Source organism: Sagittula sp. NFXS13 (assembly GCF_040148795.1).
Lineage (GTDB): Bacteria > Pseudomonadota > Alphaproteobacteria > Rhodobacterales > Rhodobacteraceae > Sagittula > Sagittula marina.
The window spans coordinates 1-57,671 of sequence record NZ_JAGEMH010000014.1 but is presented as its reverse complement, the minus strand read 5'-3'; the positions used below and the strand labels follow the sequence as shown (position 1 = coordinate 57,671).

At 59.4% G+C, this 57,671-nt stretch carries 33 protein-coding genes and 4 pseudogenes (1 of these 37 running past the window's edge); 8 read left to right on the top strand and 29 right to left on the bottom strand.

Going from position 1 to position 57,671, the window contains the following annotated elements; genetic code table 11:
- The 3 genes in view from J4E08_RS19710 to J4E08_RS19700 are tightly spaced (each overlapping or abutting the next) and all read left to right on the top strand, a layout consistent with a single transcriptional unit that may run on beyond the window.
- Positions 1 to 1,485, top strand: the 3' portion of a protein-coding gene (locus tag J4E08_RS19710; protein WP_349539936.1) for a DEAD/DEAH box helicase. 168 nt of this gene lie to the left of the window's left edge; the window shows 1,485 of its 1,653 coding nt (coding positions 169-1,653); its start codon lies beyond the left edge, outside the window; its stop codon occupies positions 1,483 to 1,485.
- Positions 1,469 to 3,301, top strand: coding sequence for an ATP-binding protein (locus tag J4E08_RS19705; protein WP_099912472.1), 1,833 nt, complete (start codon positions 1,469 to 1,471; stop codon positions 3,299 to 3,301). Before J4E08_RS19710 ends, J4E08_RS19705 begins: the two co-directional genes overlap by 17 nt.
- Positions 3,301 to 4,242 (top strand): phospholipase D family protein, encoded by a 942-nt coding sequence (locus J4E08_RS19700; RefSeq protein ID WP_349539935.1) that lies wholly within the window; start codon positions 3,301 to 3,303, stop codon positions 4,240 to 4,242. Before J4E08_RS19705 ends, J4E08_RS19700 begins: the two co-directional genes overlap by 1 nt.
- A 17-nt stretch (positions 4,243 to 4,259) precedes the next feature.
- Here J4E08_RS19700 and J4E08_RS19695 read toward each other — a convergent pair whose 3' ends face one another.
- The 11 genes from J4E08_RS19695 to J4E08_RS19645 form a co-directional block, all read right to left on the bottom strand.
- On the bottom strand, positions 4,260 to 6,152 hold the full coding sequence (locus J4E08_RS19695) for a hypothetical protein (protein WP_349539934.1): 1,893 nt from the start codon (positions 6,150 to 6,152) through the stop codon (positions 4,260 to 4,262).
- The gene (locus J4E08_RS19690; protein ID WP_349539933.1) at positions 6,152 to 8,473 is read right to left on the bottom strand and encodes a sensor histidine kinase; all 2,322 of its coding nucleotides are present in this window, start codon (positions 8,471 to 8,473) and stop codon (positions 6,152 to 6,154) included. The genes J4E08_RS19695 and J4E08_RS19690 overlap by 1 nt, the downstream gene beginning before the upstream one ends.
- A 93-nt stretch (positions 8,474 to 8,566) precedes the next feature.
- A complete protein-coding gene (locus tag J4E08_RS19685) occupies positions 8,567 to 9,403 on the bottom strand; it encodes a phosphoadenosine phosphosulfate reductase family protein (protein ID WP_349539932.1) in 837 nt (278 codons plus the stop codon).
- Positions 9,400 to 12,633, bottom strand: a complete 3,234-nt coding sequence (locus tag J4E08_RS19680; RefSeq protein ID WP_349539931.1) for a hypothetical protein — start codon at positions 12,631 to 12,633, stop codon at positions 9,400 to 9,402. The genes J4E08_RS19685 and J4E08_RS19680 overlap by 4 nt, the downstream gene beginning before the upstream one ends.
- A gap of 70 nt (positions 12,634 to 12,703) precedes the next feature.
- Positions 12,704 to 13,630, bottom strand: coding sequence for a DUF4007 family protein (locus tag J4E08_RS19675; protein ID WP_349539930.1), 927 nt, complete (start codon positions 13,628 to 13,630; stop codon positions 12,704 to 12,706).
- 9 nt (positions 13,631 to 13,639) lie between these two features.
- Positions 13,640 to 14,797 (bottom strand): cysteine desulfurase family protein, encoded by a 1,158-nt coding sequence (locus J4E08_RS19670; protein ID WP_349539929.1) that lies wholly within the window; start codon positions 14,795 to 14,797, stop codon positions 13,640 to 13,642.
- A gap of 197 nt (positions 14,798 to 14,994) precedes the next feature.
- On the bottom strand, positions 14,995 to 16,962 hold the full coding sequence (locus J4E08_RS19665) for a type IV secretory system conjugative DNA transfer family protein (protein ID WP_349539928.1): 1,968 nt from the start codon (positions 16,960 to 16,962) through the stop codon (positions 14,995 to 14,997).
- 8 nt (positions 16,963 to 16,970) lie between these two features.
- A complete protein-coding gene (locus J4E08_RS19660; RefSeq protein ID WP_349539927.1) occupies positions 16,971 to 19,304 on the bottom strand; it encodes a relaxase/mobilization nuclease domain-containing protein in 2,334 nt (777 codons plus the stop codon).
- Positions 19,291 to 19,872, bottom strand: a complete 582-nt coding sequence (locus tag J4E08_RS19655) for a helix-turn-helix domain-containing protein (RefSeq protein WP_349539926.1) — start codon at positions 19,870 to 19,872, stop codon at positions 19,291 to 19,293. Before J4E08_RS19655 ends, J4E08_RS19660 begins: the two co-directional genes overlap by 14 nt.
- Positions 19,873 to 20,434: 562 nt before the next feature.
- Entirely contained in the window at positions 20,435 to 20,641 is a 207-nt protein-coding gene (locus J4E08_RS19650; RefSeq protein ID WP_007120662.1) for a hypothetical protein, read from the bottom strand.
- 538 nt (positions 20,642 to 21,179) lie between these two features.
- Positions 21,180 to 22,109 (bottom strand): DUF2493 domain-containing protein, encoded by a 930-nt coding sequence (locus tag J4E08_RS19645; RefSeq protein WP_349539925.1) that lies wholly within the window; start codon positions 22,107 to 22,109, stop codon positions 21,180 to 21,182.
- A gap of 824 nt (positions 22,110 to 22,933) precedes the next feature.
- On the opposite strand from J4E08_RS19645, the gene J4E08_RS19640 reads away from it, so the two are divergent.
- A complete protein-coding gene (locus J4E08_RS19640) occupies positions 22,934 to 24,883 on the top strand; it encodes a TIR domain-containing protein (protein WP_349539924.1) in 1,950 nt (649 codons plus the stop codon).
- Positions 24,880 to 26,436 carry an argonaute/piwi family protein gene (locus tag J4E08_RS19635; RefSeq protein WP_349539923.1) on the top strand — a complete coding sequence of 519 codons (1,557 nt, stop codon included), beginning with the start codon at positions 24,880 to 24,882 and terminating at the stop codon, positions 26,434 to 26,436. The genes J4E08_RS19640 and J4E08_RS19635 overlap by 4 nt, the downstream gene beginning before the upstream one ends.
- 205 nt (positions 26,437 to 26,641) lie before the next feature.
- On the opposite strand, the gene J4E08_RS19630 is transcribed toward J4E08_RS19635, so the two are convergent.
- The 13 genes and pseudogenes from J4E08_RS19630 to J4E08_RS19570 all read right to left on the bottom strand — a co-directional run bounded on the left by J4E08_RS19630 (position 26,642) and on the right by J4E08_RS19570 (position 39,119).
- A complete protein-coding gene (locus J4E08_RS19630; RefSeq protein ID WP_349539922.1) occupies positions 26,642 to 27,370 on the bottom strand; it encodes a DUF736 family protein in 729 nt (242 codons plus the stop codon).
- Positions 27,371 to 27,496: 126 nt separating this feature from the next.
- Positions 27,497 to 27,798: pseudogene (locus tag J4E08_RS19625) on the bottom strand (hypothetical protein).
- An 18-nt stretch (positions 27,799 to 27,816) separates the two neighbouring features.
- On the bottom strand, positions 27,817 to 32,079 hold the full coding sequence (locus tag J4E08_RS19620; protein ID WP_349539921.1) for a strawberry notch-like NTP hydrolase domain-containing protein: 4,263 nt from the start codon (positions 32,077 to 32,079) through the stop codon (positions 27,817 to 27,819).
- A gap of 102 nt (positions 32,080 to 32,181) precedes the next feature.
- The gene (locus J4E08_RS19615) at positions 32,182 to 32,334 is read right to left on the bottom strand and encodes an antitoxin PaaA2 family protein (RefSeq protein ID WP_009820264.1); all 153 of its coding nucleotides are present in this window, start codon (positions 32,332 to 32,334) and stop codon (positions 32,182 to 32,184) included.
- A gap of 248 nt (positions 32,335 to 32,582) precedes the next feature.
- Positions 32,583 to 33,101, bottom strand: coding sequence for a type II toxin-antitoxin system YhaV family toxin (locus J4E08_RS19610; protein ID WP_349539920.1), 519 nt, complete (start codon positions 33,099 to 33,101; stop codon positions 32,583 to 32,585).
- The gene (locus J4E08_RS19605) at positions 33,098 to 33,424 is read right to left on the bottom strand and encodes a type II toxin-antitoxin system PrlF family antitoxin (protein ID WP_349539919.1); all 327 of its coding nucleotides are present in this window, start codon (positions 33,422 to 33,424) and stop codon (positions 33,098 to 33,100) included. Before J4E08_RS19605 ends, J4E08_RS19610 begins: the two co-directional genes overlap by 4 nt.
- Positions 33,425 to 33,550: 126 nt before the next feature.
- Positions 33,551 to 34,204, bottom strand: coding sequence for a DUF6927 domain-containing protein (locus J4E08_RS19600; RefSeq protein ID WP_349539918.1), 654 nt, complete (start codon positions 34,202 to 34,204; stop codon positions 33,551 to 33,553).
- Positions 34,204 to 34,797, bottom strand: a complete 594-nt coding sequence (locus tag J4E08_RS19595; protein WP_349539917.1) for a regulator — start codon at positions 34,795 to 34,797, stop codon at positions 34,204 to 34,206. Before J4E08_RS19595 ends, J4E08_RS19600 begins: the two co-directional genes overlap by 1 nt.
- Before the next feature lie 72 nt (positions 34,798 to 34,869).
- Positions 34,870 to 36,852, bottom strand: coding sequence for a ParB/RepB/Spo0J family partition protein (locus J4E08_RS19590; protein ID WP_349539915.1), 1,983 nt, complete (start codon positions 36,850 to 36,852; stop codon positions 34,870 to 34,872).
- 154 nt (positions 36,853 to 37,006) lie between these two features.
- Positions 37,007 to 37,396 (bottom strand): DUF3768 domain-containing protein, encoded by a 390-nt coding sequence (locus tag J4E08_RS19585; protein WP_349539914.1) that lies wholly within the window; start codon positions 37,394 to 37,396, stop codon positions 37,007 to 37,009.
- A gap of 69 nt (positions 37,397 to 37,465) precedes the next feature.
- Positions 37,466 to 38,404, bottom strand: a complete 939-nt coding sequence (locus tag J4E08_RS19580) for an ArdC family protein (protein ID WP_349539913.1) — start codon at positions 38,402 to 38,404, stop codon at positions 37,466 to 37,468.
- Between the two features lie 41 nt (positions 38,405 to 38,445).
- On the bottom strand, positions 38,446 to 38,916 hold the full coding sequence (locus J4E08_RS19575) for a hypothetical protein (protein WP_349539912.1): 471 nt from the start codon (positions 38,914 to 38,916) through the stop codon (positions 38,446 to 38,448).
- Between the two features lie 77 nt (positions 38,917 to 38,993).
- Positions 38,994 to 39,119 carry a hypothetical protein gene (locus tag J4E08_RS19570; protein ID WP_268793849.1) on the bottom strand — a complete coding sequence of 42 codons (126 nt, stop codon included), beginning with the start codon at positions 39,117 to 39,119 and terminating at the stop codon, positions 38,994 to 38,996.
- Between the two features lie 90 nt (positions 39,120 to 39,209).
- Between J4E08_RS19570 and J4E08_RS19565 the strand changes: the two genes are divergently transcribed.
- Positions 39,210 to 40,412 (top strand): Fic family protein, encoded by a 1,203-nt coding sequence (locus J4E08_RS19565; protein WP_349539982.1) that lies wholly within the window; start codon positions 39,210 to 39,212, stop codon positions 40,410 to 40,412.
- A gap of 212 nt (positions 40,413 to 40,624) precedes the next feature.
- On the opposite strand, the gene repC is transcribed toward J4E08_RS19565, so the two are convergent.
- The 5 genes and pseudogenes from repC to J4E08_RS19540 all read right to left on the bottom strand — a co-directional run bounded on the left by repC (position 40,625) and on the right by J4E08_RS19540 (position 46,460).
- Entirely contained in the window at positions 40,625 to 41,680 is a 1,056-nt protein-coding gene (gene repC / locus J4E08_RS19560) for a plasmid replication protein RepC (protein WP_349539911.1), read from the bottom strand.
- Between the two features lie 238 nt (positions 41,681 to 41,918).
- A complete protein-coding gene (gene repB, locus J4E08_RS19555; protein WP_349539910.1) occupies positions 41,919 to 42,887 on the bottom strand; it encodes a plasmid partitioning protein RepB in 969 nt (322 codons plus the stop codon).
- Positions 42,887 to 44,086, bottom strand: a complete 1,200-nt coding sequence (gene repA, locus J4E08_RS19550; protein ID WP_009807965.1) for a plasmid partitioning protein RepA — start codon at positions 44,084 to 44,086, stop codon at positions 42,887 to 42,889. Before repA ends, repB begins: the two co-directional genes overlap by 1 nt.
- 341 nt (positions 44,087 to 44,427) lie before the next feature.
- Positions 44,428 to 45,336, bottom strand: coding sequence for a recombinase family protein (locus tag J4E08_RS19545; protein WP_349539909.1), 909 nt, complete (start codon positions 45,334 to 45,336; stop codon positions 44,428 to 44,430).
- Positions 45,337 to 45,394: 58 nt separating this feature from the next.
- Positions 45,395 to 46,460 (bottom strand): annotated as a pseudogene (locus J4E08_RS19540) (tyrosine-type recombinase/integrase).
- Positions 46,461 to 46,490: 30 nt separating this feature from the next.
- On the opposite strand from J4E08_RS19540, the pseudogene J4E08_RS19535 reads away from it, so the two are divergent.
- Together J4E08_RS19535 and J4E08_RS19530 are read left to right on the top strand one after the other, a co-directional pair.
- Positions 46,491 to 47,422 (top strand): annotated as a pseudogene (locus J4E08_RS19535) (IS5 family transposase).
- A 436-nt stretch (positions 47,423 to 47,858) separates the two neighbouring features.
- A pseudogene (locus J4E08_RS19530) lies at positions 47,859 to 57,671 on the top strand (hypothetical protein); the annotation flags it as partial.

Here is a 57,671-nt window from a genome sequence, read left to right as displayed (position 1 = left end):
GCAGTGAACATGTTGGATCCTACCGAGACGCTGCAGAACGATACGTTGCGGGACTCCGTGATTTCTCTGATGCCGCTGAAGAAGGCGCGCGAGCTTTGCACAAAACTCGGGACACCAGCCGGGCGAAACCCTTTCGATGATGCACTGAAGCTCGCGTCGGACGAAGAGAACTTCCCAGCATTGCTTTCCTTTTTTGGGGTCATCGATGACCCGACTGCCCCAGGGGCGCAGCTACCAGGAAATGATCGCGCGCCCGTCGGCTATGGGCTCTTTGAGCATCAGCGAGTGGCGGCAAGGCGCACTGAACGGATGCTCTTCGAGGGCCCCCACCGTGGTGTCCTGCACATGCCAACAGGCGCAGGAAAAACACGTACCGCAATGCACCTTGTCGCATCCCACCTGAGCGCCAGTGAGCCGACACTGGTCGTATGGCTCGCCCAGAACATAGAGCTTCTCGATCAAGCCGCAGATGAGTTTCAGAAGTCGTGGCGCTTCCTTGGCAACAGGGATGTCGGGCTTTGGCGGCTTTGGGGAAACAAGCGTGTCGATCTTGCCAACGCCAAGGACGGGCTAGTTGTCGCTGGCTTAGGTAAAATGTCAGCATTGGAAAAGAACTCGGTGAATGAATTGCTCACTTTGGCTGACCGAGTATCTTTGGTCATCATCGACGAGGCACACCAAGCGATCGCTCCAACATATCGCTCTGTACTTGACGCCCTAACAACAAAACGGGCGACGACGCGTCTCCTTGGCCTTACGGCCACTCCCGGACGAACCTGGGATGATTTGAGCAAAGACGAAGAGCTCTCCGAATTCTTCGGTCGTGAAAAGGTAATGTTGGAAATCGAAGGCCACCCCGACCCGGTCACATATCTGATGGAAGAAGGCTATCTTGCCCGTCCGCACTTCCGGACTCTGAATGTGCAGGCCGGACTCGACTTGTCACAAGAGGACATGAAGGGCCTGTCACAGGCGATTGATGTGCCGGGGGACGTTCTGGAGCGACTAGGTCAAAGCACACAAAGAAACCTCAGGATAATTTCAGAGTGCGAGCATCTCGTGTCATCCCATCGCCGCGTCATTGTCTTTGCCCCATCGGTTGCCAACGCTAGGATGCTGGCGGCCATCATGGTCGCACGCGGCACCGAAGCACTTGTCGTCACCGGAGAATCCGCTCCGGCGGCTCGCGAACGGGCAATTCGACGCTTCAAGAGCCAGGCGCCAGAACCTATTGTGATGTTCAACTATGGCGTTCTGACAACTGGATTCGATGCACCGCAAACGAGCGCGGCCATCATTGCCCGCCCGACCAAATCCTTGGTTCTCTATAGCCAAATGGTGGGCCGGGCTACGCGAGGTGTAAGAGCTGGGGGAAATGAAACCTCAGAGATTGTCACGGTGACGGATACTGAAATGCACGGCTTCGGAGATGTAGCTGACGCTTTCTGCAATTGGGAAGATGTTTGGAATGAACGAAATTGTTAGCGACGGGACCACTGAATCCGGGTTCATTATTCCACCGGAACTCGCCGTAAAAGCGATGCGCGATAGTGGGTATCGAAATACCGCATACGCTCTCGCAGAGCTGATCGACAACTCAATTCAGGCTGACGCCAGTGAAGTTGAGCTCATCTGTGTCGAGAAGTACGAACAGGTAAATTCTCAGCAGCGCCTTCGCCTGCAGGAAATCGGCACGATCGACAACGGCAAGGGCATGTCCGCACGAACATTGGCCATCGCACTGCAGTTTGGAAACGGCACTCACCTGGATGATCGAGCTGGCATTGGACGGTTCGGCATGGGACTTCCAAACTCGTCAATTTCGCAATGTCGCCGTTTGGATGTCTGGACTTGGACGAACGGGCCGGACAATGCCATTCATTCCTATCTGGATGTCGCTGACATTCAAAGCGGTGTGAAAGATCGGGTGCCGCCGCCAACTCCTTCAGCCCTTCCCAGCAAATGGCGCGAACGGTCCGAAATCTTGGGGACCTCCGGTACACTCGTGGTCTGGTCGCGATTTGAAGAGTATCGACTTACATGGCGAGGCGCTGAGGCGACCCTGCGAAACACCGAGGCGATCATCGGCCGGATGTATCGCAAGTTCATTAACGATGGCCGTGTCGCCATTCATCTCGTACGGGTGGAAGAGGGTGGGAACACCGGCCGCCGGTTGGCGGTTGTCAATGATCCCCTCTACCTTATGCCGAACTCCTCCACTCCCGAACCTTTTGACAAGGTTGCAATGTTTCAACGTTGGGGCGAGAACGACGAAGAGTTCACAATCGATCTTGGAGGCAAGCAGCATAAAGTTTTTGTCAGATTCAGTTGGGCCAAGCCGGAAACCGTGCCTGATGACGGGCTGAATCGCGGCGCAAAGCCGTATGGCAAACATGCCATGAAGAACCTCGGCCTTTCGATCGTTCGAGAAGGTCGTGAACTCGATTTGGATACATCTTGGACCAACAGCTATGATCCCACCGAACGATGGTGGGGAGCTGAGGTCGAATTCCCTGCCACGCTCGACGAAATCTTCGGCGTAACGAACAACAAGCAAAGTGCGACGATCTTTTCGCAACTGGCCCAATATGATTGGAAGGCCGACGCGGAAGAAAATGAAAGCCGCTCCTCTTTCATTGAACGAGCGAGCAGCGAAGGTGACCCGCGGGCGCTCCTAATCCCTATCGTCGAGCACATCCGGGAACAGATCACCCAACTGAGGAAAAGAACAGAACAGCAGACGAAAGGCACAAGAAGCACGGGCGGTCGCAAACGTCACGAAGAACCAGGCGTAGAAGACACAGTCACCTCGAAATTCCGTCAGCGTGCGGACGAGGGACATGAGACGCCAGGAGACACGGAGGATTTTGGAGCCGATGACCGGGATGCCTATGAAGACGACTTGAAGGACGACAAGCACTATCCCGACGACGTCGCCAAAGCCATTGCTGACGCCATCCTTACGAGAAAGCGCAAGGTTGCTTTCCTCGAAAAAGCCATGGAAGGCTATGCGTTCTTCAACGTGGAGAGCGTCCAAGGCGGTGTCACCAACGTTATCTTCAATTCCAACCATCCGTTCTACGAAAACCTGGTGAGAGCGCTGAACCCGGACACAGAAGAAGATACCGAAAAGGAACTGCTCGACCGCGTACACATGGCTTCTGACACACTGCGCATCGTGTTTTCGGCTTGGGCTCGCTACGAAATGGAAGAAGTCAGGCACAAGCAACGCCTATCGGACATGCGTCAAGAGTGGGGCAAGATGACCCGGTTCTTCCTCGACGATGGCGAGGATGATTAATGCCGGGTGAGATGCTTGGCGACCAGCTGCTGGAACTAGTGTCATCGGCAAAAGAGCGAGTCGTCCTCGTTGCGCCCTTCATTAAGGTCGATGCACTACAGCGGGTATTGGACGCCATCCCGATTTCGGCAGGGCCGCATATAGACTGCGTAACGCGGTGGCGGCCCGAAGATATCGTGGACGGCGTCTGTGACTTGGAGATCTTCGACGTCATCGCCGATCGCGCGAAAGCGCAGCTTTGGAGACAGTCAAACCTGCACGCTAAGTTCTTCCGGTCCGACCAGTCTTGTCTCATTGGGTCCGCAAATCTGACCGGGCGAGCACTTGGTTGGCGTCTCCCGACCAATCTCGAACTACTTGTTGAGCTAGATATGAGCCAACATGAGCTCCAGGCATGGGAAGCATCGCTAATGAGCCGCTGCGTTCCGGTGACGGCCGAACTGCGTGATCAGATCGCGCACCAGGCCGCAGAGTTGGCGGCTCAGCGTCCGAAGATAACTTCGATCGATGTTGAGCACGACGATGATCCGAGTTTTCGATGGATACCCCTCTGCCCATCGCCACAACGTCTATTCAAGGTATATACCGGCGAGCTTGACGAGGCAAAAATGGTCCGGTCAGCCTACGAATTCGCGCAGCGCGATTTGAGAACATTAGGCCCGCCCAAAGGCTACTCGGAGGAACAGTTCCTAGAGTACGTTGCAGATCGACTCCAGCAGCTGGAAGTCGTCCAGAAAGTGGTCTCTGCCAGCAGTTCAGGGGTTTCTGATACTCAGGCGGCGGAGCTGATCGCAGAGTATATCGATGAGTCATCAATGATTGGTCCGACTGACGCCTGGAGAATTCTCAAACAATGGATGATGCACTTCTTTCCGGAGCAGTATCGAATAGAGGTAAGCCAAGAAGTCTTGGTCAAGGGCCGAACCATTTCTTCCGGGTAGCGTTGCCATCCATTGAACTAGACATTCGCTGGTCCTTCACTCAGTTCGAAGATCAAACCGGCTCCCTGATGTTGGTTGACATCCTGAAAGGCGTCTTGAGCAGATTCGTTGATGATGATCTTGCCAATTTCGACGCTCGCACCATCACCCGGTACTTTGCAGGGCTTCGGCTTGGCATCTGACTTGTATTCAACACCCGTTGTGAACAGAGCGTCCAACGCGCTTGGAGCCAAGGTCGATTGGAGTTTCGCCCTGCTAGTTTCGTAGACCTCTGCGATTGCCGCCCGGACCTCTTTCATAAAGCCAAACCTGTGCGCAGCGTCGAACGCGAGCCTATTAGAGCTCTCACCTACCAGAATTCCATCGAGGTTCGTTGCCAATGGCACAAGTTCGCGGTGGCTGTTCGTGAAATACACCACACACCGAATCGGGAACATCGATGGCATGGTTTTCAGTTCTCCAACCCGACCCAAGTCACTGAGTAACTTTTGCTGCAGCGCAATTGCCGTATGCTCCTTCAACCTCGCAGGGACAAAACACGAGCCGTGCGGCGGCAGAAGATTGGTGAGCGCGTCGCTCCCAATCGTCTCGATATGCTTCAAGTCCCATTTAACGATACCGCGCAGTTCCTCATTCAGATCCAAGACAGGGGTATGGACTCCATTGGCTACAGCTTTGAAGCTGAGCGCCCCGTGATCGTGAAAGGTGCCTGCGAGCAATAGGACACGCTTGGCCTTCGGTGGATCCCGCACAAGGTCGCACAAAGGCGTCAGTACGAGGAAGACGCGTCGCTCTTCGCCCTCGAAAATTGTGCCGTTCCGAACATCGGGCCCGTCAGCGTCTGGTGAAATCGCAAGGATGTCGCCCAAGGAAACTGGAAAGCCGCCACTCGGATCAAGTTGCCTTCTTTTTTTATTTACAAACAGTGTCTTACGAACAACCTCAAGCGTGTTCTTGTTTCCCGTGATTGAATTCGGGGGAAAGGACGTCGCTTCTAGCGAGTTGAGCGCGATCGCCGCGTCGATAACGCCTTGTTCCGCCTCCAGTTCATGTGCCAGCACTGCATCCATAATATCGACCATGTAGCCACCCAACGGCACTCCTTCTGACGATAGCATCTGTTTCACGTGAGAAAGATCTTCGAGATCGAGCTTCCGAACTTCACTTTGCGCTCGTTGCAGCGCTTGTGAGATGCCGGTCTCCCAGGATTTCAGGAACGCCCACAGCTTCAGCGCATCTCCTCGATGCTCGGACAATTCGAAGACAAGCTGCTCAAGGAGCCCGTCCTCTTCGATTTCCGACTTTTTGATGGTCCTGAAGCCGGACGCCAGTAGCCCCGTCTTGTCGCGAAACTCATGGCGAAGGTCATGGAGGCTGTTGTGTGCAGAGGTCAATATCACCATAGGCGGGTTGCCGGCCCGATCCTTCAAGATCTCTTTCAAGCCGCTGATGGATCGCTCCTTATCACCCTCCGCTTGCTCAGACCCAAGAAACAGATCGACAATAATAAGATCGGCCTCTTTTGCAGCGGTAACGAAATCCCTACCGACTTCGCTTACTTTCAAGCCGATGCCATCAAGCTTCGCGGCCGCAGCGTCGATGAATTTCCGGACTTGCTGTTGATTTCCGAGGAATGCCTCAAACACGTTGCCGAGAGCGTTACCAGAAAATTCCTCCCGTCGTTCAAACGCTAGCGTGACGAAGGTCTGGTCTTTGATCAGCGCTTCCGCATCGAGATCCTTGTGCTCGGGGTAGATCTCATCGAGCAACGCTTTGTCCTCGGCTGTCAAATCAGCCCAGAAAACCGACCATTCATCATCCACATTTCCAAGGTCGGACACTAGGGGTGACGGATCTACACCGTCATCGACAATTATTGCTGTAGCAACGCCGTTATGTTGGATATCCATTAGGTTTGTTCCGAAATACAATACTCAAATGTATTCAGGCGCCCGAAATCATTTACCGGCTCCTCTTGTAGCTCGAGTGATCCACCTGCTGCGACGGCGTTGGCCTTGGCGATGTAAAGACCTAAGCCGCGCCGTTTCTTGCTCTCTTTTAAGGAGAAGAACATATCAAAGATGCGATCTTTATGTTCAGGGTCGATCCCCGGGCCATTGTCAGAAAATATGATTCTGGTCGGAGAGCCGACAATGCTGACACTGATCTGAGGTTCGAACAGAGGCGACTTCTCTTTTTCTAGGCTCAACCAGTAGACGGAATTCGCAAGTAGGTTCTCGAATATCTGCACAACATAGCCTTTGACCGTCTTGGTCATGAAGCGGTCTTTTGGCGGTTCATACTTGAGATGAATTTCGTGCCTACTAAACTGAGTCTGATGATCCTCAAGGGTCTCGCTGATGAGCTGGGTAAGCGAAAAAGTCTCGGGTGCTTGTCGCCCGCTTACACTCAATGGGTCCAGAATGCGCAGTCTCTTGTGAATGCTCTTCATCGAAGCCGCCAACCCATCCAAGCCTGTTACGACTTCGTCCGACGTTGCCGTGCTTCGAATTTCCCGAATGCGCTCCAAAGCATGCTCTGAGGTGCGTGCGAGTTCGTGAGCGACGATTTCGACCAGTAGTCCAATGCCGGCCATGTCTTGCATTAGCTTCGCATCGCCCTCGACCTCGGCGTTACGTTCTCTCAAGATCTTTGCGAGCTCCGTCAGCTCGAGCAATGTTTGTTGTAGTTCTTCTATCGTTTCGCGTTCTTGGTTGGTCGTTACTGAACGCAAATTGCTGATTGCCTTCTGCGCTCTCGTCTCGAGCCTTGCGATCTCTGTCTTTGCTTCCACTGGTTTTGCACGCTTGGTCTTGTATTTGGTCTCCGCACGCCTCATCGCGTTGCGCAATTGGTCTTGAATAGAGAACTGAACAATCCTCAGCATCGCTTGCTGTTCGTGGGTCTCTCTCAGGCCCTCCCGATTGGTTTGATCTACGAGACCGGGATTCGCGCTTCGACTGACGTCGACTTGACCGACAAGCTGAATCTTGTTGAGGAGGTATCCTCTGGCCATAAGAGCTTCACGATCAAGTCCGAGCCAGTCATCCTTTTCTTGCCCATACGGATAGACCCGAAAGTCATCGCGATACATTCTGATCCCGGTCCATTGACGGTGTAGCTTCAGGATCTGCTCGCGATCCATCCCACCCTCCGCCTTAACACGGCGCCTGTTGTACCAATGCGCCTCGAAGGTGAATGGACCCAAGTCAGTCAACGCATCCTCTGGAATCGCCTCGTCCCGGCCGCGTATCATTGCAAACAGGTCCTTCTCCCCGAACCTTAGCTCCTCTTCGACAACTGGGTGCTCAAAACCTAACTCTCTGAGTTTCAAGTTCAGGGTAAGCTGGGGTCCGCTTTCTCCTAACGTGTATGCCCCCCAAATGCTGGCGTGGGCGAGCTTGAGAAAGCTCTTTCCAAGCATAGGAACTGGGATGCGCTCACCATTCCATACCAATGCAATTCGTGGTCGATTTCTGCTATCTGCAAGGGGATTGGTCAGAAAAGCAAAATCTTCAGCGGCCAACTGTTTGATCCGGCCTTCGTTCCAATCGGATGTTAGCTCTGAGATAGTAAGAACAGTTCCGGAGTAGTTTGGCGATGGCTTTGCGCCAGACGTACTTGCCTTGATATCTATGTCTTCGATCATCTTATTGACGTCTTCAAACGCCCGCCAATCGATCGATAGGTGATTGAGTTTCGTGTCTTTCTTTCGCGCGGTTTCGATAGAGAGCGTTCCACCCAATCGCATTGCTGACAACCGACCCAAGCCTTTCTCGCCGAGAAAATCAGGCTTTTTCTGCCCTTCGGCAACGGACTTCTCTACGGCGATCTTTCGTGAGGGTGTACCAATGACCAGAAATTTGTCTTCCAGATCCGTCGCCGACATCCCAGTGCCAGTATCAATGACGCGGATCGTGTTAAGCGAATAGACCTCGTTCAACGCTTTAGAAAGTTGATCATAAGAGTCTGCGGCAGCAATCAACTTTTGCGCTTTGTCATAGATCGTTGTGGCAGCTGAGTTCAGCTCGGACAGGCAACGCTCCTTGAGATTTTGCAGCGGGACTTCTTGCTCTTTCGAGCGATTGCGAAGCGAGCTGAAGCTTCGCAGACCAAGCACAACATCAAAGCGCACCTCAACGCCGTTCTCGGTTCGCGCGTCAAACCCGTTCTTGATAAGTTCATAAAACGCGATCACGTCCGAACTGATAAGCTCGGAGCCGAGTTCCAAAACTGTTCTTGCCGTTACTTTAAACAAATACTGCCTTTCTCGCCCCTTGTCGAAGCACCGTGCCGCGAATCTATATGCTAATGGGCCTGGAGACTATTTGTGACAAACAACACATGAATTTCCCTCAAAGACACCAAAAATCTCGTCGATCGACGGCTCGGAGCGCGCTGACAGTGGGTTGGGCCGCACGGCGCGCATGGCGCGGGCCCGGCGCTTTTCGTAGTCCGCCTTGATCGCCTCAACACGTTCAGGTTTGGCGAGGTCGTCTAAGCTTTCACCATCGCTCCAGGTGAACGGGGATCCATGTTCCTCAGCCGTCTTTTCATATGCACGTGCTTCTTCGAACGCTTTGGGGTGCTCTTCCATCAGGCGCACCCATTCTATCTTCTGCTGGAAGAAGCAGAAGGTGCATCCGGACCTGGACCGCCAGCGATAGTATTCTGGCTCGCCGATGTCAGTGTCTTTCAGCAAATCGACGACACCGGCCTTGTCGATGCCGGCGTCCCGAAGAGGAAAGCGCACCAACATGTTTGGATGCTGTGACTTGTAGCCAGTCCGATTTGGTTCATCGGCCCGGATAGCAACGTAGGAGTGGACGACTACGCCCTTTTCCAGGTCGTCACGCAGCCACAGGTTCAACGGTCTCAGCTTTAGTTGCCGTGTGCACCAACGGGTCTTGGCCGACGGCAAGAAATGCCCATACTCCGCCAGCCAGAAATCGAAATCCCGATCTGGGTTCAGCCGATTGATCCGCTTGCCAAGGAACCCCTCGAGCCTGTTCAGAAAGTCATAGACCTCTGGCAGTTCCTTCCCTGTGTCGGTGAAGAAGTACTCCATGTCGATGTCTGGGTGGTTCTGTCGCATATAGACGGCCAAGGCCGCACTATCGCGGCCGCCCGATATCCCGAGAATGTGTCGTTCGTTGGTCATGTTTCAATCTTGTCCATATTATCGGTGAGCGCCGCAACAGCCCGAGCGAGAGCGGCCAACGCGAGTTCATGCCCATGTTCACTTTGGCCAAGATTCCGAATGATCTGGTCCGCAAGCTTGCTTGCAGTTTCTTTTTCGTTTTCGCTGAGTTCGAAACTCTGAAGGATTGGCGGCTGCTTCGGATCCACGCCTACAATGAGAGCGATCGCTTCCGTGTTTGATTTTCGGTCGCGCATCAACGCCACGGCTTCGGCCTGCCTGAAGCGGCGCCCAAGCCTTGCTACCTCAGACAAAGCCCCTTCGCGGTTGCGGTCGGACCAGTCGCGCATGGGCTTCGGCTGCAGAGTTCCGGCCACTGCCTCTAGGCTGCCGGTCCCGGCTTCAATCTCCCCAACACGCGCCGCAAAAGCCTCGAACTTCAGGTCTGAGCTCAATCCCTTGATGGACTCTGCGCGTTCAAGGCTTCCGGCAAAGGTGTCACTCGGAACTCCGATGGAATGCGCCAACGCTTGCCGCAGATCTTTAGCGAGGCCATCATAGGCCGCCTCACACTCTTCAATCGCAGCGACAGTCTTTTCAACTAGATCACCTTTGATATTCAGGCCGGGAAGCGTTTCGAAGAGCAGTGTTTCGGGATCGTCTGCGTGCCGGATTGCATCGCGTATCTTTCGCGTGTCGGCAGAGACGAGATTGGTGCGCTTGGCAAAGTCGCTCAGAGCCTCGATCCGCTGGAAGGCCGCGCTTGCAACCGTAAGTGCAGATGCATCAGACAGGCCCAGCCCTTCCGCAAGCCGGGATAAGAACGCCAGATGGTGCTCAGAACGTCCAGCGGGCCGCAGCACAATGGCCGAAGGATCCTGAAGCATCCTGTCGACAAAGATGTCATCGAGATCCGCCACAAAGCGACCGTCTTGGTAGACAGCATAGGTCTGCCGATTTGCGAGCATGAATGCGAGCGCTAGAACCGGCATCACGCCGATCTTCATGCCAAAGGGCACGCCCCGCCAGACCTCATAGACTTCCGCCAGCGACTGCTCCTTTTTCGAGTGCAAAACCTTCCAGGCTGGCTTCAGGGAAGCACCGGTCATGGTCCTATCTGGATCAGCAAAACCGTAGCCCGACTTGGATTTTCGGTGCAGACCATTCGGGGTCAGGGTTGTGAGGTAGAGACCGAATGCAGCGGGAAACCCTTCGAAGCCAAGGTTTTTCTGATCCGGGTTTTTCACCATGGCATGGCTAAGGGCTCGAAGAGCGGCCGCAGCGCTCGAGGAAGGTCTGTCCTTTTGCAGCAGTTCGCTGTGAATGATTGGTGTCGAGTGATAGGCAGTGTCAGCCAAGCGCGATGCCGCAGCGGACAAAGAGAGCACTACATCGGAGTCGTTTGTCCCCAGGATTTGCCATTGGCTCGACAGCATAAGGCGCTGGAGTTCGACGTTCGAGCGATTGCGCAGCAATGCCTCACGCGCACGGATTCCCCGTCGCGCGATCCTATCTCCGGCTATCTGCGGTACTTGCTTTTGAACTTGAGCCAACGCCGCCAGGTCGCCTGCATCTTCGATCAAGCGCTTCCCATCTCCGACCAAAGAGACTGCGCTTACGACGCCCGTACGCCTTAGAATCCGAACAATCTCATCCATCATCGCTTCGATGTCTGGCGAGCGCGCGTCTTGGGGCGCGATGGCCATCACCATGACACCACTAACTGCCGACGCCTTGCGACCTACGGTACGCTTGAACTCATTTGGATCGAAGTGCTCACCCAGGCACTCTACGTGCAACGCAAAGGTTCGCAGTACGCCGCAATCGAAGTAATGTCGTTTAGCGACAATGTGGTCGAAGCCGGCTTTTGCGGCGACTTGGGAAAGATCTGAGGAGGTGGTCCGACCGCCAAATCTCTCAAGAGCCGCATCGAGGTCAAAATCGCTGCCGGAGAATAACGCATACCCACCCACGCGCTTCTGGCGAAGCAAAACTCCCCAGTCACATAGCTCATCGAGTGCACCCGTGATATCAGGGACGCTGCTCCCCGGAACTGCGATCAAAAGGGCAGCCTGGTCGACGGCCAACCCAGTCCCGTTCTTGAAGATCTCAATGAGCGCGGCTGACTTCGCCAGCCTCACGTGCAGGTCGGTTCCGAGCACGTTCGCTTTCTCGATTGCCTCCGCCGCGAGCGTCATCTGCGGCCCCAACGGACCAGCCGCAAGAGCAAGACCAAAGTTCGACTGAAGATAGTCCCAGAGACGATCGGGGTCGAAGGTTTCCCCTGAGGTTGCCGGTGTCGACTTAAGGAATTCGCGAAACCCCCCGGGTTCTTCGGACGCCAGGAATCCGAAGATGCTGCGCTCGTTCTGACCAAAGCTTCGGCGTGTGATCCCGCCAAGCAACAAGGCGCAAATCGGGTTCAAAGGCCAGGTCTGCGCAAGCGCCTCGGTCAGCTCCGCTTCGTCCGTCGGTCGATTTGAGGCGACGAATGTTGCCAAACTTCTTGCCTGCGCTTCCGCTGTGCCAGGGTTCTCATCCGTATCGATTGCCCGCCCGAGCAACCTGACCGTCTCATCACTTGCAGAAAGGAAGGACAGATCCTGGAACCGCCCCTGGATCTTGGCCCATTCGAGACGGGCGCTCGAAGCGAGCTTGTCCGCATATGCCTCAAATGCCTGATGCAAGATTCCGATCACAACGAAACGACCGTCGCTTCTGGCACTTACCTCAGCCAGATCCTGTAGGAGGTGCGCATCGTGGTCTTTATCGGCCGCGGCTTCGAGGAACTTTCCCAATTCATCCAGAACCAGAACAATTGGTCCCTGACTGGCGTGCTCAGATATGTCTTGGATGAGTTGGCCGTCGCTCTTGGTCGCGCGTTCCTTTTGTGCGCGGGTCCACCTGTATCGCTCTGCGATTTTCTCGGCGACCGCCTGTCTGAGGCTAACACGGCTTCCGGTAACCGGAATAACAGCCCAATTGCCCAAGCGGGGATCGAAGGCTTTCTCAATTGCCTTTGACAGTTTCGGCCCGGCGATCTTCCGAGCGAGAGACTTTCCTTCCTTGGAACCGGCAACAAGGTTACCCAAAAGCAATGCTGTACTCGACTTGCCGCCGCCGTAGGGTCCGGTCCAGGTAAAAGCGCTTTGTGCTCCCTCCGATAGCGATGCGGCCATCGCGAGGAGCGATTTTTCGGTACTGGCCTGGAGAACATAGCCTTGAAGGGGCGGCGTCCCGGTCAGGTCCATGTCGATCCGTGCACTTCGCACGAACCGGCCGTTTAGTCTGACTTTGTCTGAGAGCGTATCAGGCACCATATCATGCAACCTTTCCGCGGCGCGCGATCTCGCCAAATGCGCGATGCAGCAGAGCATCCGTGTGAGGACGCCGATTGCGTTGGACCTGTCGCAGGCCAGCCGTATCCGTCCAGACGAAGGCACCACCAGTGCTTTCGTCGATCCGCATCAGCCGCTCGATGACGCTGTCTTCGTCCATCTTGAACACCCGTCCGGGACTGCCGGCGTCGTGGCAGATCAATTCCGCAGCGAGCGTCGCGCGGTTGTCGTGCGCCCGAGTCCAGTAGGCGTCCAAGGCGTAGGCGAAGAGGGCGTCGTGAAGGTTCGGCTTTGGGCCAACCGAGAATTCGTACCATCCGCTCGAGCCAGTTTCCTGGATCAACGCTAGTTCAGCCAGCAAGGGTTCCGCAGCGTCATCCATCGCCCCGCTCGGTCGGCTGCAGTAGCTCCGCAGAAAGACCGTGACGTCGTTCTGGATGGTCTTGTGAGCACCACGCCATCCCTTTTGCTCGATCAACTTCTCGATGGCATCCACCAAATCCGTCGATCGAAACTCATGACCAAATAACCCGTTGAAACAATAGTAGAAAGTTGTGGTGTGCTCCGGTACCGATGCAAGCTTCCAATGGATGAGCCACAGTGAGGTTGGATGCTCCAGAAAAGGGTCAAATCCGTTCTCGCCGAAGAGCAGGTCACCCAAATCATCGGGCTTTAGCTCCTTGCCGTCGAGTTGGATTACTTCCGCGGCTTGCGCCCAAAATCGCATCGAAACAGCCATGTTTCGGCCAACGCCGAACCGGGAGATGGCTTCGTCGTCCTTGAACACGGTCAGCGGGGCGCCGCCCCGAACCGCGTCATATGCTTTGCGCAACCAAAGGATGCGCAGCGGGAATGTTTCGTGCCCGGCGAATTGCGGTTTGCCGGACCAATTGTCAAATACATCGGCCATAAGCCTATGCTACTGGTGAAGCTCACCAGTAGCAAGGAGGACTTTCTCCACTGCGCCGGCCATGATCGCCGTCGCCGAGCCAATATCGTCTTCAGAAAGCCACCACCCGACACCTATGCGCAGGAAGCGTTTCTGCTCGTCATGAGTGAGATGCAGCGCGGAAAGAACCGGTGAAGGCTGCAAAGAACCGGAATGGCAGGCAGACGCATTCGAAAGACATACTTTGGTGTTCAGACTGTCGATCAGATCTGAGCTCGCCGGCGTGTTGATAATGAATGCGGCGGCCCCGGGAACCGCCGGACTTGATGGGAAAAGCCGCTCCACTCGCAATCCGTTGCCAGAGAGTTGCTCTTCGAACATGGTTATCAGACCCCTGCTGTGGACGGACTCTCGCGCCATGTTCTGAGCCGATATCTCAGCTGCACGGCCCATCGACGCGACCATCGCGGCAGGTTGCGTTCCGCTCAGGTACTCTTCCAACGGTCTTGCGGATGTCAGCTCGGATGGCTTTGGGGCGTTGGCGGCAACGAACAGTGCACCGACACCCTGTGGTCCCCCAAATTTGTGAGCCGACAAGCTGAGGTAGTCGGCGCCGAGATCGAATACGTCGATCGGATGCTTGCCCGCTGCCTGTGCAGCATCGACATGCATGAGCGCACCGACTGCATGCGCCATTTCACTTATCTTTTCAATTGGTTGGATCACACCTGTCAAGTTACTTGCAAGCATCGTGCTGACGAGCAGTGTGGTCTCGCCTAAAAGAGCTTCCAAACTTTCCAGGCAAATCGAACCACTTGCTCCGACAGGACACACCGGAACCTCGAAGCCCAGCTCGCGCAGCGCTTCTGCAGGACGTCGAACCGCGTCGTGTTCCAGCGCGGACAGAATGATTTTGTTTCTACTTGGAACCTGACCCGCAAGGGTGCGCGCAGCCCCTATGATCGCGAGCGCATTTGCCTCCGTAGCGCCGGAGGTTATGAATATCTCGTTCGGCGCAGCGCCGATGAGATCAGCGACTGCCCTTCTTCCTTTTTCGTAGAGACTGCTGGCCTGCCAGCCGGCAACGTGATTGGAGTTCGCATTTCCGGGTTGGGCCAGTGCTTCTATGAGTGCGTCTTTGGCTTCCGGACGCATTGGCCAGCTCGCCAGGCCATCAAGGTAATACATGCTGTCTGCTTCACTCCCAAAAACCGCCGGATATCCTCAATACAGAAAGCACAGTGAGCCACATTCAGCCAATTCGGTGCAGTTATATTTTTGCACCATGATACTGGTATCTGAAAGTGTTGCCATACAGTTCTTGTTGCGTCTTTTCTACCTTCGTATTTTCAAGATATCATTCCCCCAAAGACACACCAACCGCCTCAAAGACATTCTCTCATATTCGACTCCAGCTCGCCCAACCGATCCACGGCGGTCCTTAGCTGATCGTCTCCCTCCTCCCTTATAGGATCATCAGAACGCACCTGCGCCGCAAAATCCATCTCCATCTGTCGTTGTTCCTCTGCGATCACAGCTTGAACGACAGGCGCTGTCTTCTTTGGGGCGACATCGGTTTGCCCTGACCACTGGCCGTCAGCAGCCTCGCGGGCGGCCTCGGATCCGCCTGACCCGTCTGGCGGCTGTGTCATCGGCATGGCGCGCATACTCAGCGGCAGCGTGCCTTGCGCCCCCCCTCCCCCCGGTTCGGGAAACGGCAACTCCCCCGACTGCGCATCATGGATCGCCTTGAACAGCCGGTCGTCAAAATACCGGATCCGCTTCGCACGGACGGGCATCTGCGCATCGATCACCATGACGATTTCATCGAGCGGCAAGCGGCGCGCCTCATCTTCGGGGAGCAGTGAACTTTCTTCGGTCCGGGTGGATTGGCTGCGGCCCTCGAAGGGGTTCTTGCCGATGGATTGGGAGCGCGTGACGACGGTTTTCGTGGTCTTGCCGACCGCCTTGCTCAATTCCTCGACTGTCTTCTCATCCGAGGGCGTGAGGTAGAGCTTCACGCCCGCGTTGCCCTGCAGCGCACGGCGGGTGTTTTCGCCATAGATTTCATCGAGGGCGGGGATGGTTTGTGTCACGACGGCCAGGTGGCCGCGATAGGTCCGCAGGGTCTCGATGCTCTCGACCACGATGGGCATCTTGCCGAGACGGTTGAACTCGTCGAGCATGATCATCACTGGCCACGGCTCGTCTGGCCCGGGATCCTTTTCCTGCATGGCCGAGAGCAGGTCGGAGAAAAACAGCCGGATCAGCGGCGCGAGCGGCTTCACCATCAGCGGCTGGACCACGAGATAGACCGAAAAGGGCTTCTTGCGGATCGTTCGGAAGTCAAAGTCCGACACCGCCGTCGCCTCATCGATGGCAGGGTTTTGCCATTGGTCGAGCCCCGAGGTCATCAGGAGCGAGACATAGGAGGTCAGCGTGTCGTTATTGGTCGAAGCGAGCCGCGTGAAGATCAGTTTGGCGGCCCTGTTGTCGACCTCGTGCCCCCGCGCGAAGTATTCCTTCTGCTTGTTCCCACCCGAGGCCGCGATGCGGTAGATCTCGCCCAAGGTGGGGCGCTTGCGCTGGAAGGCCAACAAGCCTGCCGCCACGAAGAGATCGATCCCGCCCTTGAGGAGGCCCTGCACCCGGTCATTGTCGCTCTGCAGGAACAGCGTCGCCAGGAGCTGCAGTTCCATCTGCTGGCGCGCGGGATCTTTCAGCTCGAAGATGCGCAGGAGCGGGTTGTAACGATGCGTGCGCTTGCCCTCCCAATCGGTGGGGGCAAAGCGATAGACCTTGTCGCCTTGGGCGGCGCGGTGCCGGGCCGTGGCCTCGAAACACTCGCCCTTCACATCGAGCGTCACGGCGGAGCCTTGCCAGGTCAACAGGTTCGGAATGACGAAGCCCGTGGTCTTGCCGCGGCCCGTGGGCGCCACGATCAGCGCATGCGGAAAAACCTTCGAGCATATGTAATTGGCGCGGGAGCCCGGCGGTCCCAGCTTGCCGAGGATGAACCCGGTCCCGGGCGCCCCGAAGAACCCATTGGCCTTCATCTCGCGCGCACTCTGCCAATGGGTCTGGCCAAAGCGTGTCAGGGCGGAGCCCGAGAGGGCGAGGCTCAGCATCAGGCCGGCGGCGGCGAAGCTGCCGATGATCAGGTGAATAAGTTGGGCGTCCTCGGGGCGGCGATCGAGGATCGCCAGATAGTTCTGCGCGATATAGGCAAAGTCGATCTCTGCCCCGAAGCCGAGATCCTGATAGGTCAGCACCGCCGAGGCGATGGTATAGCCCATGGCCCCGGTCACCAGCGTCACCAGAAAGACCCCTGTGGCGATCCGCGCTTTTCCCATGGAGGCGCTCAATGGACCTGACCCCGCACGGTCTCGCCATCCACGTCTGTCGCGCGGTGTTTTTCGTATTCGGTGTCGGCAAGATCATCGACCACCTGGCGCAAGGCCTCCGTGTTGGCCGTCGCGGCATCGGATTGCAGATAGACCTTGGCGACATAGAGCCGGTCGAGGCGGTCCTCGAGAACCTTTTCCAGCGCATCGGCATCACCGGATGTGAGCCGCTCAAGTTGACGGTCATCCAGCACCCGCGCGATCTCGGTTCGGAAAGCGTCCCGCTCCGCCTCGGTCTCGAAAGGCGCGGACAACTCCCCCGCCCGCTCATGGTCCAGGACACGCGCAAACTCGTCTGCGAGGCGGTCGGTACGGCCAGACTGCGAAGCAGTTTCACCGCGGGCTGCGAGGAGTGCGTCGCGCGTGCCAGACCCGAGCCCGTCGCGCATCTCGGTTTCGCGGCGGACCTGATTGATGACCTCCGTGTCGCGTATCCGGGCGACGGCCGCGTAGGTCGCGCCAAGCCCGCGGGCGAGGTGGGACGGCATGTCCGGATAGCGCTCCCTGAATTCATCCGTGACAGCATCTGCAACGGGCGTGCGGACGTCGCGTCCCTCCATGATGCGGTCGACCTCGCGGGTGATCTCGCTGGCGCGGGCCGCATCGGTGATGGTCTCCCTGTAGGGCTCAGACCGGTCGATCACATCGCCGGGACGTGCGAGCAAGTCCGGGTGTGCCTCGAGATACGCGCGCTGCTCCGTCTCGATCCGACGCTCCGCCCGCGAGACCACCTCCCAGTCCCGGTCCTCGATCTGCTGCGCGGTCAGACCCTCCGCGCGCATTTCCTGACGGATTGTCCCTTCCATCGCCCGGACCGCGTCCCGGTGATAATGGAACCGCTCACTGACCGTTTCCGCTTCCACGACACCGTCCCGGCGCAGCACGTTCTCCCGTTCCAAGAGCGTGCCGAGCGCAACATGCACATCATTGAGAATGTCGCGCGCCTGTTCCAGATCAGCGCGGCGTTCGAGGTTAAGATCGCGCGCCTCAGCTACTTTGGCGAGATCATTGGCGATCCATTGATGCTCGAGCGCTGCATTTGAGGCGCCCGTCTCGATCCGGGCCACCACCTCCGATGTGCTGATCCCCGTGCCGCGCAGGGCCGCGTCGATCCGTGAGCGCAGGCCTGGCTCGGCAAGACGTTCTAGCTGGTTGGTGTCGATATTCGCCTCTGAGTAGACCCCGCCCTCCGACGGCACCTCAGACAGCGTGCTCGAACGCAATCCGAGCGGCTGCATGTGTTGGACCTGCGTCTGGATCTCGATAAGACGTTTTTCCAGCACGGGACGTTCCGAGTCAGACTTCTCGGCGATCATGCCCTGCACCCGCGCGAGCTTCTCGGCATAGAGGCTTCTCAGGTCCTCGAAGCTTTGATCTTCGGCCATATACACATCTCCTGTTCGGTCCACCTGCCCGCCATGCGCAAGCACCTCGCCCGCGCGGAAGAGTGCCGCGGCGATGTCTTCCCGGGCCTCCCGGGAGGCCTCTGCGGCAAGCGAATGGTAGACGGTTCTGGTGTTGGCGATCTCTGCCAGCGTCCGGGTCAAGTCGGCCCCTACACGTTCCCGCTCGCGGGGCGCGCGACCCTCTTCTTTCGCCGCATAAACCTCGCTGGTGCGGGCTGGGTAATGTACCACGCCGCGATCCACCCGGCGCGTGGCCTCCAGTCGCACGCCGTATTTCTCGGCCTCCTCGACCATGGCGAGGCGGAAGTCGTCATAGTTGAAGCGGTGGTTGCGCCCCAGAAAGAAGAACTCGCCTTCCTGCGAGCGGCGGTTCAGCACCAGATGCGCATGGGGGTGATCGCGGTCTTCATGCACCGCGATGATGTAATCGAAATGCCCCGCGTCGGTCTGGAAGAACCGCTCGGCCACGTCCGTCGCGATGTCGCGCACATCCTCCCCGCGCGTGCCGATGGGGAAGGACATGAGCATGTGGGTGGTCTGGCCCAGCTTGGGCTTGAAGCCCGCATCCCACCGCTTGGCAAAGCGCTCGGTCAGATCCTTGATGTCACCCGCCTCGAGCTTCGCCTTGCCATCCAGGAACCCGCTACTGTCCACGATATGGGTGGACTTGGTGGTGAGGTAATCGAGCTGGTTTACGAGCTGCGATTTGGTATGCGTGCCCCCGCCCCGGATCGCCTTGAAGACCGCTGGCCGATGCCCTGCTGCCGCACGCGCAAGCTGGGTCTGCTTGGCGACATGCAGACCTTGCATCGAGCCCCGAACGCGGCTCCAGCCATCCCGGAAGACCTCGCCCGTGACGGCATGGACGGCATCATTCAGCCGCATGGGCAAACTCCCTCAGCGCGGTCGTGGCCTGCAGCCGCATGGCGTCACGACGGCGGCGTAGAAGCAGGTCGATCTCGTCGGCAGAATCCAGGATGAACCGCGCCAGCCCGCGCATCTGCGCGAGGCGCAATTCGGTGAACTCCGGGCCAGCCCCCTGCCCCTGCCGGTTGGCCCGCGTCATCTGCTTGGCGATCTGCGCGACTCCATTGCCGACTTCGTGCAGAGACGCCCTGTAGCGCACCATCTCAGCCGCCACCTGCGCGTCCGGAACGAACACGCCACCCGCCGCCTGGATGAGCCGCCGCAGCCCCTCGGCACGGCTCTCGATCCCGGCGGCGGCCAGCACTTCATCAAGCGCCGCCAGCTCCGCAGCCGTGACCTTCACACTGACTGCTGAGACCGGAATAGCGGTATCGGTCTGGCGCTCGGCATCAGCTTTCAGGACGTAGCGCACGGCGCGCGATGTAACCCCGAACCTCGCAGCCAGCTCGGACGTCGACACACCCTCCGCGGCCTCGCGGACGATCTGCATCTTCTCGATCTCTGTCAGGCGTTTTGTTCGGGACATGCGGAAGAAAGACCCCCTATTTCCTGCCACCTTCCACCAAGGCTGCCCCCACCTTACGATAATATACCGATATGTCAATTATATACTTACGTCGCATTCAGTCTCAGGCAGCCTTGGTGTCCGCTTCCCCCGCGGCCCGCAGGGACGCGGCTCTGCCGCCCTCACCACCGGGTGCACCACCTGTCCTAGGGGTCCCGTCCACCAGCCCCGCCCGAGGGTCTGGCCGAACGCGCATGTGTTCGGACGGAACCGCGGGCGGGCGCAAACCCCACCGACAGGGCGGACAGGCAGGGTCAAGGAGGGCCAGATTTGGCTTGCCAAATCTCTGCCGCAAAAACCGGGAGGCCCTGGCCGATAGGTTTTTGTGGATGGCCCCCTTGAGGCTGACTGGCCGGTCTGTCGCGGCCTGATCATTTCGGGAGGAGTGCGTCTGTTGAACGCGCAGCGGCCGACGGCTTCGTGAAGTCGCCTCGGGCGATCTGACCGCCGGACGCGGCATCCCTGGAACAGGGATCGGGCCGCCCCAAGATCGTGCTGGGGCGGCCCATCCTCGTCAGAGGATTTAGTCCTGGGGATCTTTCGCGCTCGGTGGGAACATCACCAGCTCCGAGACCGCGACCGGGAAGTCGAGCTTGAGGCTGAAGAACTCCGAGCCGTCCCCGTTGCGGGTGTTGCGGAACATCGCACCCACGCGCTGAAAACGGGTGCGCTCCTGGCCATCGGTGTCGGTGAACTTGACGGGGACGGTGGCGACGTAGTGGTTGGTCATTTGGGTTACTCCTTGTTGCGATGGGGATCATCCAGCACGGGGGCAAGAGGCCCGGTCGCAAGCGCAAATGCGGAGGGTCCGCGGCCAGCCGTGGAAGCCGTATTTGTGCTTGCCGAAGCGGGAGCGGAGGGCACGGACGGGCCGACCCCGTGCGATCCACATCTATGAGCAAAAAGGAGTGATCCGGATGACCCTTGCCATCACGCAGCCGCCACCATCCGCGTCCGCGTCCCGCCGAGCCTGGCCGGGGTGCCGACGGAGCCCGCCCGCGTGGATGCGATGTTCCGAAACACGCCCCGAGGGACGTGCAGGTCTTCAGCCTCATGTGCGACGTCTCGACCCCTCGCGTCTTGCGCTGCTGACGATGTGCGTGAGGTGCGCACCATCCCCATCCCGTACCGATGCGGATGGGCCGCACTCTGACGGACTGGGTAGAGGGATGGCAGTGCCGGCCGCTGCAGACTGCCGATCACGCATGACCGATCGCACGCGCCATGAGACATGACGAAAGGGCCGCGCCAAGCGCGGCCCCCTCTCTTCAATCCTGCGACGCCTTCTTCGCCGGGTCCGCAACCCGCATGACCGTCAGGCCTTTCGCTTCCGCCTTCTGCCCGAGGTTCAGTGCGACCCCGTTGCCGCCGAAGAGTACAACCCCCGTCGCCGCGAACTTGTCGTCCAGCATCTCATCGTTGCACTTGAACGGTGCCGCCCGCCCGTGCGCGGACCAGCGCGGATCGAAGCGCGCCTGCGCGACCCCGCGTGCCCGGGCCCACCGAGCCGCAATCATCTCCGCCCCGTGCTTGCCACCCTTGTGGCAGAGGAAGATCTCCTGGTTGCGGTTCTGCTTGATGCGTTCGCGAACCTTGTCGAGCGTGTTGAAGATCACATCGACATCGGTCCAGTCGGTGGCGCCTGAGACGATCAGGGGAACCCCCTCGACTTTCGATTTCTCGGCAGTCTCGCGGTCGTGCTGCTCCAGGAGCTGCCGTGCCTCGAACACTGCCCCGGTCTCTTTCGCCCGGACGCTTGCGCGGGAGCCTGCCGCCGGGATGAAGGCGTGGCCCGTTTCAATCTCGTAGCATTCCGCCGCCGCCTCGCTCATCACCTCAATGGCGCTGACGATCTCGCGCAGCTGCACGAAGCGGGCCTGCGCCTCTTCGAGCGCGGTCTCGGCGATCTCCGATCCGTCGTGGGATTTTGCCAGCGCGCCGATCTTGTCGGCGGTGCGGTCGACCTCCTTGCCGAGCGCCACCTTGCGGCGCTGCAGGATCGTCGCGAGCCCATGGGCCAGCGGTTCGATTTCGGCTTCAAGCCCGGTCCCGCGCAGCTGCCCGAGCAATGACTCGAAGCTTTCGCGGATGATGTGGTCGCTCAGGACGTGATCTTCCGGGATCGGCAGCTGCGCGTCCTTCTCGGTCAGTCCGAAAAGCTCGATGGTCTCGTAGGTGTTTGCGGTGTCGTAAGCCATGTCTGGTCTCCAGTGTTCGGTTGCAAGGCCACCACGTGAGTGTGGGGGCATGGCCGAATGCCTGGTTTCCGAATCTGCCCGGGTCAGGGACGGCGCAGCCGCCGGCTTGCCGGGCGCAAAAGTTTTCCGTGCGCAGCACCCGACAGATGCGCGGTCTCACGCACAGGACCGCCCCCCTCCACAGGCCCCGCCCTCGCCGAAAAGTTTTGCGATCCTTGACGCGGGCTGATTTGGGGGCCATCCGGAGGATATGCTTCCGCACTCATGTGTGTGTGTTTTGACGGTAGGTTTGGCCGACCCGAGCAGGCAAACGGACCGAACGGACGCGGAAGACGGATGGAGCGGCGGGATCGTTTTGGCCTCGGGCCAAAACAGACCAGAGCGCAATCCGGCGGAGCGGCCGGGGAGGGACGTGCTCGCGAGGCGGGCAAACCGGGGGCCTGGGTGCAACGCCGCGGTGAGGCCGCATGGCCGAATGCGCGACGGACCGAAGGGCCGTTCTCCCCTGCGACACGCGAAGCCGAGCTGGGGAGGCCGCAAGGCCTAAACAAGCTCGACCTGTAGGCGACTCCGCTGCGAGCTATACGAAATCCTATCACAGCATGCGACGCGGGCGGAAAGCCGACTTTCGAGGCGACACATTAGTTGTCGCTTCAACGACGTGATTGCGACAGCCCGTTCCGGAAATGACGTCTGCAGGTCTTTAGAAACAAACACAGCCAATTTGTACCTGTGCTCTAAATTTTATGTTGAGATATTAAATCGGCATGTTGGTGAGGTAAATCTTGGGTGTAAGCCGGAGTGAATGGCGATATATAGACGTTATGCTTATCGACTTCTCTGCCTTATCGCCCTCTGAGTTCGAGGCGCTTTCAGCCGACCTTATCGGTCGTGCTCTTGGCATCCGCTTCGAGCAATTCGGCGAAGGAGCCGATGGTGGAATAGATGGACGCCACGCGCCGGAGGCGGAAAGCCTGACGATTCTGCAAGCCAAGAGATACGAGAGATCTGCCATCACAGCTTTGAAGCGTGAGATGAAGAAGGAGCGAGCGAAGATAGATCAGTTGGCGCCGGATCGCTACATACTGTCGACGTCCGTAGCGATGACCCCACAACGGAAGCAGGACCTCGCGGAGATTTGCGGCCCCGCCATTCGATCTCCAGGAAACATCTTCGGGCGCGAGGATCTTGAGGCGCTGCTGCGCGCTCATCCTGACATCGAAGAGGCTCATCCCAAGCTATGGACCCCCGCAAGCGGGCGTACGCTGAAGCGAATGCTAAATGAGACGCTGGATGAGCGCGACGACCGCTTGAAGCCTCCTTCGGTACTTCAAGCGCTGCTTCCAAAGCCAGGGATCGGCACTAATGTGGAGGCGGAGGCGGAAGCGCAACGGGATACTTTGTTCCTGGTCGGAGCACGCCCCGACCACGATCAGTTCATTCTATGGCTCGGTCCAAAGCTCGAAGCGCACGGGTATCGCGTTTTTTCCGAGATCCTGACACTCGAGCCTGGAGACAGATGGCACAAGGAGATTGGAGTGGCACTGGAGCGCCGCGCTGCGAAGGTGCTAGCGGTGGCGGGCGCTGCCACTCGCGCCAACGAAGACGCTATGGATCTAATCGACAGGGCGAAAACGCTTGCGGCAAGTCTCGGCGACGCTCGCTTGATAATCCCGCTGCGGATCGGGGAGGGGGCCAAGATTGATGGACTCCGTGATGCGACGCCTGCCGATTTCTCGCGCGGTTGGGCAGAAGGACTTTCGAAGCTTCTCGAGACGCTGCGCCGCCAAGGTGTGACGTGCCGACGTGAGAACATCGCGGTCGCAGCTCAATGGGACAGCTTCCGAAAGCGTGGTGCTGTTCCGCTGGTGCGCGAGCCAGAGTCCTTGGTCTCGAATTGGATCCAGATCTTGGAAATGCCCAATGAACTCCACTTCTACGAGGCGACAGGAGCGGTTCAAAGCGACGTCCTCAAAAGGCGGGTGCGAGGGCTGTCGTTTCCCGCCGTCGCACATGAGCGAGGGGTGATCACTTTTGCAGCGCCGCCTGATGTTGAGGAAAGCCTCGGAGGTGTGGCGAAGTTGCGCCTGCGGACATCTGTGCCGGTTGAGGATGCGGTGGATAAGGGTATGCCCGAGATCGGTGTCGCGGGGCGCGATCTCTCGAACATGCTCACGGGCCTGCTGCGCGATGCCTGGGAACGGCACTGCAGGAAGATTGGCATGGTCGACTATGCTTATTCAAACGGCGATGGTTTCCATGTTGCCCCTACCCAGGTCAAGATCGGTGAACAGGTATCTTGGGGCAGGCAGGGCAAGCCGCGGCGGTCAATGCTGCGCAACATCGCCCGAAAGCATATCTGGTCCTATGGTGTGACGGCGACCCCTCGGAACTGGCCGTTCTGGCACTTCCGCCTTAAGGCGCGTGTTCTGTTCGCAAAAGACAACGGTACGGAAGAGGGCGAACGCATAGATGACCCGAAGAAGATGCATCGTCTCCGCAGATCGGGCTGCAAGGGTTGGCGCAACAAGCAATGGCATGGACGCCTTCTGGCATTCCTTCAGCTCATGTCCGGCGAGTCGGCCTATATTCGGGTTTCGCTGGCTCCGGGCCAGGACATGCTTCTTTCATCTGAGCCCATTCTGTTCACGTCACCGGTCAGCACTGCTCTTCCTGACGTGGGCGACCCTGATGCCGAAGAGCAGGACGAAAGCACGCTCGGGCGGCCCGTAGCTGATGATGAAGATGCGGAAACCGAAGGAGACGGTACATGAGGTTTCCCGAGGCAAATTTGATCGTGGATCATTTTGATGAGCCAGAACTCGACTTTTGCCATGACCAAAGAAGCCACCACCCAAAGGATGGCCTTTTTCTATACGGACCTCATGACGGGCCAAAGAAGCTTCGAGAGGTTCGGATTGGGGTTGTCGGAACGTCGGACGGGATCGGCCACTTCCGCTCGTGGAGTCGACGACTACTTTCAGGGATACCAGTGCCGCCTCCGGGGCCAACGGAGAAGAAGGACCGTCTTCATCTCGCGGATTTCGCCGGGCTCGAAGAGACATTCGGCGTTACGTTCGATCCAAATCGGCTCAGGGGCCTGACGGTCGATTTCGACGCCATCGAACGCGCAACTAGGGTGCAGAACATACACGAAGCCGTCGATGCAGTTGCTCGTATCTACACTGAGCGCGTCAACAAGTTCAGGCGCAACGAGGAGGGATCGATCGACGTTTGGATATTCGTCGTGCCCGAGATAGTCTACGAACGCTGCCGTCCGGAATCGAGGCGGACCGGTCTAACCCTGGTCGCTGGACAAACGCCCAAGAAACAACGTGCTAGGTCACCCCAATCGTTCCTTTTCATGGACGAACGGTTCGATCCGCGTATTGAGAATGTATTTGACGATATTCCAGATTTCCGTAGGCACATTAAAGCGACCTTGCTCTCGATTGCACCCTCTCAGATCCTGCGCGAGTCGACCCTCGAGCCAACGGCGTTCCTAAACAGTGCTGGCTATCCAAAGCGAGGCACCCAAGACGCTGCGACAGTGGCGTGGAACATCGCGACCGGGCTTTACTACAAGACCCAAGATCGCCCGCCCTGGCGGCTTTCAAACGTGCGCGAAGGGGTGTGCTACATCGGGATGGTCTACAAGAACCTTCCGAACAACCGCGACAATCACGTTTGTTGCGCGGCGCAGATGTTTTTGAGTGAAGGCGATGGCGTGGTGTTTAGAGGCGCAAATGGCCCTTGGAAGACTGGCAAGTACGAGTACCATCTCAATGCCAGTGCTGCGGAAGAACTTCTAGGAACTGTGATCGAAGCGTATCGGGACCTTCACTCCGAACCGCCTAAGGAGCTCTTTATCCATGGGCAGGCATCATTCAACGACGAGGAATGGCATGCCTTCTGTCGCGCGGCACCTAAGGAAACAAATGTCATTGGCGTACGGATCAGGCCAACGGGTGGAGATGCGAAGCTCTTCCGTGAAGGCGACTACCCGGTGATCAGGGGAACGGCTCTGAATTTAGACGAGAAGAACGCCTACCTTTGGACGAGCGGTTACGTACCGCAGCTGGATACGTATATCGGGCCTGAAACACCCAACCCGCTTATGGTGACGATCTTGCGCTCAAAGCATCGTCAGCCAGAGATGCGGACGGTTCTTTCTGACATCATGGGACTGACAAAGATCAACTACAACTCGTGCAACTTCAACGACGGGCTCCCAGTAACGGTGCGATTCGCGAAGATGGTCGGCGACATCCTTGTGATGGGTTCCGCGCGGGAGGGCGGACCACAGCCATTCAAATACTACATTTAGTGGGGCTGTTTTCGGGTGTGTGTTCGGGCGAGGTGCAGTCTGTTCTAAGGGCTGCCGCCATCTTATGTTTTCGGGCCGTTCGCAACCTGGCCGCGGCAGGCAAATCACTAACGGATCTTACTTTCATGCAAACGGACATTGAAAAAGGGGAACCGTGATCCCACGGCTCCCCTTTCGGTTCAGATCGTCTCACCTCGCGCGCTGATCAGGCAACCAGCGACAGCCCCGTGCCTGCATCCTGCGGCTGCTCACCGCTGTCGATGAACGGGATGATCGAGAAGGTCTGCCCGCCGCGCTGCTCTTCGTTCTGCACGGCGTTGACGCGCAGGTCGCCATCGGGCGTGTTGATCAGCAGCGACAGGTAGTCATTGCCCGTGCGGCTGCTTTTCGCCATCCAGGCCGAGCCGATGCGGATCGGTGTGCCCCGGGGCGAGCTGACCTCGATCCGGTAATCGGGGTGGGTCTCCTCGGTCTTGTAGCTGTTCTCGATCAGCATGAATTCCAGATCGAACATCATGTTGGCGATATAACCGGTGAAGGCATTGTCGGCATCCATGACGGTGAGCTCGCCCGAGATCGAGCCGGATTTCATCAGGCCGTTGGACACCAGCGGGATGATTTCGAAGTCGCCGCTTTGGGCCGCGCGCGCTTCTTTCGTTTGCACTGCGTTGACCCGGAATGGGCCCAAGCCGACATCGATCTGCATCGAGATGTAGGGGTTGCCGCTGGTATTGCCGGTTTCGTTCCAAGCCGTGCCGATGCGCACCTTGCGGCCTGATTTGTTGACTGCCGTCACGTCAAAATCCGGGCTGCGTTCAGACATCTTGGCCCGCGCCTCCAACTGGATGGCGATGTCAAAGCGCGTCGAGTGGATCATGCCGGTGTACTGAGCGGCTGCCGTCTCGACATTGCGGGTGAGGGTTCCTGCGAACATGGGATGGTTCCTTTTTTGGATTGGCCGGTGCCTGACGTTCTTGCCAACGCATCCGGGATTGCTTTCTCGACCCCTTGAGGGATCACAAATCAGAAAGCCTGCTTTCCTTTCAGCCCCGCCCACGGGTCAAAGCTGCCGTCCGAGTGGGAATGCCCCCGCGCCTCCGGGTGCAACGCCCCGCCCTGCCCGTCTGGTCTTGATTGGCTGCCCGGATTTTCCGCGCCGTCCTCCGATCGCGCGATGAAGAACTCCGCGGCTTTTCCGTTCAACCCGTGCCCGCCCCGGTCGGTCAGACCGATGCAGCTACCATTCGGCAAATAGGTGATGAGGTACTGACCAAGCCGATCTTTGTGCACAACGTAGCCGGTATTGGCCCAGTGAACGGTCTGGCCGGCATCGACGGCGGCCTTGATGTCTTCGAGTGTCATGATCTTTCCCCCCCTTGCCTATTCTGCTGCTAATGAAGCGGCATCTGGTGCCTGCCTCACGATCCGGGCCAGAATGGTTCCCGTGTCGATCCCGTCCCCATGCGGCAGGAACACCCGCAGCTGGAAGGCAATGATCTCGGTGAAACACCCCATGGCCTTGAGGCCGTCGATCATGCCCCGATCCGCACCGCCCAACTCAAGGCGCATCTCGCCTGCGACGCGGCGACGGGTCAGGGTCAGACCCCGGCCCAGATCGACAGGCGCGGTGGTGCCGAGGGCGGCGGTCAGCATCTCCCGCGGTGTTTGCGGATTGGAGACGAGGAAGCGTGCGCGTAACGCTGCCGCCCCTTCCTCGCTCAGCGTCCGCCCGATCATCGGCGTCGCCCCGTCGGGCGTGACCCGGTAGATGCGCTCATTCGTGGTCGGAATATCCTTCCAGATCGGCAGCAGCAGCCCGGTCAGCAGGTAGAGCTTGGTCGTGGTGGTTTTTGGCAGGGATGCAGCCTCGGCATCCCAAAGTCCTGCAAACTCGGGCCTGCTGATCTCTTCCCAGGCCGAGGACTCGAACCGCGCCTCCTCCAGATAGCTCGACCCGTTTGGCCGCACCACCTTGCGCATCAGCGTGACGATGTCCTCGTCATACATCTGCATGGGCCGCGCCGAGATCAGCGCCGCGCGGCCGGAAGCGCGGTTGACCATGGGCAGCTTGTCGGGATTGCGCGACAGCGCGTCATCCGCCGACAGCACGTGCACCGGGTCCGTCACCTCAAGTCCGATGATCCGCGTGACCGCACCGGATTTCGGGCAGGTCCAGAGATCCTCGGTGGAGACCTGTTCGATCTTTTCGCCACGCAGGGTCTCCACGCCGAGATCGAGCGTGCCGGCCGCGCGCGCCCGTTCGGTCTGATCAGCGATCCGGCGCATGAACTCGGCAAAGAGCGCGTTCTGCATGTGGATGGGAAGGGCCAGAACCCGGTTCAGAAACCGCTGGATCGGGGGAAGCTCCTCGAGAAGCACACCGTCCTTGTCGATCAGCCGCAGGGCCGTCCAGTCGGTGAAGCTCTCGTAGCTCATCGCCTCAGCGCGCCCGGCGGCAAGATCGGCGAAATACCCACGCAGCGCGGCCCGTGCGATCGGGCTTTCGAGATTGTCCTCCTCGCGGAACATGCCCTGCGAGCCGGTCTCGCGCTGACCCTTGGTCAAGGCCCCCAGCTGGTCGAGGCGCTTGGCTATCGTCGAGGTGAAACGCTTTTCGCCATGCACATCCGAGGTGCAGACCCGGAAGAAGGGCGCGCTGACCTGAGCCGAGCGATGCGTGCGCCCGAGCCCCTGGATGGCCGCATCCGCGCGCCAGCCGGGCTCCAGAAGATAGTGCCGCCGCCGTTTCTGGTTCTTCGCCGTTTGCGCCGCGTGATAGGACCGGCCCGTACCGCCTGCATCGGAGAAGATAAGGATATCCTTCTCGCCGTCCATGAAGGCTTGGGTTTCGGATGAATTGCTGCTGGCGGCGCGCTTTTCGATGAAGAGATGACCATCCTCGGCCTTGAGGGGCCGGATGGACCGCCCCGTGACTTCTGCGACGGCCTCGTCGCCAAAAGCCCAGAGGATCTGATCGAGCGCCGAGGGGATCGGAGCCAGCGTCATCAACTCCATCATGGCCGCGTCACGCAGAGCGAGCGCCTCGCGCGAGACAACCAGCGCGCCAGTTTCATCGCGGAGCGGCTCGGCCACCATATTTCCATCGATCTCCACGAGCTTTTGAGCATGGATTGGGAAGGCCTGTTCGAGGTAGCCGAGAACATAGTCGCGCGGCGTCAAGGCACCCTCGACGAGTTCATCCTCGGAATCCATCGTCTCAAGCCGGCGTTTCAGCAGACTCTCGCCCGTCGAGACCACCTGGATGACGCAAGCCTTGCCCGCCGCCAGATCGTCGTCGATGGCGCGGATAATGCTTGGAGCCTTCATGCCCATCAGGAGATGGTTGAAGAAGCGCTGTTTCGTGCTCTCGAAGCGGGACTTGGCCGAGGCGCGTGCGGCCGACGCATTGGTCTCGCCCGAGGCGTCGTTGACGCCGGTCGCCGTCAGCGCGGCTTCGAGATTGTGGTGGATGGTGCGAAACGCACCCGCATAGGCGTCGTAGATCTCGATCTGGGCCGGGGTGAGCGCGTGTTCGAGCACGTCATACTCCACGCCGTCGAAGCTGAGGGCGCGGGCCGTGTAGAGCCCGAGCGTCTTGAGATCGCGCGCGACCACCTCCATGGCAGCGACACCGCCGGCTTCCATCGCAGAAACGAAGCTCTCGCGGCTTGGGAAGGGGTATTCGGGGCCCTGCCCCCAGAGCCCCAGCCGCGCGGCATAGGCCAGGTTGTGGACGCTCGTGGCACCCGTGGCCGAGATGTAGAAGACGCGAGCGCAGGGTGCTGCCAGTTGCAGCCGCAGGCCAGCAAGGCCCTGCTGGGAGGGTTTGACCCCCCTGCCCTGCTCGGACCCGGCCGCGTTCTGCATGGCATGGGCCTCATCAAAGGCCAGTACGCCTTCAAAGTCTTCGCCCATCCAGTCGAAGATCTGGGTGAGCCGTGTGGTGCCGCATTTGCCCGCGGACCGCAGCGTGGCGTAGGTGACGAAGAGGATACCGTCGCCCATCGGGATGGGCTGGTCCGGTTTCCACTTGGAGAGCGGCTGGATGTCGGCTGGCGAGCCGCCGAGATCGGTCCAGTCGCGGATGGCGTCCTCGATGAGCGTGGCGGATTTGGAGACCCAGATCGCCTTTCTGCGACCGGCCAGCCAGTTCACGAGAATGAGCCCCGCGCATTCGCGCCCCTTGCCGCAACCGGTGCCGTCGCCGAGGAAATAGCCAAGGCGATAGGCACGTGCATCCGGGTCATCATCGGCGCGCGTCAGCTTGGTCTGGTCGTCATCGATCGCGAACCGACCCGGCAGGTCGCGCACATGGGCGTCATGCGCCATGATGATGGTTTCCAGCTGCGCCTCGGAGAGATGTCCCTCCTCGATCAACCGTGCGGGCAGGCGCAAGTCATCACGGCCCGTATTTGAGGGCATGGGCGGGGCAACCGAGGCCATGGCGATGCTTTCAACGAGCGGCGTGGGATGTTCCTGCGCATCCGCAATCTCGATCCGTTGCGGACGGTAGCGCGCATAGATGTCCGAGATGGGCATGTTGTTGCGCGGGGTCTGAAGGCTCGTGAAGCTGAGCGGACGGACGGCATTGGCCCTGGCTGTGGGGGCGGTGATAACACCGGCAGCGGTCTTGCGCGGGACAGATGATCGAACGGTCGGCCGAGCATGAGGGATCGCTTCAACCCGTTGGGCCGGGCTCATCTCGGTCCGTGTTGCGGCCACGGCATCGACAAATGGAAGGGCTTCATCCAGATCGCACAAAGTGGCGCGGATTATCTCGCCGCCCTCCTGCACCTTGTCGAAGACCATGAGCTGGGTTCCGACAGAGGTGCCGAGCTTGCGGTAGACCTGCCCCGGCATCGTCAGCGCCAATCGTGGCGTCAGGAGACCGCAGGCGCGGGACCAATGCGCGGCATCGCGTTCGGGCGTGAACCCCGGCGGCATGATCGCCACCAGGCGCCCACCTGGTGCCAGGCGCTTTGCAGCCGCAATGAGATGTTTGGCAGCGATGTGCTTGTCGCGGGATCGGTCGACCGAGGAGGCGAAGGGCGGATTCATCACCACGACGTCGGGTAGAACCGGCGTCTGCAGCAGATCGTCGATATGCTCGCCGTCATGGCCCGTCACCTCGCCGCCGAAAACCGCGCGCAGGAGGCGCTGGCGAAAAGGGTCGATCTCGTTGAGCAAAAGCGTGGCACCGGCCCGGGCGGCGAAAGTAGCCAGGGCACCGGTGCCAGCCGAGGGCTCCAGCAAAGTCTCGCCCTTGCGAACGGCTGCCGCCCGCACGACCATTGCCGCGAAAGGCAACGGCGTGGAAAACTGCTGCAGCCGGATCTGCTGCTCTGACCGGCGGGTTTCCGTCAGCAGCCGCGAGGCAAGCAGCTTTGCAGCGGCGATGTCATCTGCCACGCCGTTCCCACGCAGCAGCACTTGGACAGCCGCGGCCTGCATCAGGTCATAGGCTATGCGCCAGTCCCAGGCGCCCCCGGCATCGCTGCCATGAAACGTCTCGCGCATGATGCGCGCCAGCGCTGAACTGCGCAGGGGTTGGTGGTCGACCTCCGCACCGATCTGCACGAGGGCAGAGGCGAGGTCAGTGTCGGAGATTGAGAGAGCCGGATTTGCCGGTTTGGGCTTGGACATGGGGGTTTCCTTTGGATCAGGGTCTGAGTTCCAAAGGACAAAAAGCCCGCTTTCGCTTTTCAGGGTGACGGGGGTCAGACCGCGCTGACCTCCAAGGCTTGGTCAGGACTTGGGTTCGACCTCCCGTTTCGCATCAATCAATGCCTGTGCGGCCTGCATCACCTGAACTTGAGATGTTCCCGTGCATTCCTCCTCCAGCGCGGCCTGCACCTTCGCGCGAAACCACGCGTCATAAGAATTGACATCAGCCGCCACGGAAATGCTCCTCGAGCCCGATATCCAGCAGCTTGCCGAGGTCATCGGGCATGTCTGCAACGTGCACAGCAATTGGGAAACGGTGCCCCGTCAGGTCAGGCGCGCATTGCTAATCTAACCCGAGGTGCTGCCTATCCTTTTCCGTTTCGTCCATTGTGCTTTCTCCGACCGTATTATCAGCCGATGCTACATCTTCCAGCGGGGCGTCGTAAACGATAATGCCAAAGGGTCACAGCAAGCTGGCCCACTTACCGATCGGGCACCGCTTCAAGGGAAGTTTCGAACCTCTTGCCCGCCGCTGCAGCTTCTTTCAAGAGCGCGTCGAAATTGTCAGGTGGGTTGCCATCTTCCAACATCCCTTTGAACGTCGCATAGGCATCCGTCTTGCTGCCATAGGCGCGCAGGGTATTGTCGTCGTTCACCCAGGCCACCACGATGACCTTCGCATCGCTGTTGAACCGATAGAACAGCCGATACTGCTGGAAGAATTTCGCCCGGAACCAGTGCTTGCGGTGATCGCCGAGTGTGCCGCCTTGCCGGAAGGCCGCGGCTCCCGGATCCGCCGGTATGGCCTCGGTCACCAGCTTGAAGATGGCGGCCAGCCGTTTCGTGGAATTTTTCTTGCGCCAGGTCTTGGGATCGCGTGCCTTACGCGCTTCAACCTCTAGGGTCAGCCCTTCGAGCTGGTCAAGAAAGAGCGGATGCGCATAAATCGACCATCCGTTTACGACAAGGGGCGCTTGGGCGGGCACGCTATCGCCGCTCATTCATCCTCGAGCGGTAGCGGCGCATCGAGATCGACGTCAACGTCTCCGACCAGCGCTGCAAGACGGCCATGCAAAGCCCCATCGAACGCCCGAATGCGGTCCGGATGCGCCTTGATATCGGCCTCGACAAAATCGAGAAAGGCGCCGAGCGCAGGATCATCCTCGTCGCTGCGCACGGGCTCGATATAGACCCTGCCACTCGGCTCGGTGCAGTAGCGAATCTGGTCGCCCTTGCCCAGCTTGAGCTGTTTGCGCACACCCGCCGGCACGGTCGTCTGATACCGATCCGTGAGTTTCGAGACATCTTGTGCGAGCGCTGTCATGGCAGTCTCCTGAAAGAATGGGGGTCTTTGCTGCCTGCGACAGGTAATGCATTTGCATTGCCTTGTCAAGATTAGCCGCAGGATCTGCTGCCGCCGGGCAGGTCGATGAACCGTCGAGCGCAGGACCTAATCTCGCCCCGCGAGATACTCCGCCAGCACAGGACTTGCCGCGCCCTTTGCGGAGCTAAGCAGCTCCGAGCCCGTAAGCGAGGCCTTCGACAGGCGTACGAGCCCACCGGTATCCTCGATGCGGTAGCAGCGTCGTTTTTGCCGCCCATGCTTGTAGTGCGTCGCGGTGACAATCTGGCAGGTGCTACCATCGGTGAGCGTCACTGGGGTGGCGAGCCTGATCTTGTCGCCTTCCTCGTAATCCGGGATCGCGGCCCAGTCCCGGCAACGCTGGCGCCAGGCATGGGCATAGCTCGCCGGGTCTTTCAGGTCGGACAGAAGCTCGATCAGCCCAATGGGAGCACGAGACTCGTTCGGGCCAGCGCTTTCCTCCATGTCCTTGTAGCCCCAGCACCCATCGTCGTATCGGGTGAGAAAGACAGCCCCGAAAGTGATGGAGCCATCCGGATCGGTCACATAGGTTGCGTCTTCGACAGCGGTGCCGTCGAGATTGGTGACCCTTGCCGCCGCATACCAGGTGGAGCCGACCTTGCAAGCCTTGACCAGTTCGGTTTTGCGCGTGTCGCCCTTGAAAGTGCAGAGCCGGGCAATCTCCACTTTCTCATCCGCGTAGGTCTGGACGCGGCCGTCGGTGTAGAAGAGCCAACCCATCACGCCACCCTCCGATCGTCGAGTTCCATCAGCGCATCGAGCGGCACGCGGTAGGGCTGCATGGCGTCGAAATCCTCGCAATTGCCGCAGTTCTGCACGATCGCGAAGGTGTCGCAGGCATCCTTAAGGATGACCCGGAAGGTGCCGCCGAGGCCCGAGGGCACTTCGTAGGTCCCGCCGATGAGATAGTCCGAGGCCCGGCGCACGAAGACGCGGATGCTGTGGCCCTCGGTGGCGAGCCGGATCGCCCCCCGCCCCCGGTCGATGAGCACCTGCACATCGTCGAGGATGTCAGTGTAGAATTGGCCGGTCAGATCGCGAAACGCCATGCGGCGCTGCGCCATCCAGTCGGTGTCCCGAAACGGGTTCATGCCGTCGGCGAAGGCGAAGGAGGGATCGGCCTGTTCGGTGGTGACGATGCGGGTGGTCGTGCCATCGATGCCGTTTGAGCGCAGATGCACACCATTGCCGACGATGAGGATCAGGGCGGGCCTGTCCACGGGCCCGTTCCAGTTGGGCAGGAAGGTTTTGCAAGCGCGCGCATGTGCGATTTGCGCCGCAACAGCGGAGGAAGAGAACTTGAGAATAGCCATGGGGATGTCTTTCTGTTCGGTTTGGAAGGGTCGACCCGCGCGGGGAATGCCTCGCGCGGGTCGCGTGATGGCTCAGGCCGCTTGCGCGACCGCGCTGTCAGGCTCCGGGGTTTCTGCTGCGGGCTCCGCCTCATCACAGGCGACACCGGCGGTCTGCATCATCGGCGGGCACCAGGCGGCCACGGCAGCGCGCTGCGCGTCCGTGAGTGTCGCGAAGGGCTCGGCGAAGAGCTTGTCGCAGAAGGCGACGATCTCCTTCTTGTTCGACGAGGCCAGCGTCACAGCCTCCTGGGCGAGACCCAGATCCTCGCCCAGAATCTTCAGCAGCCAGGCTTTCTTGAAACGATTGAACAGCGCCGCGTTCGGCGTCCAATGCGCGCGAATGTCGGGCATGATCTCGATCTCGAACGCATGCATCAGGCTGTCGCGCCGAGGATTCCGCGCGAAGCAGGACTGCGTGGTGCTGGCCGTGGCATAGGCCACGAGCTTGGCCTTCTCGCCGGCCTCCAGCGCGCGAAACGCCGCGAACTGATCGGCGGGCGCGCGGGTGTCATCGAGCCACGAGAGATCAAGCGCATCATGCGCCGCCGCCACCTGCTCAAGCGAGGTCTCGTCGATCTCGTCCATCTTGGCGTGGGTACGGTATTCCTTGCGGGCCTCGATCTTGATCGCCTGCGTGACACTCATGCCGCTGACCAGAACGTCACTGACCAGCTTGAAGAGCGTCAGATCGAGCGTGGCCTCCGGATGCAGCGCCATCGCAGCGCCAAGGGCCATGGCCCGCTCTGTCTTGAGGTCCTCGGCTAGTGAGGCCGGGTAGGTGATTTCGCCGGCGTCTGGGGCCTCCTCCCCGGTCGGGCTAGCCGAGGAGCCGCGCGCGCCCTCCTTTTTGACGGTGTCTTCCGGGCGGACGAGGCCAACATGGAGGGTCACCTGCCCGCCCGACCAGGACGCGATTACCCCAGACCGCGCGAGGTCCTCGGCGCTGTAGGCCTCCTGCAGGTCGCGGGCTTCCTCTTCCAAGGCGTCCACGCGCTCGTAAAGCGCGTTGTAGGCACCGTCCTCGAGCCCCTCATCCTCCACCTCGAGCTGCAGTTTCTCGAGTTCGGCGATGATCTCATCGACGCGCTTCTGGGCCGCCTCGTCCGGTTCGATCGGGCCGGGATAGACGCGGCCGTAGTCGGCCATGGTCGCGTAATCATAGCGGACCATCGCATCGGCCCAGGCAAAGCCCAGCCTCATACGCGCCTCTTCGGCAGCGGCACCGAGCTTCTCGAGCAGGATGGTCTCGACCAGTGCTGCATCCTCGAGCACAGAATGCTCTTCCAGAAGGTCAGCGGCGACAGCGCCGCCACGCGCCTCGTAGTCTTCGCGCACGAAAGCCCCGATATCGTCACTGACCTGCACCCCGCGGGATTTGAGCGCCTGCCGCACGGAATAGGCCTGCAGATAGCCGCCGTCCTTCGTGAGCGCCTCGAAGACCTCACGCTGCGCCTCCTGGCTCGGGTGCTCGGCGAAGGCCTTCATCGTGTCGAGCGTGATCACCTTGCCCCGAGCCGCGGCGCGGATGTCGGGGTGGATCAGGCCATAGCGCAACCGGCTTTTCACGGCGGCCACCGTGGTGCCGAAGGTCTTTGCGATCGTCTCGGGCGTCTGGCCGTCGACCTCCATCATCCGCGCGAAGGCCTCGAACTCGTCGATTGCGTTCATCGGGGCTTGCGTGATGTTCTCGGCGAGCGACAGCGCCGTGGTCACGTCACAGTCCTCCGGCACAAGTCGGCAGTCGATCTTGGTTTTCGCAGTGAACCCTTTGGCGACCTTGTCGGCGACCAGCTCCTTCAGCGCGGCATGGCGCCGGCCACCGGCCAGCACTGCATATTTGCCGTCAAGCTTCTGGACCAAGAGCGGCTGGAGCAGGCCCAGAATAGCGATACTGGCCTTCAGATGGGCGATGTTCTCGGGGTCATAGGTTTCCGGCGCGTTGCTGCGCACATTGGCGGGATGCGGGACCAGATCGCCGATGGCGACGGTGAGAGGGGCAAAGCTTGTGGTCATGGGATAACCTTTCAGGTGGGTGAGATGCGGCCCGCGCGCTTGCGCGTGACCAATCCCCGGCTTCAGGGATCACCACGACAAAAGGCCCACTCTCCCTTTGAGGGGTCAGTGGGCCTTGAGTTTTCGGATCGACACTTTGGGGTAGCCCCCTGCCCTACCAGTCGCGCGCCAGCATGATGGTCAGCACGCGCATGGTGGTGGCAGGATTGTCCGGGACCTCGGCCCCGTAGCGGAAATCCGAATCTGCCTCATAGAGATCGATCTTCCAGAACACGGTCTCTCCCCGGATATCGACCGCCCCGAAATCGTGCCAGCCCTCGGGATCATTCTCAGGCTCGAACGTGGCAAACTCACCGGTTGCTTTGACCGCCTCGGCCATGAAGCCATCGCCGGCCTCCATAAGCGAGCGGGTGACATGCATGCGGCCCTGGATGGGTTGCGCGGGCGGCACCCCAAGGCATGCAAGTTTGCGAAACGCGTCGTTCTGCACCGCGATCACGGTCGGATCCGGACGGTCTGGCTGGGGCTGTGCAGTAATGGTCATAGGGCTCTCCTTTGAGAAGTTGAAACACCCTTCCCAAAGCCTTCTTTCACTCTTGCTGACGCACACCCCTCAAGCGGCCTCAGCGTTCTCCCCGGCCCTGCCCGTCTCTGATCTGGCAATCAGATAGTCGCAGGCACGTTGCGCGTCCGCGGCGTGGCGGAAGATCGCGCCCTTATCTGAGCGAAGGACACGCAACCAGTTGTGCAGGTAGGCGGCATTCATCTCGAGCGTATGGGCCGTGAAGCCGAGTGTCTGACCCAAAAAAACCGAGGTCAGTTCGGCGACGATCTCTTCGCGGGCATAGGCCGTGTTGCCAAACTTCGAGAGCCCGAAATCGCGGTTTAGCCGATGCGGGGCTTTCGTGGCATGGGCCAGCTCATGGGCCCAGACCCCGTAGAAATTGCGCGGGTCGTGGAACCGGGTGATCGACGGCATGTAGACCTTGTCCACGGGCGGCAGGTAGTAGGCTTCCGTGCCGGTAAAGACGGTCGTGATGTCGATGGCGTCGAAAAACGCCTGCATATGCGGAATGGGCTCGGACTGCGGATGCTCGGGTGCTGGCTCCGGATCGGGGAAGAAGCTGTCGGGCAAGCCATCGATCTGGCAGGCGTTGAACACGCGGTAGGATTTCTGGAAGCGGAACACGCGGGCCTCCTCGGAGCGATCATCCCTCTCCCCGTGATCGTCCTCGCCACCGGCGTCTTTCCAGCTTTGGCCGTAATAGACGACGACAGAGGACTTCTCGCCCTTGCGAACCTTTGCGTCCAAGGCATTGGCCTGCGGCAGCGTCATCCAGAAGGGAGAGCTGTGGCCCGCCATCACGGTCCGCATGGTCAGAAGAAAGTTGTTGACCCCTTGGTAGGGCTCACCCCCCACGCGCAGGGGGCGCGAGCTGCCGCCTGCGGTCCAGGGCTTGCGCCACGGCAGGACGCCGCGCTCGATGATGCGGATGATTTCGTTTGTGATGACCTCGGAGGCATCGAATTTGGGCGTGCGGGATCGGGCCATGGCTGGCCTCCTTTTCGAGTTTTGGTGAGAGGGAGTGGTGACTAGGTTGACCGACAGGGGCGCGGATCGTTGGCGATCCTGGCACCGAGGGCTTCGACCATGTCGATGTAGGTGGTCAGCGAGACGGACTTGCCGGGACCCGAAGAGTCAGGGTCGACCGATCCGTCCCGCGCCACGCACGGCAAGTTCGCGAAGGCGGTGACATCGGTGACGGATCGGATATCGATGAACGGCGTTCCTCGTGCGACCGCGAGGGCGGCCAAGGGAAAGCGCTCGATCGGCGCGAAGGTCGACACGGTGGTCCAACCGAGATGGAGGAATGTCCTACCCTCCCCGCAGATCACATGCGCGTTTGGCAATGACGCCGCCTGCTTCAGATAGCCGAGATCACGCAGGACGGTCTGGCGTTCGAGCCGCTGTGCCAGCGCCGTCTGGCCAGTTCGGCGCAGCTCTCTATGCCGCCACCAGGAGGCGGCGGTTGCGTGGAGCACGCGCAAGACACCTGATTGCATAGGAATGCCCTTCATCCGGAACGGCAGACCGGAACCCGGCCCGGACCCATCTGAGGGACCCCAAAGGCCCTCATCCGTCAGTCACAAAACCCGAAGAACACTTTCTCTTTTTCCGGCCCCTTTGGGCACACAACAAAACCGAAAAGCCCGGCCCTTCTGCCGAAGCCATTGATTTCGTGCAGCAATTCCAGATCGGCAGGCAAGATCGGCAACGCATATCGGCAAAACCTTGCTTGAAAGTACGAAATGTGTTTATTTTTCAATTACTTTGCAAACATGGAAGATCGGCAAATATGCTGGAAACACCCGCCAGGATCGAACCCTGCTTCTTCGAGGAGCATATTCCCACAGAACTGGCAGACCTTTCGGTCGACATCCAGAGGGAAGCCACCGGGCTGGGACAAGGGTTGCACCCTGACAGCGCAGCCGAACTTGCCGATCTCGTCCGTGTGATGAACTGCTACTACTCCAACCTGATCGAAGGACACAACACGCGCCCCCGCGACATCGAAAGGGCGCTGGCTGGTGCCGAGCTTGAGGAAGAAACCCGTCCCCTCGCCCTTGAGGCCCGGGCGCACGTCATCGTTCAACGGGCCATCGACGAGATGCATCGCAAGGGCACACTGCCCCGCCCCACATCCGTCGAATTCCTGACTTGGGTCCATAAGAGCTTCTACGACGAGATGCCGGATGAGTTTCGGGTCATCGAACATCCCGACGGCACACAAGAGCCCATCGTTCCGGGACGCATGCGCCAGGATGATGATCGGGAAGTTGCGGTCGGGCGCCACCTACCTCCTTCATCGTCGCGCGTCGCGGCATTCATGGACCATTTCGACAAACGATTTCAGATTGCGGCGCGGTCTTCGAGCGGACGGATCATCGCGATCGCCTCTGCGCATCACCGGCTCAACTACATCCACCCTTTCCCGGATGGTAACGGCCGTGTCAGCAGACTGATGGCTCATGCCATGGCCCTCACAGCGGGGATTGGTGGCCAAGGGCTCTGGTCCGTATCACGTGGGCTGGCCCGCGGGCTAACCGATCGGGGCGAGTACAAACGGATGATGGATCTGGCCGACAGTCCACGCCGCGGAGACCGCGACGGACGGGGGAACCTGTCAGAAGCGGCACTGAAGACGTTTAGTGAATGGTTCCTAAAGGTGACGCTCGACCAGATCACCTTCTCAGCAAGATTGTTCGATCTCGGCGGACTGGACCAACGGTATCGTCGTCTTGTTGCAGATACCATCGATGACAAGCGAGCGCCGGAACTAATCTCGGCGGTTCTTCGGCATGGCGCATTGGAACGAGGCGATGCGCAGATTGTGCTCAAGACGTCCGAGCGTACTGCTCGCAACACGCTGAGCAAACTGACCGCAGCTGGATACCTGACGTCCGCCTCGCCGAAGACGCCAGTTCGGTTGGCGTTTCCGTTGGATTATCGAGAGCGGCTCTTTCCAAACCTCTTTGGAGACGGTGACCTCCCACAATAACTTTAGGCATTTAGGGTGTAATGCCTGGCCGCCGATTTCTTTCATGGGCGGCCAGATTTTCATCAAGGCTTGCTCGTGTGTCACTTGTCCACCGCGGTGGACATCTGCTGGTCTGAGATAAACTGAAGAACCACCACGCGCCGCTATGTGCGTTTGGACAGTTTTGGTTGCCACAAGCGCCGCTTCTCGTTCGAAGTCCACCGCGGTGGACATTAGACAGTTCGCTCATTGTTTTCGGACAGTCGCTTGATCAAAGCTAATGGATCAAATTGGTTTTGCCTTTGACCCAGGGTGATACTGTGAAAATACGCTCCAAAATCCCTGATGCGTTTTCCAAGCTGTAGCATGATGAAGATCGCGCATGACGCTTTCGGAGCTCCTACAGCATTCTTGGCTTTCTCGAAAGTCTCTGGGTGAATGCCCATCATGGGTGCAAGTGTTCGAGCATGGTTTTCAATGTCCAACCAGTTTCTAAGTCTCTTTGTGGAGAACGATGTCGCCTGATCGCAGACTGAGGTCAGCAAGTCTGGTTTCAGGGCCTCAAGGCCTATGTTGCTATCTAAATCTTTTTTTTCTTTTTCAGACTTAGATTGATGCCGGACAGTTTGTCCGTCATTGGCGGGCAATTCCATAGTTTCAGGCGGGTCATCCGGGGTAGTCAAACTCTGGTATTCTGCATCTGTATTGGCGAGCAGAGCGTGGTATTCGGGGAGGCTCAGCTTCCTGCGTAGAGCTTTCCGTGCGTGGTTGATGAATGCGTTGCTAGGATCGTGCTCTTCCAAATGGGCGAGCTTTGTAAGGATCTGTTTGCGGACAAATATCCGATCTCGCCGGTTATTCTCCATCTCTTGCGCGATGGCTATAAGCTCGCTCGCACGTTGGAGCAGGGGGGTGAGAGACAATCCATAACTGATGCACTCTCCGCCGGATGAGCGAACGCGGTAGCGCTTTCGGTTCGAGCTGTCATTGCGCTTGATGAATCCGAGTTCAACGAAGCGGTTGATGTGCCTCCGGAGTGTCCGTTCGTCGATTCCGCCAACGCGCTGGCAAATTGAATTGTTAGACGCAAAAACCGTTTCGCCATGGCCAGGTTTCAGAAAACTGAGCATTGCTTGAAGTGTCTGTATGTGGCCAGGGCGTAGACCAAACACGCTGCGTGCATCTCTCAAGGCCCTGAAGATGGTCCAGACGTTGGTTTCAGATGGGGGAAATGAGCCGCGGGTTGCATCAGCACCTGCGGCTTCGATCGAGAGTTTTGTAAATGCCATGGCTTGTTCACGACGACCGTTCGGCCCACAACTTCCCCGTCTCTTTCCTCGAATTTTCGCGGAAAAAGGCAAAAAATATCAGTCCACCGAATCGGTGACTCTTGACCGGTATGCTGGAGGTTGCTACATCAAAGATGCTAATCAGATGATGAGGGCTCTCCAGGGGAAACTTTGGGGGGCTCTTTTCTATCGGGTCTTCGCTTTTCTCCTCTGCTCGTGTTGCTCTGTGTGGCCTGGGTTAGGACCCAGAGCCTCTCTCATTCCGCCACTGTACGAAGAGTTGCAAAAGCGTAGCTTCCGCGTGCTCTTCTAGCCATTGGCCGAATTCTGGATTGTCCTTCTTGGTGACCTTGAGCGCGATCGCCTTCTCATCGATTGTCAGCGTGCCCAATGAACTGCCGTTCTCATCATTGATGACCGAAGTCAGCCCACGATTGGGCGGCTTCTTGTCGCTACGTGCTTTGCTCGAGCAAGCCGAATAGACCGCTTGGAACTTTTCGGAACTAGGAGTGTCGTCGGGCAGGGCGGCGAGCGCCTCTTTGGCGATGTCCACCAAATCTACCTTCACCGACAAGGCAGCTAGATCACCCCACTGCCGTCGTCCGATCCCATGTGCTGGCCCGATGAGTTGAACAAGACCGTCTGGCAGTTGATCTATGACGACCCTGTGGTTGGATACGCCTTGCCGGGTCAGACCTAGAGCATCTTGAATGACACCGGGTTTGTATCCGGATTCTTGCATCTCTTTGATAAAAAGAGACTTTTCTATAAAAGACGGATCAAGCCTGAGGTTGTTCTCCTGGCCTTGAGCGATCAGAGATGCGTCATCGTCCAAGGTTCGAACAATTGCCTTGACCGTTCCACCGACCTTACGGATCGCCGCAAGCCTGCGGCGGCCGTAGATGATGCGGTATCTGTCCGGTTGGGCTGATGGACGGACCATGATGGGCACTTGTTGGCCATGCTTGCGAATGCTCTCGGCCAACTCATCGATACTGGAATCTTCCAGCACCAACCGATCGCGCAGCCCATCCATGTCAATCTGATCGGGTTCGATATCGCGAATCGAGTTTGCTGTGATCTCGCGCAAAGAGTCGCGCAATCCTCCAACAGATCCCGGCAGCTTTGCCGCTTTTGGCGGGGTAGGGGAGGGGGCTCCGCTCTCCGTCTCATTCCTTGGAGGCTGGTTGAAGATGTTTCGGGCCATCAGCGACGCCCCCATGCCATTTGGATCGTCTGCTCTAGCTCATCGCCAACGCCATTCACGCTGGTCAGGGCGCGATCAATTGTCTTTCTGATGAATTGGCTTGGATCGACTTCGTAGACGGTCTGCTGGGTCATCCCCGCGTCGGAGATCGCCGTAGACTTCAGCATCGGCTCTGTCATGACCTGACCTGCCAGAATTGATCTCAGGTAGCCTGCCATTTGGGTCTGCGGACCGTCCGACGGTTCATATCTGGTAATCAGGAACTTGACAAAATCCCATGTGACACGCCGACCGATGGCTTCCTCCACGGCCTTGACCGTTTCTGAAGCAAGCTTCAGGAATTGGCTCATGGATGCGATGTCAAGCATGCCAGGTACCACGGTAACCAAAAGCCCCGTCGAGGCTGCCAGCGCAGTCAGGGTTAGAAACCCAAGCTGAGGCGGGCAGTCGATCAGGACGATGTCGTAGTTTGCCTCAACCTCTTCAAGCGCCAAGGCGAGGCGCTCTGCAAAGATGGGCTGTACGCGACGGGCGAGAGCGTTTGCGGTCTCGGTTTCATACTCCGAGAGCATCAAACCGGCGGGCACCATGTCGAGCTTATGGAAGTAGGTCTTTTGGATGACGTTCGAGAGAGGAACTTGGTCCTCATATCTCAAAGCATCATAGATTGTGCCGCCATCGGCGAACTCAAGCTCGGGCCGAAAGCCGAAAAACGTGGTCAAACTTGCTTGCGGATCGAGGTCTAGGACCAGCACGCGGTAACCGCGCAAGGCATACCTTTGCGCAAGATGAATCGTTGCAGTAGTCTTTGATGAACCGCCTTTGAAGTTGACGACGGATATCACCTGGAGACGATCGCCATCACGTCGACCTGGGCGGTAGCTTTCTGCGTTCTTTCCAGTGCGTCCAAGAACATCGCGCAACTCATCAATCTCTTGGGCTGTGTAGAACCGGTGTCCGCGGTTGTCTGTATGCACTTCCGGGAAGCTGCCGTCCTTGTGCCGGTTGCGCAGGTTGGATGTGCTTACGCGCAGGAGGCCGGCGACTTCGGTGGAACTGAAGCGGCGTAGGGACTTTCGTTCTTCGGGTTCGAAAGCGATCTTCATCTGGCGATCCAAAGACTCAGCCAGATTGTCGGCAAATGCTCCGATATCGGAAGAGCCTATGCCTTGCGTGTATCCAATGTTACGATCATCCATGTCCTGCCGCCCACTCTCGGCCTCTGTTGAGGCTCTTAGTCATTCTGACGGTGTACAGCGTGTCTGACGCGTTTTTCCGTCAGAATGGGAATGCCACGATCCAGTGAGTCCGGCAAGAAGAATCTAAATGTAGTGTGAAAGTTATCCACAACACCTATAGGTGTTGTCGTGTAAGAAACTCAGCAAGTCATTGATATAGATATATTAAATGCAGATCTAACCAAATCGAACCGCTACTCTGTTGAGTTGGCACATTAGCAGCTAACCCCAAGCAACTAATGGCACTTTCTGCCTCCTGCGGAGTTTTCTCCCGGTGAAATTTTTTGGATTCGGGTCAGAAGCTACATCTGATTTTGGCTCGATTCGTACGGCATGAGGCCAAGTCGTTCCGCCCGCTCCAACAGCATTTTCACAGAAGACGGCTGCCATCTTGTTCGGCCACGAGGCGTGCGTTCGCGCATCGCTTCCAGCCGGGTGCAGATCGCCTGAAGCGTGATGTCGGGGTCCGCGCCCTTGATGCCGGCGACGTTGGCGGGCAGACGGTCGTCGGTTTCGCGGCGCCCGGCGCGGGCTAGCACCTCGGCCGGCAGGAAGCCGTCGCCGACATAGGCCTTCACAGCGCGCAAGAGACGGCTTTGGGTCCAGCGACGCGCCTCGGGCAAGGGGCCGTTGATGATGCGCACCACGTCTTCCCAGGCCAAGTCGGGTCGCAACCGGCGCACATGGGGCACCCAATCTTGTGCCGTCTCGTTCAGACGCTCCATGTAGCCGTCTTGTCGCGCCAGCCGTACTTTGCGAAGAGCAGCAGGGTCTTTGGCCCGCAGTCCAGGGTTCCCGCCGACCCGGCCCTTGGTACGGGCGCTCGCCAGCCCCGCCTTGGTACGTTCCCGGATCAGCGCCCGCTCGAACTCGGCCGCGGCGCCCAGAACCTGCAGCGTGAACTTGCCTTGCGGGGATCCGGTGTCGATCGGGTCCTGAATGGAACGAAAGAACGCCCCCTTGGCCTCCAACCGTTCGATCACCTCGAGAAGGTGCGACAGAGACCGTGCGAGCCGGTCGATCCGTACGACAACCAGCGTGTCGCCCTTGCTAATGCGCTCCAGCAAGCGGGCAAGCACCGGCCGGGCACGATTGCCGCCTGAGGCGTGCTCTTCGAAGATCTCGACGCATCCCGCAGTTTGCAGGGCCTCAGACTGGGGCAGGGGGGTCTGATCCTCTGTGGATACGCGCGCATAGCCTATCAGGGGCATGAAAATCGGCCGTTTGCAATTTCATATACCGTTACTAAACGACCGAATGAGCGCGCGATCAGAGACCGGCAGACTTGGTCAGGTTCACCCGGAACCGATCGCGGCGGCGCTGGTAGTGGCGGGTCATCTCGGCAGATGCGTGTCCGAGCTGCTATTGGACGTAGCGCTCATCAACTTCGGCTGAGCTGGCAAGACCGGCGCGCAAGGAGTGCGCGGAGAACAGCGCCGGGCGGTCTTTTTCAGGCAGGTCCGATCGGATGCCCGCATCCAGGACCGTGCGCTTGATCAGGCGGGCCACATTCTTGTCATGTAATCTCGTATCCGTGGCAAGCTTGCCATCCCGCGAGGTGCCAACGAATACTGGACCGAAGTCGATCTTCGCAAAATGCAGCCATTGCTCAAGCGCATGGGTAGGTCTGATCCGAAGAGCCACGTCCGATCTCAACCTCGCGCCATCCTGTCTTGGAATTCAGGGTCAGCACCGCGCCCTCCTCAATGATCTCAATCCAGCCACCGGAATCGGGCGTGTCGTCTTTGCCGACGTTCAGCCTCACGATCTCGGATCGGCGAAACCGGCCGGCATACCCGATCAAAAGGATCGCCCGATCTAGCAATCCGCGCAGATCGAAGCGCAAGGTGGCCACCATGGCGAGGATGTCTTCGGGCAGGATGGCTTCCTTCTGCCTCGGCGGTCGTGCGTGCTTGCGTTTGATCCCGGCGAGCACCGACGTGATGTGTCGGTCCTTGCGGTAGAGCTTGAAGCCGTGCTGTACATAGTTCCAAGCAAGCCCGGACAGGCGACGGTTGATGGTGGAGACCGAAAGGGCAGGGACGGGGCCCGTCGGTCTGGCCAGGTCAGTCAAATACAGACCGATCATCTCGGGCGAGGGGGGCAGGGGGTCCGTGCCTTACAGCCTGCACCAGCGCGCAAAATGCTTCCAGTCGGCAGTATAGGCCTTGTTGGTTTTTTCGGCCGTCGAGGCCTTGGCATAGTTGCGCGCGTTCTCGTCCAGCCGATCAATGGTGCCGGAACCGGAGATGTGGGAGGGCAGGTCAATTATATCACTTTCTGCGGGCTCTCTCTCATTGCGTTGGCGTTGTTGCGCGAATCTGGGAGGATTCATCTCGTGAATCCAGCATCCTAGCTGGGCAGCATGAGCAGACCTCCGAAACCGACCTACAAGACCACCAACTGGCAAGCGTATAATCAGGCGCTGAGGCAGCGCGGATCGCTGACTGTCTGGTTCGACCCCTCGATGCAGTGGGAAGCCATTCTGTCGGGGCGTCGCGGCCGTCTGCAGGCCTATAGCGACACGGCGATCCAAGCCTGTCTCACCCTCAAGGTCCTCCTTGGGCTGCCGCTCCGCCAAGCGACCGGTTTCGTGGCGAGCCTGGTCGAACTGTCCGGGCTCGACTGGTCCGCGCCGGACTTCAGCACTTTGTCACGCCGCCAGAAGACCTTGAACGTCACCATCCCGTATCGCGGCTCCAAGGGGCAGTTGCACCTGCTCGTGGACAGCACCGGCATCAAGGTGGAAGGCGAAGGCGAGTGGCACACGCGCAAGCATTGCGGCTCGAAACGGCGCGTGTGGCGTAAAATCCATCTCAGAATCGACGAGGAAACATCGGAAATCCGGGCCATCGAGGTCACTTCCAGCCATCTCGGCGATGCGCCGATGCTGCCGGACTGCTTGTCCAGATCCCGGCGGAGGAGGAGATCGCCACGGTCACCGCCGACGGTGCCTATGACACCCGCGCCTGCCACGACGCCATCGCCGCCCGCGATGCTGCAGCTATCATCCCGCCGAGACGGAATGCCAGGCCATGGAAGCCGGACACAGCCGGAGCCCGGGCGCGCAACGAGATCCTGCGAGCATCGAAGCACTCGGGCCGGGCGCTCTGGCGGAACTGGAGCGGGTATCACCGCCCCAGCAGGGTCGAAACGAAAATGAATTGCGTGAAGCTGCTCGGCCAGCGGCTGATGTCGCGGGACTTCGATCACCAGGAGGCAGAGGTCCAGATCCGCGCAGCGGTCCTCAACCGCTTCACGGCACTCGGTATCCCGATGACCGTGGCCGCGGGATAAGTGTGCCCGGGGAAAGGGGAAGTGCGGTCGTCAGCTGATTTGCGCAACAGCGCCGCACATGGCATGAAACGGAGTCTGTCTTAAGGCCCCATTTCGGCCCCTCAGCGACGCCATCCTCGCGAAACTCATCGTGTTTGGCGCGCGCCTCGCTTTTTTAGCCTGAGTGACTGGCTTTAGGCAAAGCCGAGGGCGTAGCCCAGACGTCGCTAAGATTTTGGCGCAGACCACATGTTTTGACGTGTCTGTAACGCTCTCATGCATGCCACGAAAACACTCTGTTCCTAATGGATGACGGGAAACAGTCGTAGATCGAAGCGGCATTAATTTACCTGATTTCCGCGACTTGGCTGGTTGTACGATTGAGGTCAAGGCATCCTTGATCATCACAGAACATCATTGGCGGCGGTATTGATCCCGTCTGAAGAAGGAAATGAAGATGGGTTGGTTTAGCAGCGTCGGCGATTGGGTGAAGCGCCGGGCGGAAGACGTCGTTGAGTTCGTAGAAAACCTGGACCCGATTCAGCACGGGTCGAACGGTGATGATGTGTTGCGTAGCTACAATGGCCTTTACGCCAAACTGTACGGATACGGCGGCGATGATGTCATGTTTGCGGCTGCCGCCTTCGTTCGCATGGACGGCGGCTCCGGAGATGATCGGATGACGTCGATAAGCGGCGATGCGAACCTGTACGGAGGCAGCGGAAACGACAGCATCTTCGCGGATGGGATCGACAACTATATCGATGGTGGGACCGGGCATGACTACATCGAGTCGTTGGCAGGCAAAGCTCATATTCTAGGTGGTTCAGGCAACGACACTATTCAAGCGCAAGGTTTGCACAACCTCATTGAAGCAGGGGCCGGGAACGATAAGATCTATGCATACGCTGGAGAAAACAACGTTCAAGGCGGAGACGGCAATGATTGGCTCCAGGTATGGGGCATCTGGAACGAGATTAGAGGCGGCTCAGGCAACGATACTGTCAAAGCCTACGGGGTCGATAATGACATCTGGACGCATGACGGTGACGACTTGGTCTATGCCTATGCTGCAAGCAATGACATCAAGACGATGGACGGCGACGACACCGTGATCGCAACCGCCGGAGGCAATACGATCAGTCTTGGTCAGGGCAACAACAACGCTGATGTCAAAGGGCTCAGCAATACCATAATCGCGCTCGACGGAGACGATACGGTAAAGGTCTGGGGGGGCAAGAACCATGTCGCGCTTGGACATGGGAACAACCGGGTCACTGCTCTGGCCGCCTTTAATGAAATCCTGACCGGGAACGGTGCTGACACGATTGATGCCGACGGCGGCTATAATGTCATTTGGGCAGGTCATGGCCACAACCGCGCGGACATTTGGGGTGTCGCCAATGACTATCACGGCGGTTCGGGCAATGATACGGTCTATGCCTATGGTGCGGACAACGACATCGACGTCGCCTCCGGTGAAAACTACGTCTATGTTGCTGCGGCATCGAACGACATCAACGCCGGTATCGACGATGATACGATCATTGCCATCGGGGGATTGAACCGGATTACCACCCGCGACGGGAATGACTATGTCGAGGCCGACGGTTTCGGCAACATCATCGACACGGGCGCAACGATCGATTCCGGTTTGGCTCAATTTCGGGCAGACCGGGACATCGTTCGGGCATTTGCCGGTGGAAACAGTATCTCTACCGGTCGCGACAACGATGACATCTTTGCAATCGGCGTCGGCAACGTCATTGACGCCGGTGAGGGTGACGATCTGATCGTATCCGGCGGCGGAGTAGCCACTATCCGTGCGGGCGATGGGAACGACACGGTGACTAGCATCGCCGGCTACGCGGATATCGCGCTCGGCGCAGGCGACGACGATGTGCGTGCTCTCGCGCTCTACAACAAAGTGAACACGGGCCACGGTGACAACGCCGTGCTTACCGGTGGTCTGGTCAACGATGTGCTTGCCGGGCACGGCGACGACACGATCACGGCGGGCGGCGTCTATAACAAGATCAACACGGGACACGGCGACAACCAGGTTGTCGCCGTGGGTGCCGTCAACGATGTCGCCATGGGCACGGGAAACGACACGATCGTTGCGGGCGGTGCCGTCAACATCATTGACGACTTCGGTGGTCGTAACACCGTGGTTGCGATCGGCGCCTACAATTCCGTCGATCTGAAAGGCGCGGACGCTGCCGGAAACACCGTGATCGCGGGCGGCCTGGTCAACGACATTACGATGGCCAGCGGTGACAACACGGCGATCTCGATCGGCGGGGTTAGCTCGATCACTGCGGCCGGAGGCGACGACGTGATGATCGGCGGCGGTCTGGTAAACCGCTACGACGCGAACGATGGGAACAACCTTATGTTTGCGTTGGGCGGGCTGAACGTATTCTCGGCAGGGTCGGGGGATGATTTGATGATGGCCGCGGGCGCGGTCAACGTCCTTTCGGCCGGTTCCGGCAATAACCGACTGTTCGCTTTGGGCGGCGTCAACGTCATGACATCGGGCAACGGCGATGACCTTGCCGTCGGTGCCGGTGCCGTCAACGTGATGGACCTCGGTGAGGGGGAGAACACCGCGATTGCCGTTGGCGGGATCAATACCGTGGACACCGGCTCCGGTAACGACATTGCGGTTGGCGTCGGTGGCGTAAACGCCTTCCAGCTTGGCCATGGCGACAACCTTTCCGTGCAACTCGGCGGATACAACCTCGTGCACACGGGGGCTGGGGACGATATCGCCGTGTCACTGGGCGGCCTGAACGTCCAGCTGTTGGGCGACGGTGACAACATCGCTGTCGCAGCAGGCGGCGTAAACACGATCACGACCGGCTCGGGCGAAGATGTGATCGTTGCCCTGGGCGGTCTCAACGTCGCCTTTGCCGGCGCTGGTGATGATATTCTGGTCGGGGCGGGCTTGGCCAATCTGATGGACGCGGGCGCAGGCGACGACATCGTGGTCTCGGCAGGCCTTGCGAACGTACAGTTTGGCGGCGCCGGTGACGATATCATGGTGGGTCTGGGCAAATTCAACATCATGGTCGGTGACGGGTCGCTCACCGCTGGCAGCCCGCTGGCCAGCTTCGGTCTCAAGAGCACCGCGAGCGACGGCCAGGACATCATGGTCGGCGGCGGCATGTACAACATCATGGTCGGCGGGGGCGCGGACGACATCATGGTTGGCGGCGGCCAGCTGAACCTGATGGTCGGCGACGCGCTTCTGGGCGGCGGGTTCGACGGCAACGACATCATGGTCGGCGGTGGCCAGACGAACGTCATGATGGGCGGTGGGGAGGACGACCTCGTCATCGGCGGTGGGCAGAAGAACATCATTCTCGGGGACGGATTGGCCTCGGCTGCGCAAGGCATGCTGGGCAGCTTGGACATGTTCCTCGACACTGACAGCTTCACCAATCTGTTCGGCGGAGACCTCACCGAACTTCTGAGCGACAGCAAGGCCGTGTTCCAAGAAAAGAAACGGGAGCTGGAAGACTACGCCGCGGCTTTCGAGGCCAAACTCGCCCAGATGCAATCCGAGGTAACGCAAGCGATCCAAGCCGCAGAGGCTGAAATCGACAATTTTGTCGATGGCGTGCAGGATGAGGTCGATGAAATCGCAGACGATCTGCAAGGCGGACTGCCCGATGGCGTTGATTTCAACCCAGGCGACACGTTCAGTGATCCGGTCGACGGTGCGATAGACGATGCGCAGGAGGAGCTTGATGAGATTTCGGATGCGGTGAAGGAAAAGGTCGACGCTGCCGTTGGTGACCTTGAAACGAAGATCAAGGACTCCATTGCGCTTGCGCTGGAAGCCGGCGGTGAGCTGATCGAGGCGCTCTTCGGCGACACCGATACCGATGGGAACGATTTCATCGTCGGTGGGGGCCTCGACAACATCATGCTGGCCGGGGGCGGTGACGACGTGATGTTTGGTGGCGGCAAGAACAACTTCATGTTGGGTGGCACCGGTTCGGACGTCATGATCGGCGGCGGCATGGACAACATGATGTCGGGCGACGCGGGCGACGATTTCATGGTGGGTGGCGGGCAGACCAACGCCATGTTCGGCGGTGCCGGCTCTGACTTCATGGTCGGCGGCGGGCAGGACAACGTGATGAACGGTGGTTCTGGCGACGACATCCTGCTGGGCGGCGGTCAGAAGAACATGATGCAGGCTGGTGCGGGCAACGACATTATCGTTGGTGGCGGGCAGGAGATACTTTTCGAGGGCGGTCAGGGCAGTGACCTGATCTTCGGAGGCGGTCAAAAAACCAATGTCGATGGCGGCGCGGACGACGATATCATCGCCATCGGCGGGGCCGAGAACGTGCTGGCTGGCGGCGATGGCAATGATATCGGCCTCACCGGTGGTGCTTCCAACCGTATTGACGGCGGCGCGGGCGATGACTTGCTGATCGCGGGGGGTCAGGACAACGTCGTTGACGGTGGCGAAGGCGATGACGCCCTCTTGGCAGCAGGCCAGAACGCAACGCTTACGGGCGGTTCGGGGGACGACCTGCTTGTCGCCGCTGGTGAGACAGCCAGTCTTGATGGCGGTGCCGGGCAGGACCTGCTGATCGCCGCCGGGGCGAACACCGACATACTGGGCGGGGCGGGCAACGATATCGCCCTCGCTGCCGGCGCCGGGGGTCTGATCGGCGGTGGAGCAGGCAACGACACGATCGTCGCAACCGGAACAGACTACAAGGCGACCGGTGACGCCGGTGACGATCTGATGGTCGGCATCGGTGCGGGAAATGTCATGGCAGGAGGCGCGGGCGCGGATACCATGATCGGTGCCGGCAGCGACAACATGCTCGCTGGCGGGCAGGGCGATGATCTCCTTCTGGCGCTGGCCTCCGAGACGACGCTTGCAGGTGGGGATGGTGCCGACACGGTGAAAGGTTTCGGCTGGGGCATTCTCGACAAGATCATGTCGGGTGAACTGACCGATATGTTCCAACCGTTGATCGACGCGGTTTCCGGCAAGATGTCGGGCTTGATGGAAAGCATCACGTCGGCAATCTACAGCGTTGTGGCCGCGGTGACGGATGCCGTCGCGCGGATCACCCAAGTGCTGTCGGACTTCGACTTCAGTCGTCTTAACCCGCTGAACTACGACCAGGAAACCGGCCTTTCTCCGGTTGCCGATCAGATCGGGAATGCCGGCGACGCGGTCGGTAACGCTGACGCTGATGGGGCCATCACGGATGCGGTCAAGGCGGGTGATAACGCTGATGCTGCGCAGCAGGAAGGTGCTGATGCAAACGCCGACGCACAGAACAGCCTGTCCGAAGCAGAAGTTCAGGCAGGCGAAGCCGGGCAGGATGTCTCGGAAGGCATCAGCGACACGACCGGCGGCGAAACTGAGGGTAGCTTCGAGGGTGATGCGGCAGACCAGAATGCCGAGCTTGCCCAGGGTAAAGCTGGCAAGGATCAAGCTACCGGTCAGGCCCAGGATGCGGATGAGCTCGCCTCCGATATCGAAAACGGGGTCGCGGACGACTTGGACCAGGCCGAAGAGGCCGAGGCGGACGCCGCCGGGAAACAGGCGCAGAAAGACAGCTTTGGTTCTGACGCCGCGGATTTTGCGGGCGATATGGCCGAGAAGGCCTCCGGTATTCTGAACAAGCTGTCAGAGATCGGTGGTCAACTTCAGAACCTCGACCTGTCCGAGCAGCTTGGCGGCGACTTGGGCGTGACCCTCGATGTGGCCGACCTGATCGGTTTGCCCGCGTCGGATATCGCAGAGGCGATGGATTTGATCGAACAGGCGCAGGGCGTGCTGGGTCAGGTGGGTCAGCTTGACGATATCCTCGGCGATATCGCAATGGACGGATTGAAAGACCTGCTCTCGGATATCGGTGGCGACGCCGTGAACCCGATCTACTCGGCGATCATGGATGCGATCGGTAGCCAGTTCGGCGTTATCAGCGACGAGATTGTCGGCGGGGCTGGCGCAGATACGATCGAAGGCGGTTTCGGCGACGATACGCTGACGGGCGGCGACGGGGACGATCACTACATTTACCAGATCGGTGACGGCCAGGATGTGATCGCAGACGGCGGAAACGGCACCGACATCATCGAGATCACAACACAGGACGTTTTCGGACTGAAACTCGGTGCAGTCGACCTCGCCGACCTGGCCTTTGAAAAAGCCGGTGGCGACCTCATCATCTCCTTGGGTGGTGGCGCGGGTGGCTCCATCACCCTCAAGGGTATGGAAGGGGCCGAACGGATTGAGACGCTGCGTCTGCGCGACGGTGACACGTTCCAGGATTACGACCTGTCCGAACTCTATGCCGAGGCGACAGACCTCGACCATCTCGCATGGCAGGAGCAATACATCGCGTTCCTCGAAGCGAATGCGGCACAGGAGCCGGGCAGCGTCGTGGTGATGGGCGAGGCTGAGAGCGTCGCACTGGAGGAACGTCTTGCGCAACTTCTCGACCTGGCGGAGGCCGCCGGTGAGGAGAACGGTTCACTGGGCGACCCGGAAAAGCGCACCCGGTTCTACGAGCTGCGCCATGTCATGCTCGCTGATATCTCGGAGGGCACTCATCAGGTCGCCAGCGCATACCAGATCGACGGAACCCGCGTCGTGTCGATCCAGACCGAGGAATTGTGGTACAAGTTCGCACAGATATCGCAGCTCAGCGGTACGCCGGCCGACAAGATTGCGAAGTGGGTAACGGAGGACGTGGTGTCCGTCGACGCGATCAAGGAGGCGCTGACGGGCGATCTGGCCGATACCATATCGGAAGAACTCGATTCCCCTGTGTTTGACGCCATGAGCCCCGCCCTTGTCGCGGCGCTTGGCGGCATGATCGAAAAGCACGAGGCCGACCTGGTCGAATCGGCAAAGTCTGGCATCGATTCAGGTGTCGACTTCCTTGGTGGAAAGTCTTTGGAGGTCGCCCAGGAAACGTTCGGCATCAGCCAGAAACGGATCCTGCACTTCGCTGCGGTCGCAAGGACGATCAAGGAAGCGGAACTGTCGAACGTCGGAGATGCCGTCAAGACCGGAGCGGTGCTTTCTCAGGCGTTGTCCGAAGTCGACCCCAACGGGCTCTTCGCTGACCTCCGGCTGCACGACCTGCTGACCAAAGGCGAACTCGCCTATTCGTCCATGAAAAGCATCGGTGCCCTGAATGACGACGCCAAGCTTATCGGACAGTCGGCCATGGCGAATTACCAGGTCGTACAGGGCTACAACGAACTGCTGGGCCTGGCCTCGGGGATGGGCGTCAAGCTGCCCGGAAAGCCCAAAAAGGTGTCGGTGCCAGACCATATCATGGAAAACGGCGACACTCTGGCCGCTATTGCGAGTCTGAAAAATGGTATCGAGGTCTACGTTCTTTATGGCGACCATGCCGATGCTGTAGGCAACGGGCTGATCGGCTATCTGACAAACCCCTCCGACCTGGTGGCAAATGACCCGGAGGCCGGTGATGTGGCCGAGATTTCCATGGCGCTCTTCGACGCGGTCAAGGGCAGTGCCAAGGCCGGCGTCGCCGGCGCGGCGTTGGAGGTGCTCGACAAGTATGTCGACATGGCGAAATACACGGTGGTGACGAAAGCTGCGGCAGAGGCAGCCGGCCTGGCGAAATACGCGGTTTCCGAGCAAGAGGTCGCGCGGGTCATCGGCCTGCATTCGCCGCTGGCTTTCGGGATCGAGCACATGTTCGGCACGCTCGCCGGCGCTCTGGACGGCACACTGTCGCTCGACGATATGCCATCCGAGCTTGCTTCGAAGATCATCGCGCATGACACCAACGCAAACGCGTTGGAAGAGGTGATGGCGCATCAGGACGAAAGTCTGATCCTACTTGAACGCTCTGTCGAAAACGGTCCGGTCTCGGGCGGTATCTCGGCGCTGGAGTCCTTGCCGGCAGATGCTATCGTCGGTGGCGATCTGGGCGGGAACATCGTTGTGCCAGGCAGCACGGTGCTGGCGACACGGCAGTACTTCTTCATCAAGGCGAGCTACGCAAATCAACTGCGTAACATCATTGATGAAAAGTACCTGGGATGGGAGATTATCTCCAAGGAGAAGGTGGCCGATCTGGCCAAGACGGATTTTGCCCCTATCGTTGGCTCGCAAGCGGAGGCTTTCGCGGACAGGTTCACGGATCCAGAGGCAAGCATCAGCACCGAGCTGGACCTGATTTCCGACAATAACACCTTCTTCTTCATTCTCGATGGCGGACCTGCCGGAGAGATCGCCCAGAATGCTCTCGACGCGGTGATGCGCGATGCCCTGGGTTCTCATCAGGACTTCACCCTCACGCAGGCGGGAGATTTCATTCGCGACGGGCGGCAGTACCGGATGATGCGGATTCACGTCCTCGACGGTCAGGCTTTCGGCCTGGAAGGCGCACAGACCCGTCAGGACCTCATGATCCGGCTGCAATCCGCCTACGCCCAGGTGGCCGACGATCTGATCGACGGGGTGGCGGCCCTGCTGGGCGATCCGGTCACCCAGACGACAGGCCACCTGCACCAATATTTCTCGCAGGTTCTGTCGCAAAAGGCAGCGAACGCATTGACGGATGTCCCGGGCCACGGGTTGGTTGGCGTGGCATCGAAAGATACCGTTGAGGGCATTCTTGCGGACTTGATCTCGCAAGGTCTTCTGAGTGAGAACGACGCTGCGGAAATTGCGCTCAAGCTGCTAGATCACCAATCGGATGCGCATGCCGAGGCCAACGATGCCATCGCTTCGGCCGTCGCTGCAAATCAGAAGGTCATGGTGGTGTCCTCCGAGGGTTTTGCCGCAATGGCGCTGAGTTCCGGTGACCTGGTTACACGTCTGCTTGATCCGCAAACGGGCGAGCTGGTTTACGTCGTGCGCGCCGAGGCCATCCAGGCCAGGGGGCTCGATACACAAGGTGTGCTGGATCAGGCGGTTGCGGAACGTGTGCTCGAAGATGCAACCCACGGCGACCTCGACGGTCTGACCGCCGCTATCGTGACCTCGCTGAGCGAAGACGTGCAGACGTTGGAAAACCTGCTGTCCGTCGAGGTGGATGTCCCGCTGGCACTGATCGAAGTCGATGGCGGAAGCTCGACGGCAGAGCTCGCAGAGTTCATCGACGGTGATCTTGGCAGCTTCAGTTTCGGGGCTCGCAAGTTCCGGGTCGTGCAGCTCGCCGCGGCAACGGGGGCCCGGCTCGATCAACTGTCGCAAGGTTTCCACGATGCATTGCAGGCGTCCGGCTCTTCCTTGGTATCCGCCGAGGATGCCGGTGCGCTCTTTGGCAGCATTTCCCAGACCGCGTACATGAACGTGGCGCAGGCCCGGATTGCGGCCGCGCGCCTGCTGCCGGGACAGAACCCCGGCCATGATGTTCTGCTGGAAACGCTCGCCACAGCCGGGACCGAACAGCTCGTGGTGATCGAAGCGGCGGCACTTGGTGATCTCTCCAACATAGCCGACAGCGTGATCCGCGCGGCCTTTGCCGACTTTGACAGCATGCCTACAGACGTGTTTCGGCGCACCTACACGCCCATGGGCACGACCTACCCGGATGGCTTCAATCCTACTCAGGCTGCGCATCTTACACCCGGCCAGGCGATGGAGTTCACAATCGGCGGGCAAACCTACCGTGCCACCTACACGGCGGCTGGGGTAACGCCCTTCTTCTTCGAGAAGCTGGACATCACGCCGCTGCTGAAGGCACAGCCCTACGCGGTTCTGGACAAGTCGGTGGCCGATCAACTTGGCCTGCTGGACAAGGCGCTCTCCGCCGAGGATGCTGCGGCCCTGCTTGGCTATCATCTTGAGCCCGAACAACTGGCCTCTGCACTCGACGGTCTGTCGCATCACGGTGACAACCTCGAACAGATGGAATACCTGGCGGACCTCGGTCTCGGCAACCACGTCCTGAAGATGGTCGACCTTGGCCTGCCGGGCGAAGGTGCCAGGGGTCTGCTTGCAGATGCTGCCGGACGGTTCGAAGCAGGCAATCTGTCCTTCTCGTCGGGCGCCGACGGTCTCGCAATCGGCGAGTTCCGGATCGGTGGACGCCGCATCGGGATATGGCTGCAATACGCCGACGCGGCGCTTCCTTCCGTTGTTGCGGGACATACCCGCAGCCCATCCGAAGCGGCGGCACTGCTCGAGCAACTCATGGCAGAGGTCAAAACGGACAGCCCGTTGACGCAAGAAGGTGCTGGCCTTCTCTTTGGTGTCGGCGATTGGGAAGGTGCCAACGAATACGTCGCGGAC

Coding starts and splice junctions, on each gene's coding strand:
- J4E08_RS19590 (WP_349539915.1), bottom strand. CDS start 36,852: ATGACCACAAGCTTTGCCCCTCTCACCGTCGCCATCGGCGATCTGGTC.
- J4E08_RS19700 (WP_349539935.1), top strand. CDS start 3,301: ATGCCGGGTGAGATGCTTGGCGACCAGCTGCTGGAACTAGTGTCATCG.
- repC (WP_349539911.1), bottom strand. CDS start 41,680: ATGGCATTTACAAAACTCTCGATCGAAGCCGCAGGTGCTGATGCAACC.
- J4E08_RS19670 (WP_349539929.1), bottom strand. CDS start 14,797: ATGTATTACCTTGATGGCCTGGCGAGCTGGCCAATGCGTCCGGAAGCC.
- J4E08_RS19655 (WP_349539926.1), bottom strand. CDS start 19,872: ATGTCCCGAACAAAACGCCTGACAGAGATCGAGAAGATGCAGATCGTC.
- J4E08_RS19645 (WP_349539925.1), bottom strand. CDS start 22,109: ATGGCTTACGACACCGCAAACACCTACGAGACCATCGAGCTTTTCGGA.
- J4E08_RS19635 (WP_349539923.1), top strand. CDS start 24,880: ATGAGGTTTCCCGAGGCAAATTTGATCGTGGATCATTTTGATGAGCCA.
- repA (WP_009807965.1), bottom strand. CDS start 44,086: ATGGATGATCGTAACATTGGATACACGCAAGGCATAGGCTCTTCCGAT.
- J4E08_RS19640 (WP_349539924.1), top strand. CDS start 22,934: ATGCTTATCGACTTCTCTGCCTTATCGCCCTCTGAGTTCGAGGCGCTT.
- J4E08_RS19585 (WP_349539914.1), bottom strand. CDS start 37,396: ATGACCATTACTGCACAGCCCCAGCCAGACCGTCCGGATCCGACCGTG.
- J4E08_RS19600 (WP_349539918.1), bottom strand. CDS start 34,204: ATGGGTTGGCTCTTCTACACCGACGGCCGCGTCCAGACCTACGCGGAT.
- J4E08_RS19595 (WP_349539917.1), bottom strand. CDS start 34,797: ATGGCTATTCTCAAGTTCTCTTCCTCCGCTGTTGCGGCGCAAATCGCA.
- J4E08_RS19695 (WP_349539934.1), bottom strand. CDS start 6,152: ATGGATATCCAACATAACGGCGTTGCTACAGCAATAATTGTCGATGAC.
- J4E08_RS19650 (WP_007120662.1), bottom strand. CDS start 20,641: ATGACCAACCACTACGTCGCCACCGTCCCCGTCAAGTTCACCGACACC.
- J4E08_RS19610 (WP_349539920.1), bottom strand. CDS start 33,101: ATGAGCGGCGATAGCGTGCCCGCCCAAGCGCCCCTTGTCGTAAACGGA.
- J4E08_RS19620 (WP_349539921.1), bottom strand. CDS start 32,079: ATGTCCAAGCCCAAACCGGCAAATCCGGCTCTCTCAATCTCCGACACT.
- J4E08_RS19630 (WP_349539922.1), bottom strand. CDS start 27,370: ATGTTCGCAGGAACCCTCACCCGCAATGTCGAGACGGCAGCCGCTCAG.
- J4E08_RS19605 (WP_349539919.1), bottom strand. CDS start 33,424: ATGACAGCGCTCGCACAAGATGTCTCGAAACTCACGGATCGGTATCAG.
- J4E08_RS19545 (WP_349539909.1), bottom strand. CDS start 45,336: ATGCCCCTGATAGGCTATGCGCGCGTATCCACAGAGGATCAGACCCCC.
- J4E08_RS19580 (WP_349539913.1), bottom strand. CDS start 38,404: ATGGCCCGATCCCGCACGCCCAAATTCGATGCCTCCGAGGTCATCACA.
- J4E08_RS19660 (WP_349539927.1), bottom strand. CDS start 19,304: ATGCGGCTGAATGATGCCGTCCATGCCGTCACGGGCGAGGTCTTCCGG.
- J4E08_RS19705 (WP_099912472.1), top strand. CDS start 1,469: ATGAACGAAATTGTTAGCGACGGGACCACTGAATCCGGGTTCATTATT.
- J4E08_RS19565 (WP_349539982.1), top strand. CDS start 39,210: ATGCTGGAAACACCCGCCAGGATCGAACCCTGCTTCTTCGAGGAGCAT.
- repB (WP_349539910.1), bottom strand. CDS start 42,887: ATGGCCCGAAACATCTTCAACCAGCCTCCAAGGAATGAGACGGAGAGC.
- J4E08_RS19685 (WP_349539932.1), bottom strand. CDS start 9,403: ATGACCAACGAACGACACATTCTCGGGATATCGGGCGGCCGCGATAGT.
- J4E08_RS19575 (WP_349539912.1), bottom strand. CDS start 38,916: ATGCAATCAGGTGTCTTGCGCGTGCTCCACGCAACCGCCGCCTCCTGG.
- J4E08_RS19675 (WP_349539930.1), bottom strand. CDS start 13,630: ATGGCCGATGTATTTGACAATTGGTCCGGCAAACCGCAATTCGCCGGG.
- J4E08_RS19680 (WP_349539931.1), bottom strand. CDS start 12,633: ATGGACCTGACCGGGACGCCGCCCCTTCAAGGCTATGTTCTCCAGGCC.
- J4E08_RS19665 (WP_349539928.1), bottom strand. CDS start 16,962: ATGGGAAAAGCGCGGATCGCCACAGGGGTCTTTCTGGTGACGCTGGTG.